The sequence below is a fragment of the Sporomusa sp. 246TCP1 genome (assembly GCF_057319775.1).
The window spans coordinates 57,672-115,342 of record NZ_CM170492.1 but is presented as its reverse complement, the minus strand read 5'-3'; the positions used below and the strand labels follow the sequence as shown (position 1 = coordinate 115,342).

General features: G+C 44.7%; 51 protein-coding genes, 1 pseudogene and 1 riboswitch (2 of these 53 cut by a window edge). Of the genes and pseudogenes, 13 read left to right on the top strand and 39 right to left on the bottom strand.

Annotated elements, in window-relative coordinates; translation table 11 throughout:
• From AC1ECB_RS00575 to AC1ECB_RS00555, 5 genes are all read right to left on the bottom strand, one after another.
• Positions 1 to 147: the start of a hypothetical protein gene (locus tag AC1ECB_RS00575; RefSeq protein ID WP_485666992.1), read on the bottom strand. The gene continues 510 nt to the left of window position 1, outside the view; 147 of the gene's 657 nt are visible here — the first part of the coding sequence; the start codon lies at positions 145 to 147; its stop codon lies beyond the left edge, outside the window.
• 96 nt (positions 148 to 243) lie between these two features.
• A complete protein-coding gene (trhA, locus tag AC1ECB_RS00570) occupies positions 244 to 906 on the bottom strand; it encodes a PAQR family membrane homeostasis protein TrhA (RefSeq protein WP_485666991.1) in 663 nt (220 codons plus the stop codon).
• Positions 907 to 1,500: 594 nt separating this feature from the next.
• Positions 1,501 to 2,352, bottom strand: coding sequence for a hypothetical protein (locus AC1ECB_RS00565; protein ID WP_485666990.1), 852 nt, complete (start codon positions 2,350 to 2,352; stop codon positions 1,501 to 1,503).
• 27 nt (positions 2,353 to 2,379) lie between these two features.
• Complete coding sequence (locus AC1ECB_RS00560) at positions 2,380 to 2,763, bottom strand: response regulator (protein WP_485666989.1); 384 nt, start codon at positions 2,761 to 2,763, stop codon at positions 2,380 to 2,382.
• Between the two features lie 39 nt (positions 2,764 to 2,802).
• A complete protein-coding gene (locus AC1ECB_RS00555) occupies positions 2,803 to 6,012 on the bottom strand; it encodes an ATP-binding protein (protein ID WP_485666988.1) in 3,210 nt (1,069 codons plus the stop codon).
• Positions 6,013 to 6,265: 253 nt separating this feature from the next.
• Between AC1ECB_RS00555 and AC1ECB_RS00550 the strand changes: the two genes are divergently transcribed.
• Positions 6,266 to 7,312, top strand: a complete 1,047-nt coding sequence (locus tag AC1ECB_RS00550; protein ID WP_485666987.1) for an HD-GYP domain-containing protein — start codon at positions 6,266 to 6,268, stop codon at positions 7,310 to 7,312.
• Positions 7,313 to 7,338: 26 nt separating this feature from the next.
• Here AC1ECB_RS00550 and AC1ECB_RS00545 read toward each other — a convergent pair whose 3' ends face one another.
• Both AC1ECB_RS00545 and pdxR read right to left on the bottom strand, forming a co-directional pair.
• Complete coding sequence (locus AC1ECB_RS00545; RefSeq protein ID WP_485666986.1) at positions 7,339 to 8,178, bottom strand: Cof-type HAD-IIB family hydrolase; 840 nt, start codon at positions 8,176 to 8,178, stop codon at positions 7,339 to 7,341.
• A 31-nt stretch (positions 8,179 to 8,209) separates the two neighbouring features.
• Positions 8,210 to 9,613 (bottom strand): MocR-like pyridoxine biosynthesis transcription factor PdxR, encoded by a 1,404-nt coding sequence (pdxR, locus tag AC1ECB_RS00540; protein ID WP_485666985.1) that lies wholly within the window; start codon positions 9,611 to 9,613, stop codon positions 8,210 to 8,212.
• Positions 9,614 to 9,739: 126 nt separating this feature from the next.
• Here pdxR and pdxK point away from each other — a divergent pair, with 126 nt between their 5' ends.
• Positions 9,740 to 10,549: a pyridoxine/pyridoxal/pyridoxamine kinase gene (gene pdxK, locus AC1ECB_RS00535; protein WP_485666984.1), complete on the top strand. Its 810-nt coding sequence runs from the start codon at positions 9,740 to 9,742 to the stop codon at positions 10,547 to 10,549.
• A gap of 72 nt (positions 10,550 to 10,621) precedes the next feature.
• Here pdxK and AC1ECB_RS00530 read toward each other — a convergent pair whose 3' ends face one another.
• From AC1ECB_RS00530 to AC1ECB_RS00520, 3 genes are read right to left on the bottom strand one after another with little or no spacing between them, the layout of a single operon-like run.
• The gene (locus AC1ECB_RS00530) at positions 10,622 to 12,223 is read right to left on the bottom strand and encodes a sensor domain-containing diguanylate cyclase (protein WP_485666983.1); all 1,602 of its coding nucleotides are present in this window, start codon (positions 12,221 to 12,223) and stop codon (positions 10,622 to 10,624) included.
• Positions 12,224 to 12,266: 43 nt separating this feature from the next.
• On the bottom strand, positions 12,267 to 13,361 hold the full coding sequence (locus AC1ECB_RS00525; RefSeq protein ID WP_485666982.1) for an HD-GYP domain-containing protein: 1,095 nt from the start codon (positions 13,359 to 13,361) through the stop codon (positions 12,267 to 12,269).
• 52 nt (positions 13,362 to 13,413) lie between these two features.
• Positions 13,414 to 13,953, bottom strand: coding sequence for a DUF4337 domain-containing protein (locus AC1ECB_RS00520; protein ID WP_485666981.1), 540 nt, complete (start codon positions 13,951 to 13,953; stop codon positions 13,414 to 13,416).
• A 260-nt stretch (positions 13,954 to 14,213) separates the two neighbouring features.
• Here AC1ECB_RS00520 and AC1ECB_RS00515 point away from each other — a divergent pair, with 260 nt between their 5' ends.
• The gene (locus tag AC1ECB_RS00515) at positions 14,214 to 15,215 is read left to right on the top strand and encodes a methyl-accepting chemotaxis protein (protein WP_485666980.1); all 1,002 of its coding nucleotides are present in this window, start codon (positions 14,214 to 14,216) and stop codon (positions 15,213 to 15,215) included.
• Positions 15,216 to 15,221: 6 nt separating this feature from the next.
• On the opposite strand, the gene AC1ECB_RS00510 is transcribed toward AC1ECB_RS00515, so the two are convergent.
• From AC1ECB_RS00510 to AC1ECB_RS00490, 5 genes are all read right to left on the bottom strand, one after another.
• A complete protein-coding gene (locus AC1ECB_RS00510) occupies positions 15,222 to 15,983 on the bottom strand; it encodes an ABC transporter permease (RefSeq protein ID WP_021166655.1) in 762 nt (253 codons plus the stop codon).
• 8 nt (positions 15,984 to 15,991) lie between these two features.
• A complete protein-coding gene (locus AC1ECB_RS00505; RefSeq protein ID WP_485666979.1) occupies positions 15,992 to 16,894 on the bottom strand; it encodes a LysR family transcriptional regulator in 903 nt (300 codons plus the stop codon).
• 118 nt (positions 16,895 to 17,012) lie between these two features.
• Positions 17,013 to 17,180, bottom strand: a complete 168-nt coding sequence (locus AC1ECB_RS00500) for a hypothetical protein (protein ID WP_485666978.1) — start codon at positions 17,178 to 17,180, stop codon at positions 17,013 to 17,015.
• Positions 17,181 to 17,501: 321 nt separating this feature from the next.
• On the bottom strand, positions 17,502 to 18,611 hold the full coding sequence (locus AC1ECB_RS00495) for a double-cubane-cluster-containing anaerobic reductase (RefSeq protein ID WP_485666977.1): 1,110 nt from the start codon (positions 18,609 to 18,611) through the stop codon (positions 17,502 to 17,504).
• A 27-nt stretch (positions 18,612 to 18,638) separates the two neighbouring features.
• On the bottom strand, positions 18,639 to 19,421 hold the full coding sequence (locus tag AC1ECB_RS00490) for an acyl-CoA dehydratase activase (RefSeq protein ID WP_485666976.1): 783 nt from the start codon (positions 19,419 to 19,421) through the stop codon (positions 18,639 to 18,641).
• 239 nt (positions 19,422 to 19,660) lie between these two features.
• Between AC1ECB_RS00490 and AC1ECB_RS00485 the strand changes: the two genes are divergently transcribed.
• Positions 19,661 to 21,718: a methyl-accepting chemotaxis protein gene (locus tag AC1ECB_RS00485; RefSeq protein ID WP_485666975.1), complete on the top strand. Its 2,058-nt coding sequence runs from the start codon at positions 19,661 to 19,663 to the stop codon at positions 21,716 to 21,718.
• 68 nt (positions 21,719 to 21,786) lie between these two features.
• Here the strand turns inward: AC1ECB_RS00485 and cysK are convergent, their stop codons facing one another.
• From cysK to hydE, 4 genes are all read right to left on the bottom strand, one after another.
• Positions 21,787 to 22,722 (bottom strand): cysteine synthase A, encoded by a 936-nt coding sequence (cysK, locus tag AC1ECB_RS00480; protein WP_485666974.1) that lies wholly within the window; start codon positions 22,720 to 22,722, stop codon positions 21,787 to 21,789.
• A 236-nt stretch (positions 22,723 to 22,958) separates the two neighbouring features.
• A complete protein-coding gene (locus AC1ECB_RS00475) occupies positions 22,959 to 24,125 on the bottom strand; it encodes an ABC transporter substrate-binding protein (RefSeq protein WP_485666973.1) in 1,167 nt (388 codons plus the stop codon).
• A 428-nt stretch (positions 24,126 to 24,553) separates the two neighbouring features.
• The gene (locus AC1ECB_RS00470) at positions 24,554 to 24,886 is read right to left on the bottom strand and encodes a DUF2292 domain-containing protein (RefSeq protein WP_485666972.1); all 333 of its coding nucleotides are present in this window, start codon (positions 24,884 to 24,886) and stop codon (positions 24,554 to 24,556) included.
• 23 nt (positions 24,887 to 24,909) lie between these two features.
• A complete protein-coding gene (gene hydE, locus AC1ECB_RS00465; protein WP_485666971.1) occupies positions 24,910 to 25,956 on the bottom strand; it encodes a [FeFe] hydrogenase H-cluster radical SAM maturase HydE in 1,047 nt (348 codons plus the stop codon).
• 160 nt (positions 25,957 to 26,116) lie between these two features.
• A riboswitch (SAM riboswitch) is annotated at positions 26,117 to 26,215 on the top strand.
• 71 nt (positions 26,216 to 26,286) lie between these two features.
• On the opposite strand from hydE, the gene AC1ECB_RS00460 reads away from it, so the two are divergent.
• The 3 genes from AC1ECB_RS00460 to AC1ECB_RS00450 all read left to right on the top strand — a co-directional run bounded on the left by AC1ECB_RS00460 (position 26,287) and on the right by AC1ECB_RS00450 (position 30,028).
• Entirely contained in the window at positions 26,287 to 27,432 is a 1,146-nt protein-coding gene (locus AC1ECB_RS00460) for a trans-sulfuration enzyme family protein (protein ID WP_485666970.1), read from the top strand.
• Positions 27,433 to 27,476: 44 nt separating this feature from the next.
• Positions 27,477 to 28,661 (top strand): MalY/PatB family protein, encoded by a 1,185-nt coding sequence (locus AC1ECB_RS00455; protein WP_485666969.1) that lies wholly within the window; start codon positions 27,477 to 27,479, stop codon positions 28,659 to 28,661.
• A gap of 74 nt (positions 28,662 to 28,735) precedes the next feature.
• On the top strand, positions 28,736 to 30,028 hold the full coding sequence (locus tag AC1ECB_RS00450; protein ID WP_485666968.1) for an aspartate aminotransferase type Ic: 1,293 nt from the start codon (positions 28,736 to 28,738) through the stop codon (positions 30,026 to 30,028).
• Between the two features lie 282 nt (positions 30,029 to 30,310).
• Here AC1ECB_RS00450 and rfaE2 read toward each other — a convergent pair whose 3' ends face one another.
• The 6 genes from rfaE2 to AC1ECB_RS00420 are packed head-to-tail and all read right to left on the bottom strand — an operon-like array spanning position 30,311 to position 35,944.
• Positions 30,311 to 30,787, bottom strand: coding sequence for a D-glycero-beta-D-manno-heptose 1-phosphate adenylyltransferase (gene rfaE2, locus AC1ECB_RS00445; protein WP_485666967.1), 477 nt, complete (start codon positions 30,785 to 30,787; stop codon positions 30,311 to 30,313).
• Positions 30,788 to 30,816: 29 nt separating this feature from the next.
• Positions 30,817 to 31,821 (bottom strand): bifunctional heptose 7-phosphate kinase/heptose 1-phosphate adenyltransferase, encoded by a 1,005-nt coding sequence (locus AC1ECB_RS00440; protein ID WP_485666966.1) that lies wholly within the window; start codon positions 31,819 to 31,821, stop codon positions 30,817 to 30,819.
• A complete protein-coding gene (locus AC1ECB_RS00435) occupies positions 31,818 to 32,789 on the bottom strand; it encodes a UDP-glucuronic acid decarboxylase family protein (protein ID WP_485666965.1) in 972 nt (323 codons plus the stop codon). Before AC1ECB_RS00435 ends, AC1ECB_RS00440 begins: the two co-directional genes overlap by 4 nt.
• Positions 32,779 to 34,119 (bottom strand): UDP-glucose dehydrogenase family protein, encoded by a 1,341-nt coding sequence (locus tag AC1ECB_RS00430; protein ID WP_485666964.1) that lies wholly within the window; start codon positions 34,117 to 34,119, stop codon positions 32,779 to 32,781. Before AC1ECB_RS00430 ends, AC1ECB_RS00435 begins: the two co-directional genes overlap by 11 nt.
• Before the next feature lie 34 nt (positions 34,120 to 34,153).
• Complete coding sequence (locus AC1ECB_RS00425) at positions 34,154 to 35,029, bottom strand: glycosyltransferase (RefSeq protein WP_485666963.1); 876 nt, start codon at positions 35,027 to 35,029, stop codon at positions 34,154 to 34,156.
• Between the two features lie 3 nt (positions 35,030 to 35,032).
• On the bottom strand, positions 35,033 to 35,944 hold the full coding sequence (locus AC1ECB_RS00420; RefSeq protein WP_485666962.1) for a glycosyltransferase: 912 nt from the start codon (positions 35,942 to 35,944) through the stop codon (positions 35,033 to 35,035).
• 407 nt (positions 35,945 to 36,351) lie between these two features.
• Between AC1ECB_RS00420 and AC1ECB_RS00415 the strand changes: the two genes are divergently transcribed.
• The 3 genes from AC1ECB_RS00415 to map all read left to right on the top strand — a co-directional run bounded on the left by AC1ECB_RS00415 (position 36,352) and on the right by map (position 38,033).
• Positions 36,352 to 36,612 (top strand): type II toxin-antitoxin system RelB/DinJ family antitoxin, encoded by a 261-nt coding sequence (locus AC1ECB_RS00415; protein WP_485666961.1) that lies wholly within the window; start codon positions 36,352 to 36,354, stop codon positions 36,610 to 36,612.
• The gene (locus tag AC1ECB_RS00410) at positions 36,612 to 36,881 is read left to right on the top strand and encodes a type II toxin-antitoxin system YafQ family toxin (RefSeq protein WP_485666960.1); all 270 of its coding nucleotides are present in this window, start codon (positions 36,612 to 36,614) and stop codon (positions 36,879 to 36,881) included. The genes AC1ECB_RS00415 and AC1ECB_RS00410 overlap by 1 nt, the downstream gene beginning before the upstream one ends.
• A 402-nt stretch (positions 36,882 to 37,283) precedes the next feature.
• Positions 37,284 to 38,033, top strand: a complete 750-nt coding sequence (gene map, locus AC1ECB_RS00405) for a type I methionyl aminopeptidase (RefSeq protein WP_485666959.1) — start codon at positions 37,284 to 37,286, stop codon at positions 38,031 to 38,033.
• Positions 38,034 to 38,461: 428 nt separating this feature from the next.
• Here map and AC1ECB_RS00400 read toward each other — a convergent pair whose 3' ends face one another.
• The 14 genes and pseudogenes from AC1ECB_RS00400 to AC1ECB_RS00335 form a co-directional block, all read right to left on the bottom strand.
• Positions 38,462 to 38,890 (bottom strand): ExbD/TolR family protein, encoded by a 429-nt coding sequence (locus tag AC1ECB_RS00400; protein WP_485666958.1) that lies wholly within the window; start codon positions 38,888 to 38,890, stop codon positions 38,462 to 38,464.
• Positions 38,891 to 38,895: 5 nt separating this feature from the next.
• Positions 38,896 to 39,486 (bottom strand): MotA/TolQ/ExbB proton channel family protein, encoded by a 591-nt coding sequence (locus tag AC1ECB_RS00395; RefSeq protein ID WP_485666957.1) that lies wholly within the window; start codon positions 39,484 to 39,486, stop codon positions 38,896 to 38,898.
• A 40-nt stretch (positions 39,487 to 39,526) separates the two neighbouring features.
• Positions 39,527 to 40,264 carry an energy transducer TonB gene (locus AC1ECB_RS00390; RefSeq protein ID WP_485666956.1) on the bottom strand — a complete coding sequence of 246 codons (738 nt, stop codon included), beginning with the start codon at positions 40,262 to 40,264 and terminating at the stop codon, positions 39,527 to 39,529.
• Positions 40,265 to 40,723: 459 nt separating this feature from the next.
• Entirely contained in the window at positions 40,724 to 41,851 is a 1,128-nt protein-coding gene (locus AC1ECB_RS00385; protein ID WP_485666955.1) for an RNA-guided endonuclease InsQ/TnpB family protein, read from the bottom strand.
• 59 nt (positions 41,852 to 41,910) lie between these two features.
• Positions 41,911 to 42,219, bottom strand: a pseudogene (locus AC1ECB_RS00380) (MerR family DNA-binding transcriptional regulator); the annotation flags it as partial.
• 549 nt (positions 42,220 to 42,768) lie between these two features.
• Positions 42,769 to 44,346: a tetratricopeptide repeat protein gene (locus AC1ECB_RS00375; RefSeq protein ID WP_485666954.1), complete on the bottom strand. Its 1,578-nt coding sequence runs from the start codon at positions 44,344 to 44,346 to the stop codon at positions 42,769 to 42,771.
• Entirely contained in the window at positions 44,343 to 45,944 is a 1,602-nt protein-coding gene (locus AC1ECB_RS00370) for a tetratricopeptide repeat protein (RefSeq protein WP_485666953.1), read from the bottom strand. The genes AC1ECB_RS00375 and AC1ECB_RS00370 overlap by 4 nt, the downstream gene beginning before the upstream one ends.
• Positions 45,941 to 47,740 (bottom strand): tetratricopeptide repeat protein, encoded by a 1,800-nt coding sequence (locus AC1ECB_RS00365; protein ID WP_485666952.1) that lies wholly within the window; start codon positions 47,738 to 47,740, stop codon positions 45,941 to 45,943. Before AC1ECB_RS00365 ends, AC1ECB_RS00370 begins: the two co-directional genes overlap by 4 nt.
• A 45-nt stretch (positions 47,741 to 47,785) precedes the next feature.
• A complete protein-coding gene (locus AC1ECB_RS00360) occupies positions 47,786 to 48,322 on the bottom strand; it encodes a glycosyltransferase family 9 protein (protein WP_485666951.1) in 537 nt (178 codons plus the stop codon).
• 4 nt (positions 48,323 to 48,326) lie between these two features.
• Entirely contained in the window at positions 48,327 to 49,871 is a 1,545-nt protein-coding gene (locus AC1ECB_RS00355; protein ID WP_485666950.1) for a tetratricopeptide repeat protein, read from the bottom strand.
• Positions 49,868 to 51,922 (bottom strand): tetratricopeptide repeat protein, encoded by a 2,055-nt coding sequence (locus tag AC1ECB_RS00350; RefSeq protein ID WP_485666949.1) that lies wholly within the window; start codon positions 51,920 to 51,922, stop codon positions 49,868 to 49,870. The genes AC1ECB_RS00355 and AC1ECB_RS00350 overlap by 4 nt, the downstream gene beginning before the upstream one ends.
• A gap of 186 nt (positions 51,923 to 52,108) precedes the next feature.
• Entirely contained in the window at positions 52,109 to 52,324 is a 216-nt protein-coding gene (locus AC1ECB_RS00345; RefSeq protein WP_485666948.1) for a hypothetical protein, read from the bottom strand.
• 404 nt (positions 52,325 to 52,728) lie between these two features.
• Complete coding sequence (locus AC1ECB_RS00340; RefSeq protein ID WP_485666947.1) at positions 52,729 to 52,932, bottom strand: TOBE domain-containing protein; 204 nt, start codon at positions 52,930 to 52,932, stop codon at positions 52,729 to 52,731.
• Positions 52,933 to 53,178: 246 nt separating this feature from the next.
• A complete protein-coding gene (locus AC1ECB_RS00335) occupies positions 53,179 to 53,817 on the bottom strand; it encodes a class I SAM-dependent methyltransferase (RefSeq protein ID WP_485666946.1) in 639 nt (212 codons plus the stop codon).
• 250 nt (positions 53,818 to 54,067) lie between these two features.
• On the opposite strand from AC1ECB_RS00335, the gene AC1ECB_RS00330 reads away from it, so the two are divergent.
• The 3 genes from AC1ECB_RS00330 to AC1ECB_RS00320 all read left to right on the top strand — a co-directional run.
• A complete protein-coding gene (locus AC1ECB_RS00330) occupies positions 54,068 to 55,027 on the top strand; it encodes a hypothetical protein (RefSeq protein WP_485666945.1) in 960 nt (319 codons plus the stop codon).
• A gap of 23 nt (positions 55,028 to 55,050) precedes the next feature.
• Entirely contained in the window at positions 55,051 to 55,923 is an 873-nt protein-coding gene (locus tag AC1ECB_RS00325; RefSeq protein WP_485666944.1) for a hypothetical protein, read from the top strand.
• A gap of 774 nt (positions 55,924 to 56,697) precedes the next feature.
• Positions 56,698 to 57,671 carry the 5' portion of a TonB-dependent receptor gene (locus AC1ECB_RS00320; RefSeq protein WP_485666943.1) on the top strand. Its footprint extends 1,246 nt past the window's final position, so the window shows 974 of its 2,220 coding nt (coding positions 1-974); its start codon is at positions 56,698 to 56,700; its stop codon lies beyond the right edge, outside the window.

Genomic DNA, 57,671 nt, shown 5'->3' with positions numbered 1-57,671 from the left:
TGACTTTTCGTACACTGCGGCTTCACCTGCTACTACTGTTTGTTCTGTATTAGCGGCAACACCATGCACATCTTTGGCCACACCGGCAACATTTGCTTCTTTAGTTTTCCCACCTTGTGCTGCTGTTATAACAGGAGTAATAGCCATAAAACTCCCTCCCTTTATCCGAATATCCTTATACTATATATCGTCATTTTTGCCGAAAATGTAATACAAGACTATTCAAAAATAAAGTAACAACTGTTAACCCATCACCGGAATAGGCAAAATGTATTTTAGTACAGCAACAAAGTGGGCAATGCTGCCTGCAAGAACAAATAAATGCCAAATCGCATGATTGTAGGGAATCTTATGGGCTAAATAAAATATCGCACCCACAGTATAAAAAAGGCCCCCGCCTATTAACCAGTATATACCTTCCATCGGCACTGTAGCCAATAATGGTTTTATCATTACAACCGCAAGCCAGCCCATAAAAAGATAGCATAAAGTTGCAAAGATCTTGAACCGTTTGACAAAAAAAACTTGAAAAATGATTCCCGCTATGGCTAATCCCCAGATTACACTGAACATGGTCCACCCCAGTGTGCCGTGCAGGGGAATCAATGTGAACGGTGTATAGTTGCCGGCAATAAGCACATAAATAGCCGCGTGATCCAGGAATTTAAAAATGCACTTAAGCTTTTCATTAGTAAAACTATGATACAGTGTTGATGCAACATATAACAGTACCAAAGAAGTACCATAAATACTAAAACTTACCACATGCCAAACGCCGCCATCGATATACGCTGCCGCCATAAGAGCACCAAGTCCTATAAGTGCCAGCAAACTTCCCACACCATGGGTAACGGCATTCAATATTTCTTCTAAATTAACACCCGGAGTAGCTGCAGTTTTTATCACACAATCATCCCCTTTATATTGGCGTAATGGCAAAAGTTGCACAATAGTAGTTATATCTATGATACCGCTAATTCTAGTAAAAAGCCAGTCATACAGTTTCACTAAAGATCACTCATTTCTTAAAAATGTACTACAAATCCATTTGACCGCTTTCTACCATTTTATGGATAATGCAAGGCGTTGCTACCCTTAAGCAAGCATTTTTATTCTTATATTATTCAGTATAGTATTATGTACCAAAAGGACTGATTATATGGCAATTCATATTGTGTCATTTTTTCCCACTTCTTCCTCCGCTTTTTTCAATGCAAATAGCGTGCCAATCAGGCACGCTATTAAAATATACTTATTAGTTAAAAACCATCTTCTAAAACAAACCTATTTATAGCATTAGCAGCCTGAGGGTGAGATTCCACGGGCTACTTACTCCCTCCCCTGTCTCCTTGTTTATACACTTCCCTCTATTTATGAAACCATCTTTTGCCCTTTATATGCTAAGGCTAGCTCTCGTTTCTTTAGTCATTTAGAATGTCTTTCGGTCTTACTTTTAAATGTACATACTTTTTCCTCATAAATAATTGTTTAATTTAACTTTCATATTGACAATACAAGCTCAATCTGTCCGAAAGAAGTACCTATGTTTACACGAAAGCTCTGTCCGTCAAAACTATCGCCCAATCGTACCGATTGAGCCTTCAAATCAACCACCAGACCCCTATCAGATAAGGAACTGCAGAAAACGCCATTATGCACATTCAAAAATTCCCCTGCACTGTCTAATGCCAGTTCATTTACTGTGGTGAATGATTCCCCATAAAAACGGCCAGCCAACTCCAACAGTACTGTTTGCTCCACTCGTAACCCTGTCTCAAATGCTATATCACCCAAAATCTGTTGCGAAACAAAGTATGTAGCAGATTTTTCAGCAGCCTGGGTTAAAATATACGGCGTATCATTTAGAAATCTGACAATATTCCGCAATGTCAAGCCTAAATAGAGGTATAAAGCATCGGCTCTGTCACCAACTGCAGAAAAATCTACCAGATCTCTAATAACTCTACTTTCCTCGTCGATATCTTCTGTAAGGCTGTATTCCTCGCGAAAATCCCCTAAGGCTTTTTCAACACCAGCAAATGTCATGTAGCCCTTATCTGCTATGGATTGCATTAGCGAAAGATGCTCTTCTTCTTGCGAAGCCAAAAGCGCTTCCACTTGTTCATTGGTAAGATAGCCTTGGCTGACAGCCAAAGCCCCAAATTTTTGATCCTTCATCCGCTGTAAATTATGAATCTCTCCGACTTGCGCTGCATTCATCAACCCCGCATTCATAGCGAGAATACCTAGTTTTACTTTAATAGGCTGTTCTTGCTTAAGTACCTCACACAACTGTACATGGGTAAGCAGTCCTTTGTGCAACAAATACTGCCAAAAATATTGATTAGACATTCGTTCCCATCCCTTCTCTAGTAACGATTAGTTTGCTGTCGCCAGACCTTTTTGCGTTAAAACTAACTTAATCACAGACAGCACTTTCTCTTCCTGGAGGGGCTTTATGATGTAGTTTTTGGCCCCATTTTGCAAAGCCTCAAAAACTACATGCTTTTGCCCTAACGCACTTATAACAATAACATTGGCGCTGGGATGATTAGTCATAATACGCTTAATGGTTTCCATCCCACCGATTCCCGGCATAGTAAGATCCATTGTTACAATGTCAGGCTTACATTGGGAGTAATTACCAATAGCCTGTTCGCCATTCATGGCTTCGCCTACTACCTCATGTCCTGCTTTTTCAAGTATCCTCCTTAATGTTGTCCTCATCATTAAGGCATCATCGACAATCATAATTCGTGCCATTTTACTCTTCCCTTCCTCTTTTTACTATTTATTTGCCCTCTAATATATCAAACTCAAAGTAATTTTTCCTAGTTCCGTATCCAGTACCCAGGTCAGCGTTTCGGCCTGGGAATACTTGGCTGAAGCATTTTCAGCCAAAATGCTGAGCAGCGTTTCGACTGTGACCATACCAAGCCACTTGGACTGAGCTTTTACAGCCTGTTGAAAAATTTCCTGTGCATACTGTGATAAAACACTTTCCATCCTTCTATCAAGAGGCTCATCCATATCAACTAGGGCTAACTCTTTATCCAGCAAATGTTGGACCACCTGTTGATCAGCACTAAATACTATTTTCCCGGACGGAAAGCCCTTCACACCGAGGAAGGTAGAAACCTTACGCAAGTTTAATTTACCGCCGCCACCTTCTACATAGGTAATCTGTTTTACTGGTAAACCAGCCTTATTCTGCAGACAACTTTCGGCCGCATTAAGCAGTGGTTTTGCTAACTGCCGAATGGTGCAAGGTTCGCTTTCCTCTATTTCGGTAAAAGGTAAGAAAAAGTGAAATTGTGTACCCTTCCCCCAGGTGCTAGACACATACACTGAACCGTGAAGTTTTGTTAATTCGGCTCGTACAGCCGAAAGTCCAACCCCGCGTCCTGCCAACTCATCAACCTCTTTGGCCCCAGAGAAACCATCAGCAAAAATAAATTGTATCCAGTCTGTCTCTTGCATAGCTTCCGCCACCGCCAAAGTACAAATCCCCTTTTGTACCGCAATATCGCGGATACGCATCGGATTCATCCCCTGTCCATCATCAGAAATGACCAGCGTTAAACCAGTCTCGGCTTCTTTGACAGAACAAGTAATAGTGCCGATTTCGTCCTTGCCAGCTTCCAGTCTCTCCTCGAAAGTTTCCAACCCATGGACGATAGAATTTCGGAAAACATGACCTAGGGATTTTATAAAATCATAATACTGCAATGGATCAACCAGCGTCTCGCCCCCCTCAATTTCAAAGAGATGAACGGCTTTTTCATTCCTCTCGGCCAAGCCGCATACATATTGTGGATAGGACGCCAGTAAGTCCTTGATTGGTTTATAACGCAACCGCCGCAGGTCAGAAAGCAATAAGCTACTTTCTCCGGTTGACAGCATACTCTGGATTTTTTCTTCAATTTCCAACAAGCGCGCATTATCAATGACCAACACGTTTTCCCGTTGAAAGAAGTTCTCACCCAGCTTTTCCTTCAATACTTCCAAATCATCATTGAGCCAAGCAAGCATATTGTCGGGCGTAAAGCCACTCAGCCTTTCGGCCAACTGCGGCCCATCCAAATCGGCTATTTCATGGGCGCGAATGGTATCCAGCCTGCCTTCCATATGGTGCAATTTATCCATTACATTTCTCATATGCAGTTGTCCAAATGTACCCTTGAAGGTATGCACCGTGCGAAATAGCGCGGCTAATATTTCGCCTGTTGATTTTTTCTCCTGCAATAAACCGGGCATGCCCTCCTGACAAAAACTAGTATACTGATTTACTGTGGCAAAAAAATCAGAGGAATGGGTGACTACATGCACAATCATGGCTAAAATATCTCGTTCCGTATGCACACGCTCTTCCATGGCCTTCTGCAGCGTCCAGTCGGTAAGAATGAGCATAATCTTGTCTTGGCTTAGTTCACCGGCATTTTGAATCATTTTATACGCTATCCTTATATAGCTGTCACCTACTATGATTTCTTCAGGCAGCAGGGTAGAATATGTTTGTTGCAACAGTTCATTTTTTTCTTTCAATATTTTCCCAAATAGAGCTTCTAAAAAAACCTGCTGATCACGGTCTTCCGGATATAGTAAAGTCGAAATCAATTCACCAGCAATATTCCGCCCAAATATCGCTCTACATTCTGCACTATATTCCTTACTCACTTTGAGATCTTCGCCAAAAGAAAGAAAGCCTTGGCCTGCATAATCCAATAAGTTACGCAGCGCTGCCGTCCGTTCTGCTACTTTTTGCTCCAGTTCTTGATTCCATACTTCCAATTGGGCATGGGAGCGCTGCACTTCTTCATACATTTTCTGCAGTGAATCTAGCGTGCTATTAATGGCGGCAGTCAAAGATCCCATCTCGTCACGAGAATATATCTTCCCCCGCACATCTAATTCCCCTTTGCCAGCACACACCATTACATGATCTAATTGATAGACCCCTTTACGCACAGACATATCAAAACCTAAAAACAGATAGCAAACAATGAGTAGAATACCACCCGTAAATAGCATCACAGTATGTCTATACTGCAAATATTTATCAATGCGCAAAACAAGCAGCTCATCAATGACCTGCAAGGCTGCTTTATGAAAAGCCCCTGCATTCTGGATGGACTGATTGCCTGTAGCCAGCAACAGTTGTTGGGGAATAGGCAGCCCCTGCTGCCCTATCGTTTTCTGCTCTAAATTCCAGGCAAAAATTGGCACACTATCGGTAAGCGCGATAGATAATGAACCTAGTTTCCCATTGATAGCCTCATTGTGGCGAAAGACTAGCTTGGCATTATGATCGACTTGCTGCAAAGTGGAACGCATCAGCCCCACAACTTGCAGTAAATGATTTCTTCTTTCAGGTGAAAGATCCGGATCGGCTAACTCAATAGCTAATCCCTGAGCCGCCCCTACTGTATCCTCCAAGCTGGGCAATCTACGCAGCACGGAATCCACAAGATATGAAGAATCGAAATCAGAATCCATCGCTAAATTCGACGCATATCCTGTATGCTGCATCAAATCAGTTACTTCGTTGAGCCACCGACTATTCAAGTCAAAGGCTACCCGCGCATGTCCACTTTCAATCAGTAGTGCATCCTGCTTACGAGTAAGCCAGTTTTGTTGCAGCATTTGCAATTTCCATGTATTATCCATTTGATCGGCGGTGTCGCTATCGATTATAGCTACCGCTGCTAAGGCTGCGTCAACTTTAGCCTGTTGCACCAGCACTTCTCCCTCAAGCGAGCCATCACTATTCAGATAGGCATAATGGATATTACGATACGCCAGCCCCTCATCAAATACATGCATCAGCGCTTGGACATATTTCACACCCACTCGTTCTCTCAGGGCAAAATCTATATTCTTGTTGAGTTCTGATACCAACATGTAGATTAAGGCAGTTGCCTGCAGTACGATTAGTACTCCAATCACACCAAATTTGTAGGCGTATTTCAAGCGATTCATCAATTGAACTGCGGGTTCAAATAGATATTTCATCAACACAACACCTGCACACAATCCCCACTATCGCCGTAGGTTTAATTTATAGTACTTACTTTATTTTAGAGAATAATAACAGGTTAGTTGTAAAGTTAATGTAATTTTTTTGTTAATTATAGGAAAATACACCATAACTCGAAATGGTCTGGTGTATGATTATAGTATGATAAATTGGCTTTTCCTCGTTTGTACCCTATAGTTGTCTCAAATCTGAAAGCTATAAATAGAATCAGAAAGGATATGTTGCATTTTGATTTTTAAAAAAGTGAAAGCACTTGAATCAGGAATGGTTCTCGCAGAAACAGTTAGATGTCCAGAATCCAATACCATGTTGTTAAAAGAAGGGACAATCCTTTCTGATGCGATGATTGCTACGCTTGAAGCAAGAAGTATTTTTGATGTATGGATCGCGGAACCTTATACCCTTATGATTAATCCCCAAGAAACAATTGCTGAAGAACTCAAGAAGATATTGCTGAAAAGAATTTCTACTTATGCACCAGGAACGCCTGATGCTAACACCTCAGATAAAATGGTTGAGGTGGCCAAAAAGGCAAAAGAAATTGCTCTGCACATTGTGGAACAACCGGAAATAGTAAAAATTAGTACGGAAATGAGAATAATAAATAGTAAGCTGCTTTATCATCATGCAATTAGTACGTGTGCTCTTTCTTTGTTAGTTGCTGGTATTATGGGTTTTGGCAATGCGAATATGGAAGTCATTGGGACAGCTGCGTTACTCCACGATTGCGGATGTTTTGAAATGCCTCACCTACTAGGAATAAACCAACGAAATCAACAACAAGAAGCTCTCTGGAAAGAACATCCCGCTTATGGCTACTATTTTGCCAAAGAAAGAAATTTTCGTGAAGAAATTTGCGAAATAATTCATCATCATCATGAGAACTGGAACGGCACAGGATATCCCAATCAATTAAAAGGGGAGAATATTCCGGTCGGAGCTAGTATTGTTAGTGTCTGTGGAAGTTATGATGGACTCATTCGCCAAGAAAACTACCAAAACTATCAGGCAATAGAGTTTATCTATGGAACTGGCAACGTTTTCTTTGATTCCAATATCGTAAATGCCCTGTGTGATAATCTTGCCGTCTATCCCTTGGGATCATTGGTTCGCCTTTCTACGGATGAAGTAGGTGTAGTATCTAATGTTCGCAAAAACAAAGGTCCGCGCCCTGTTGTGCGAGTATTCTTTAATAAGTTTAATAGACCGTATCTCCAAACTAAGGAAGTTGACCTCGGAAAAGAGTTAACCATTTTTATAAAAGAGATTCTCTGATCCCTTCTCCCAAATATACTTATTAGTTAAAATCCAGCTTCTAAAACAAACCGATTTATAGCGTTAGCTACGCCATCATTATCATTAGAATCTGTGATATAATCGGCTTTTTGTTTTACACTCTCTAACGCATTTTCCATCGCAATGCCCAAGCCGGCATATTCGATCATAGATACATCATTTTCACTATCACCGATGGTGATTATCTCTTCCCGCTTCAGATTATAATGCGCCGCCAGCATGGCTACTGCCTTGCCCTTTGATACCCCTTTGCGGGTAATTTCAATATTGTGTTTGGACGAATTAACGATTTCCAACTGCTCAATATTCTGTAACTCCTGTCGTAATTCATCAACCGAAGCAATATCCCGATAGATAATCTCACATTTTACCATATTACTTTGTTCTTTATGCATTACCTCTTGCCACTTCTGCCAGGAAAAAATATATCCCATATCAATGGAATTGCTTCTTTTCCCCAGAAGTTTCGTAACAATATAGAAAAGCTTAAATAGCACATTTCCATAATAAAACTTATCAGGAGTACAAAAATAAGGCTTCACGTGATGTTTTTGAAATAATGACAGTAGTTGCAGCGACAATTCCAGGCCAAGAACATCCTTAAAAATAACCTGGTCGTTATCTTTCTCTTTTATGAAAGCTCCGTTGGATGCAATCACCGGGGACTTTACACCAATAAGATTAGAGAAATATTGGGCATCTGTATACATCCGCCCGGTACTTATCACAATATGAATACCCTGCTGATGTGCCTGCCGTAGTATCGCCTTAGTTCTGCTGGTAATTTTGTGCTTACTATTCAATAGCGTCCCATCAACATCAATACAGACTAGTTTATACGCCATGCTAACATCCTTTCTGTAAATATATAACCGGTCATCCAAACCACGCATCTCGAAGCCGCTTAACTGCCGCTTCGATTTCATTGGCAGGAATTTTCGAGAAATATAGGAGAATACGAGAGGTGTTTTCCGGTGTATTCTGCAAATAATAGTCCTGGACAGAGGCTACACGGCAGCCTTTGCCTAGCGCCCGTGCCACTAGCTGCTTTGCTTCTAGTTTGGACTTTATAGTAAGAATTATATTAAGTCCTGATTCAGTTCCCTCAATTTCTACATGGTTGCCTAAAATACCTCTGACTGCATCAACAAGCATACCTTTTTTCCCATGATACAATTTACGCAGACGGCGTATCTGGCGTTCCAAACAGCCATCTGCCATAAATTGGGCCAGAGCAAGCTGCTCAAGCGTCGACGTAGCCTGATTATATAAAGCAGCATTTTGCTGAAATCCCGCAAGCAGTTTTTCCGGCAATACCATATAGCTAATTCGAATGGACGGTGGTATTACCTTGGATAAAGACCCTAAATAGACTACCGTTTCCCCATTATCAAGCCCTTTCAGTGCTGGAATTGGGCGGCCAAAATAGCGGAACTCACTGTCATAGTCATCTTCAATAATAATGCCATTAACGCGCTCTGCCCAATTTAATAGTTGCACTCTTTTGCCCACAGGCATGATATATCCGGTTGGAAATTGATGCGATGGACTTACATAGACAAGTTTTGCCTCGCTGCGGAGTAGCTGGTTAATATCAATACCGTCCTTTTTCATTGGGATGGGCATGATTGTAAAGGCATAATTGGCAAAAATACATCTGCCATTTTTGAATCCCGGGTCTTCAAAGGCAATACTATTGGCTTCAAATTTTAATAAGCTGCACAGCGTATTTAGCAGACTCTGTATACCAGGACCAATAATGATTTGCTCTTGCCGGGCGTTGACGCCTCTTGAATCACAGATATATTTTGCAATTTCCGCACGTAATTCTGCCTCGCCCTGCACATGCCCATAACCGACAAGACGTTCCTTGTCCAACAATACTTTGTTGATGTAGCGTTTCCAAAGCGGAAAATCAAAACCGCCAATATCCATTTCACCGCTAGCAAAATCATAGAGAATTCCTGGGTTCTTCCTAGACTGCTGCTTTGAATCACAACTTTGCCTGGGCACAACACAGCGTTTAATAGTCATGACTTCAAACTTATTCACAAGATATCTAGACCTGTTGCTGTTTAGGATATATCCCTCACTCATTAATTGCTGATAGGCTTTTTCAACAGTTATTTTACTGATAGCAAGACTTGCCGCAAGTCCCCGGATTGATGGCAACTTATCGCCTTCACTTAACCGGCTCTGCTCAATAGCCTGCTTAATGTATGTATAAAGCTGCAAATACAATGGATTTCTGCTAGTAGCATCCAGTTGGATTAACTCCATCACAACCTCCTAACTGTACCTATTCATATTGTCGATTCTGTATATTTTAAAAGGTCCATTTTTATTTTATAATACAATTATATTTTTGGTAAAGAGATACCTATGGGAAATTAAGGGGGATTTATTATGACAATATTCAAAGCACTGGCAGTAGCCGGTTCGGATACTAGTGGCGGTGCCGGGCTTCAGGCAGATTTAAAAACCTTTCAGGAACTAGGCGTATATGGCATGACAGCCATTACTGTCATTGTAACGCAAAACCCGCATAACAACTGGTCTCATGACATATACCCACTGCCACTTGAGGTACTTGAAGCACAAATGGAGACCGTCCTTGGCGGAATTGGTGTGCATGCATTGAAAACTGGTATGCTGGCAACTACCGAAGTAATCTCGCTGGTCGCCCAAAAGCTTGATCAATATGCAGTCAAAAATGTTGTAATTGATCCCGTTATGGCCTGCAAAGGAACCAATGAAGTACTACATCCCGAAACAACAGTTGGTATTCGTGAAATACTGGCTCCCCGTGCTACAATCATTACTCCCAATGTTTTTGAAGCCACTCAGTTAAGTGGTATTGGTTCTATTCGGTCACTGGAAGATATGAAAGCAGCCGCAGTTGAAATCTACAAACTGGGCCCCAAAAATGTATTAATAAAAGGCGGGGCTAAACTGAACACTGCCGACGCTGTGGATGTACTGTATGATGGCAAGGAATTTACCGTCTTACAGGCGCCGAAAATCAATACGACGTACACCCATGGCGCAGGCTGCACCTACGGAGCTGCCATCACAGGCGGGCTCGCTAAGGGCCTGTCTGTGCCTGCTGCCGTTAAACAGGCGAAAGAATTCATTACCGCCGCCATCAAGGCTTCCTTTCCGTTGAATTCTTTTGTCGGCCCTACTTACCATGCTGCTCACCGCCTGAACAAGTAATGACATAAAAAAAGCCTTGACCGCTTTGCCTTTTAGTCCGGCCTGCGTTCAGGGCATTTTCATCTGTAATAATTAATCTGCCAGTTCCTCATTTCTCCACTTGCTAACCTCTACCCGGTTACGGCCAAAATTTTTGGCACGATATAATGCCTGGTCGGCAGCAAAAATTAAATCAGCTTCTGTTATTTTATCTAAGTGCTCACCAAACTCTATGGTAGCTACCCCAACACTAATGGTTACAGAGATCTTAGCAATACCCGGTGCAAATACCTGTTTCTCTGTTTGCGCGCGTATCATTTCTGCCAATGCATACGCAGTTGCGGCATCTGTTTCCGGCAAAATTACGGCAAATTCCTCACCCCCATAGCGGGCAGGCAAATCGGTAGCACGAAATTGTTTTTTTAGCAAACCACCCATTTCCTTTAAGATTATATCCCCGGTTTGATGCCCCCAGCGATCATTAATCACTTTGAAGAAGTCGATATCTGCCATAACTAAGCTAAGCGGCTGGCCATACCGCCGCACCCGGCTCAGCTCTTTTTTTAAAACAAAATCGAAATACCGTCGATTAGCAATTTCCGTCAGCGTATCAGTTAAGCCAAATTTTTTGATGGTACCATATAAATGTTCCCGCTCCAGCCCCATCGCTGTCTGATTGGCAATCGTCGCTAACGTAGCTTCTATTGGGAAATCACTACTAATCTCTCGCACATAGTCCCAACAGAATACGATGGCGCCCTGAAGAATCTGCCGGAAGAACAAAGGCATTACCTGCACTGTCTTATCGACGGTCAAAGGCAGGGTAACTAACACCCGGTTAGTGTCTTGCCACAGCTCAGACTCCTTTCCATTAGTAAGCAAAGATTCCAGTCTCTTTACATCCGCTGGTAACAGATTCTGTACATGCGCCGCCCGCACCACCGGCAATACGGAATGACGTTGAACAACAAAAGCAGCGCAGGCATCTGCCTTAATAAAAGCACTCAGGGTTTTGCCTACCTGTTCGAGCAAGATACTTGGTGAAGGCTGCTTTGCCACAATCTGCCCTACTTCATGCAACAGCGCAATCTCCTCAGATTTTCTTATTAACGTATCATTTAATCTGGCCATTTTTACAGCAATTCCAGCTTGAGCCGCATATATTTCTGCCAGCTTAAGCTGCTCTTTAGTTAGAACTTTACCACATTCAAAAAATACCTCAAAAACCCCGGCCAGCTTTCCGTCAATCATAATCGGTATACCTAACAGAGTCTGCGGCAAATGCTCACTCGTGTTATCCCTGCTAGTAATGTAAACCATTTGACCCGCTGCATAAGTTGCCCCCATCAGTTTCTGGTCCAGCGTAGTTTCACGCGGTTCACAACTGCCTCTGTAGGCCACAACCCAAAAAACTTGTGGCTGACCCTCAAGCAAACTCAAAAATACATGTTCCGAGCCAAAGGTCATTCCAGCTTCATTTACAAGCTGATCTAGAAGGTCTGTCAGTTTCCCCTTGTCCTTTATCATGTTAGTGATTTGCGCGATAGTACTCTCGAAGTTTGCATACGCCTGTTCTAACATATGCAACTGCTTTCTTTGTCTCCCAGCCTGCCGCTTCCACAAGCGCCGAATACCTGCTAGCCGTACTTCTGAACGATCCTTAAAAAGCAAACCGCCAATATCCTGTATCTTCATCGTCTTGTTTATCCCTCTCAGATCTTACGCAGCCACCTGGTCATTACACATTGACTACCTCAGTTATATACAGATTTCGCACCTGCTCTAAATCAATAAATTCTCCGTCCTGTGTATGAACGACAGGGCGCTCTGAAACAAGTTTACTCAGATAAACAACTACCGCTTCCCGCCCGTCACTAAGACGAACAATATTCCCAATAAACTGTTCTCTAATATTAGCAAGAAATATACCGCTAATTGCCGGGTCCAATTTTTCAAATGCCTGTCTAACCATAGCTTCCACCGCCAAAAAGGGCGTCATTCGATTCTCCTGATCGTTGCTTGTCATGGTCGCATACATGTCAGCAGTACGAATTACCTGCGCAAAAAGATGGATCTTATTGCTGACAAGCTGTAAGGGATACCCGGTTCCGTCTTCCCATTCATGATGTTGCAGCACTCCGGCGAGAACACTAAAAGGCAGACGATACGCACTCCGTTTTAACAGTTGATACCCCTCTACCGGATGTTTCCTTATCATTTCCACTTCAGCCAACGTTAAATCCTCTTCTTTTTTGTTGAGAAGCTCTGGTGACAGCTTGGTTTTTCCCACATCATGCAAAAGAGCAGACAATATTACATCCTGCAGGTTTTTGGCAGAAAATCCAAGCCAGCGGCCCAAAATCCCGGCAATAACCGCGACATTCAACGAGTGCTGGGCTATGCGGTCTCCCATCCCTGCCAACATATATAGTAAATTAATACCACCAGGGACAAGTGAAAATTCCCGCAGGGATCTGTCGGCAAGCTCTCTCATTTTAATCAGGGGAACTACTTTCATATAGCGAATTTGTTCAAAAGCCGCTTCCACTTCTTTAACACTATCTTCATACTCAGCAGAAAACTTTTTTTTAAGCTTTGATGGCGCAGGTTTCTTAAATGACGACAGCATAGCTGGTATTGTCTTTGGCGCTAACGTTCCTTGTTCTTCTGAAATATCTACAGCATAGATACGCCAGTTCTGTAAACGGGCAATCAGTTTCTCTGTTAAAACAGTTCCTTCTGTCAAAACAACCCTACCTTCAACAGTAACAGCAGGCTTTGCAAGCATCATCCCTGGCTCGACATCCTGAATACGAAATCTTCTGCTTAACATGAAAGATACATCCCCCCGCCTCCAAGGCGTATATACGTATTGCATTATTCCCCTATATGACAGTACTTGTAAAGGTATATAAAAACATTATGATACCGACACCGCCTGCAAAAAGCCCCATATACCAATAGAGATATACCTTATTTATCGATGCTAATGAAGATAATAAAATACCGATCTGCAAAAAAATCAAGGCTTGTCCAAATTTTCCATTAAATTGTTGTGCCATATCACGGTCTTTCTCAAAACGCTTAGCCTCATCTGTAATTTCCTTTTTTTCTTGTTTATAGCGGGCAATTTCTTTGTCGTACTCATCCAGCTTACTTTTGTACAGCTCAATTTTACCAGCTTCCTGGGCGGCCAAGGCCATTGCATCGCGTTGAACCTGATAGGTTGTCTCCTTAATACTTTTCGCCTGATAATACGCCCATTGGTCTGATGCCTGACTTTGCATCAGCACCATTTTATTACCATATCCAGCTGCTTTAAATGCAGCTAAAGTTGCGCACACTGCCAAAATTACAGTTGTAACAGCAATAAACGTACCGATATTGTCTTTCCACGACTTACTTCCTTGCTGGCTGTTTTCCATGTATTATTCCCTCCTGTTTGATAAAATGTGAGTTCAAGCAATATATTCCCACTAATAATGCCAAAACCCTGCAAAGAATTGAACCTATGCAGAGTTTGATATAAAGACTTGCTTTATAAATGTCACTCCAATTAAGACAACCTTGCTATAAGTAGCTTGACTCGCGCACTATTTTACCACTATAATAAACTATACATATGGCAACGAGGCCTTCTGTTTTTTTCAGAATGCGTCGTTTTATTTTTTATAGGAGGGTTACCATGTCTGACACTACTATTATCGATGCATCCATCCTGCTAGCTGAGCTTAAACATGCCAATAATGACATGAGCAAAGTAATACATACCATCCAGCAGATTGCTCAACAAACCAACCTGCTCTCTCTAAACTCAGCCATTGAAGCAGCAAGAGCCGGCGAGGCTGGCCGGGGCTTCAGCGTAGTGGCAGAGGAAATCAAAAAATTGGCCACCCGCAGTTTCTCGACAACTAAAGAAAGCACTGCAATTATCGAAAATATTCAATCAAAGGCCAATGAAGTTATGGCTGCACGCACAGCTGACGTGGCCTATGATACTATCGACAAAATTGACCGCAACCTATTTGAGCGTAATTGCGATGCCCAGGCTTGGGCCGGTTTTACCCAAGTAAAAAATGCCTTATGCTCCACCGCAACTAATCGTATTGAAGAGGCTAACAACCTGTTAAAAACACTTGTTGATATCTATGAAGTCTATTTTGATCTCTATGTGTTTGATACCGCCGGTATCATCGTAGCTGCCGGCGTACACCGTGAGCTTATTGGAAAAAGCATGGCTGACAAAAGTTGGTTTCAGGAAGTGAAAACAACCAATACCATAACTGTAACCGATCTGTATTTTTCCGCTATAGAAAATCGTCATACTGTTGCCTACTCTTGTCCTATCCGGAATGATGCTAATGAAATTGTGGGCTATTTTTCTTCCCGCTTTAACTGGGAATATATTTATGATATTCTTGATTCGGCACGCATTGGCAAGAAAGGAACTATCGCTATCATAAATAAGGATGGCTATGTCATTGCCTGCCCCAGCCGCAAAGGCATTTTAACCGACAACCTCAGCAGCCTCAAAGCGGCTCAATGTGCTATAAACGGCGAAACCTACGGGTACACACTGGAAGAAGACGCTCGCGGCAATACCAAGATTTATGGTTATGCCCGCACCCGTGGTTACAATGCCTATAAAGGAAAAAGCTGGTCGGCCATCGTTAGCGAAACAATCTAATTGCCGCTAATCCCGCACACGTATCATCGTCCATACGCCAATAGCAAGCAATAACAGCGTGTATATAGCCAAAACACCGACCGATAGCCAGGGCATCTCCAGGCCCCCGCCAATAGCTCTCAGGGCATAGGTAGCATGAGTTAACGGCAATAGGTCTATAAACCACCTGAACGCAAGCGGCAACCGCTCTGGCGAAAAAAAAGTTGCACATAGAAATGACATCGGCAACAGCACATAGGTATTGAAGCTGGCCATATCTTCATGCGAATTAATGAGCATCGCGGCCACCAGCCCCATGGCTGCAAACAATAGACAAGTCAATGCCAGCGTCAGGATAAAACCGGCAGTAACTGCAAGCTTAGCACCAAATATATAGGCTAATACAAAAATTACTGCACAGGAAATAAGTCCCCGAAGCGCCCCGGCTAACACTTTACCAGTCACGAATGAGCCTGGGCTGATTGGTGCAATCAGATACTCCTCCAGTGTCTTGTGGTATAAACGACTCATATTAAGTGGCGACCCTACTGAAGTAAAGCTTATATTCATCGCATTTAGCGCCATGATACCTGGTAAAATAAAATCCAGATAACTACCGCCATTCATTGGCAGATTACGTCCCAACCCCCAACCAAACGCCACCAAATATAACACCGGACTAATCATCCGGGATAAAACAAATTTGGCCAACCGCCGGTTTAATACCACCCAATCCCGCCAAAATACTGTACATATATCTTCAACTCGCAACTTCTCCAACCCTTTCATTGTTATCTTTAATCCAATTCAATCGTAACACCAAATAAACAGGCAACATATTGTAACCACTCACGAGCAGCAAAAGATAGGTATGTATCCTGCTTCCACATGACCGCCAAATGCCAGGGGCTAATTTCCTCCGCAATAGGCAAAGCCTTAATAACATCAATAGCTAGTTTGTCGCATACTAGTTTGGGCAGCAAGGCAATTCCCAATTTTGCTGTCACAATTTCCACCATGAAGTCCCACTGTGAGCTTTCACAGAGCACCTTTGGCTCAAAACCATACTCGCGGCATTTCTCCACAATATGATCATGCAGCGCAAAGTCCTTGCGGAACATGACAATTGGCTCGTCTTTCAAATCTGTAATATTTACAAAATCCCGCCCTGCCAACCTATGTTCCGGGTAAACAATAAGCCAAATTGGATTTTTTATAAAAGCAAACATGGAAAACTTGGCTTTGCTTTTTATCGGCAATACAACAACACCTATGTCAATGCTTCCATCCTCTAACATGCCTTCAACGGCCTTAGAACCAACTTCAATCAATTCAATAATAATGTTCGGGTACTGCTTCTTAAACTCCCCAATAGCGATGGCAAAAAAGCTAGTCTGAACCATTGGCGGAATGCCAATACGGATGTTTCCTTTACTGCCACTTGTTAAATCCTCCAAGTCTTTAGCTACATTCTTGAGTGAATCAACAATCTTGATACTACGTTCATAGAGAGCCTGCCCGGCATCTGTCAGCTTAATCCGACGTGCTGACCGGTCAATAAGGATAACCCCCAACTCATCCTCTAATTTGCGGACCATTTTGCTAATTGAGGGCTGAGAAACGTGAAGCAATTGAGCTGCTTTGGTAAAACTCAGTTGCCTGGCTACTTCAATAAAATAAGTTAAGTGGAGAATATCCATAACAAATGAGCTCCCTAAATCAGTATAAGGTATATAGTCCCTTAGGACTATATACCTTATACTATGGCTGGCTCACTATGATTCTGTCAAGAATAATTTACAATATTGCACTCACCACTCAAGACGGCACAGCTTTATCCCAGAACTCCTGTGTCCGTGTTATATCCAAGGCAACTGGAATCAGTACCTTTTTATCCTGGCTATCAGCAGTTATGTCTGCTTTGACAGTATCTGTTTTACTGTCAACTTGTTTGCAATTAAATAATTCCGCAAATAAATTCCGCATGACCTCTCCCCCTTCCACGTGCTACCACTCTTCCTTCATTATATGCAAAGTACGCCTGGCAGTATAATACACATAAGGCATACACATGATTACTTATGGTTATATAAAAAGCGCTATCGCGCCCTTGAGGGTACGGCTCTAACCGCAGAGTACACAGAAAGCGCAAAGGGGAGATGTATATCGAGAACATTCCCTCTGCGTACTCTGCGTCTCTGCGGTTCAAAAAACTTATACTTGTCTAGGCCCCAATACAAATGCCCCCTCAATAATGAGGAGGCATTTGTTATATTTGTCGATTCTATCTTACTTTCCTGTTACAATTCAAGCCATCATTTCCAGAAAAGCCTGCACTCTGGTTTTAATCTGCTCCACATCACCCTGCGAGTAATCGGTCTCGATCTGCAGGAATGGAGTGTCGCCGTTTTTCTTTAAGAACTCCTTAACTACGCGGCTTTCTACATTATAGGTATGACAACCCTGCCAGGTGATGTCAACCACACCATCAATTCGATAGTCCTTAATCAGTCTGGCCAGATTCTCAAGGCGAATGGGGTTCGGACTCATACAAGAACAAGGGGTTGACAGATATTTATCAGCAATAGCCTCCAGTGGCGGCTTGGTTTCATCGACAAGGGTGACAAACTGCTTCATGCCTGAGCAGTTCTCAATATAGACAACAGGTGCACCACAATCCTCGATAATTTTAATAACTTTTTCCGAGCCGATACCTGTTGGCACACCGGTAACCAAAATCCGTTTAGCCCCCTGAGGCATGGCAGCTTCGCCTTTGGCAATACTTTCTTGCATATCCTTGATAATTTCTTTTATTTGTTGGACAAATTCTGTCCGGTCGGTAACGAAATTCCGGCCCCACATAAGTTTTAGAAAGTCCTGCCCAGTCATTGGCACTGGGTCATTTTTCATACATTCGGACAATTCCTGCATCAAACGCCGCTCTTCATTGAGCACCTTTATGGCTTCCCTGAGCTTTTCCCCGGTAATCGCAGTGCCCAATTCCTTTTCCAACATATCCTTCAATATTTTCACTTCATTTAACCAATAGGCCTTATCACTGTCGTCAAGGTAGGTCTGTGGCAGCTTCATGACATGCACTGGTTTGAATTCTTTCATAAGCTCAAACATCTTCTTTTTGCCATCACAGGTCGTTTCGCCAATAATAATGTCCGAATAGAGAAAGTATGGACACTTATCGGTTACGGCAAAGCCATATGAAGATTTAATGAGCGGACAAAAGTTCCGCGGCAGCGTTTTTTCCCCGGCAGGAATCGCTTCCTCTTTAGTGGCACACAAAGCAAAGCCCAGCGCATCAGCAGCCAATACAAGCTCTTGCGGTGCATAGACACAATAAAAACCTACCACCTTTTTCCCTGTTTCTTTAATGTTTTTGAGCATAGCAAATGCATCTGCCATATAATTTACCCCCATTTATCAATTGTTCTAACTTACTTGAAGTGCATCCCAGGCATACAGGGCCGCACCAATAGACCCGGCAAATATCGCCTGGTCATGAGTAATAACCGGCAGCCCCAGCCTGGCTGCAAGTTCACGCCTAAGTGCCTGATTCTGCGCAACGCCACCAGTAAAAGCTACCGGCGGCGTTGGCTGAATTCCTGCCGCCATGGCCGCTACCCGATTAGCAATTGAAGTGTACAAAGCGCCAATAATGGCCTCACGGGTGACTCCCCGGTTGACCAGCCCAATAACCTCAGACTCAGCAAATACGGTACACATTGAATTGATTGTACATTGCTGACCATCAGCCCCCACTTCAATATTGCCAATTTCGGCCACATCAAGCCCCAATGCGTTAGCCATAACCTGAAGAAACCGCCCTGTCCCGGCAGCACATTTGTCATTCATAACAAAATCCTGAACTTTACCCTGCCCATCTATCCGAATCGCCTTGGCATCCTGTCCGCCAATATCAAGCACCGTTTGTGCCTCAGGCAGCAGATAAGACGCCCCACGGGCATGACAGGTTATTTCCGTCATGGCTTTGGTTACAAATGGCAAGTTAAAACGCCCGTACCCTGTTCCCACCAAGTAGGCCGGCGTGATAGCTTCCTGCTTAGCAAGCGCCGCAGCAAGCAGGCTGGCTGCTTGTTCCTTGGGATTCCAGCCTGAAGGACAACTTACATTTTCCAGCTGCACACCATCATATAAGCTCAACTTGATTGCTGAAGAGCCTGCATCAATACCCGCAACTATTATTTGTTTCATAAACCACCTATCACCCAAAGTTGTAATAGATTAACTTAAATATATTAATATAAATATTCTATATATTCATTCGCTATCAGGATCGTTATTCCTGCTATAGTCACATATAAAGTAAGATACCTGTATTATAAGCAATACATTCCCTGTTAAATTTGTATTATTCAGGCAGGAATTTTGGAATTATACGAGAAATACTTGAAAAAACGCAATGGTACTATTTTAACGAAAAGAGGGATGTTATGCTAAAATGGTATAAAAAAAATCAACCTTCTCAAGACTCGCCATCAGCCACTAACACTATTCATACTGTACCTATTACTAAATTAGAAGATATCCAAGTAGCGTATTTATCAGCAAGAGAGCTAAGCGCCGCCGACATTAACAAACTTTGTGAAGTCGCTGATGGCGTAGCTTTTGTTGTAGGTTTTGCTTCGCCTGATAACAATTTTAGCCAGTTGGCGACAACCATAAAGGGCTTATTGCCAGCCAATGTCCCCTTTATGATGATATCCACCGCAGGTGAACTATGCAACAGCACTGCCGATTCCACTATATATAAACCGGCAACTGAAAATCGCAAGAAAATTCTTCTCCAAGCCTATTCTAAAAGAATGGTCAAAAACTGCCAAATCATATCTATTCCTCTGGCTAACGACGACCTAAAAAAAGGCATTGTCGAAAAGAGTGTCGATGAGCGAGTTGCTCAAATAAAATATGAACTTGAGAAAATTCCGCTCAAATTTAGCATCAATAGCCATAATACCGTAGCTTTAGCCTATGTTGACGGTTTGTCAAGTTCTGAAACATTCTTTATGCAAGCTGTTTATGCGAGTAAAAAATTTCCCTGTATGTTTGTGGGCGGATCAGCAGCCGGTAATTTGGATTTTTTAAATACCTACATTTATGATGGTAATGTTGTTAGACAAAACCATGCCGTAGTTTGCCTGCTGAAGTTACATGCCAATTATCGCTATGGTATCTTTAAAACACAGGGTTTTACAAAAGATACGGGTGAATTTATCATATCAGATTCAAATTCGGCTTTACGGTATGTAAGTAAAGTTTTTGATGAAAACTATAATAATATTAGCTTTATTTCACTACTTAAAAAACGCTTTAACGTGCAAACGGTTGAGCAGTTAAATAAAGTGCTTGAGTCCTCTGGGTTTGCTGTTGAAGTTGGTGGTGAAACTTTTGTCAGAGCCATAGCAAAAATTGATGAAGCAAACGATAGAGTCTATTTCTTCTGCGATTTAGCTATGGGCGAAAAACTTTTTGTTGTACGGCGGACTTCATTAGTAGATACGATTTCAAGAGATTGGCAAGAGTTTATTCGCTACAAACCCAAACCTATTGGTGGGATTTTAAATGATTGCATATTACGCCGGTTATTCAATGCTGACGCAATTGGAAAAGTAAATGCTTTTCCGGAAATTGCTGTGGCCGGCTATTCTAGTTTTGGCGAATTGTTAGGATCGAATATTAATGAAACACTGACGGCTGTATTCTTTTTTCATACCAATGATGAAGATGATTTCTGTGATCAATATGTTGATAACCTGCCAATCCACTATAGCAACTTCGAAAAATACTGTTTAGAACGACAACTAAACCAAATTAAAATTGTAAACAGATTTCGTGGCAAGGTTATTGAGTTATTAACTGCCAATAGCAACAACATTCCAACTGTTTTAGATAATGTCAACAAAATAGGTCACCATGTCAGTAACATTGGTAATGATACAAAAAATTTATTGCAAGTACTTACTAAAAATATGAACGGTGTTAATGAATTGATTTCTGTAAATAACCAAATTGCACCAACCATAGAAGCATTGACCGGCAGCACAAAAGAAATTAAGAATGTGTTATCATTAATAATGAATATTGCTGCACAAACTAATCTATTGGCCTTAAATGCTGCTATTGAAGCAGCACGAGCCGGTGAGCAAGGCCGTGGTTTTGCCGTAGTTGCCGATGAAGTACGAAAATTGGCCCAGAATACCCAGAACAGCTTAAATCAAACGAATGCTTCTATTAATAGCTTATTTGAAAGTGTTCAGGAAATATCTGCAAAACTGAGCTCCAGTAGTGATTTCACCTATAAATTTCAAGATGATATGAACAAATTCAATACCGATTTAACTGCTGTCGCTTCGGATATCATCAGTGCTGTGGATGTAATATCTTCATCAATGGAATGTATTGCTGATTTAGATTCATTAAATGCAACTACACAAGGTGAACTAACTAAAGTATCGAATTTAGTTCGCTTTATGGAACGTGATGAAAAGTAATTAAAAAAGCATTCCAGGCCGCGCCAGTCGCGTTGGAATGCTTTTTATTATGCTATTCTTTTTGAAGTTTACTCTTCACCAAACAGAGGGGTAGACAGATAACGTTCCCCGGTATCTGGCAAAATAACGACAATATTTTTACCTTTGTTCTCCGGACGTTTTGCCAGTTCAGCTGCCGCATGCAGTGCTGCGCCGCTGGAGATGCCAACAAGCAAGCCCTCTACGGTAGCAACATCCCGGGTTGCTTGGTAAGCTTCTTCAGTCTGAACTGTAAAGACTTCATCAATCACCTTCGTATTGAATACCTCAGGTACAAAGCCGGCGCCAATACCTTGAAGCTTATGCGGGCCAGGATTGCCGCCTGACAATACGGGCGAATCAGCCGGCTCAATAGCAACAGCTTTAACACCAGGATTTCGTTGTTTAAGAGCTTCCGCAATACCAGTAATAGTACCGCCAGTGCCTACACCGCCTACAATGATATCAACTTTGCCATCAGTATCCCGCCAGATTTCCTCCGCAGTTGTTTTCCGGTGTATTTCGGGGTTTGCCGGATTTTTGAACTGTTGTGGAATCCAGGCATTGGGAGTAGTTTTCACAAGTTCTTCCGCTCGCTCAATTGCGCCTTTCATGCCTTTGGCACCTGGCGTAAGGTCAAGCTCTGCACCTAGCGCTTTGAGCAGTTTGCGACGCTCAATACTCATGGTTTCCGGCATAGTAAGAATCAGCTTATATCCACGGGCAGCAGCAACAAATGCCAGGCCAACCCCGGTGTTACCACTGGTAGGTTCAACAATAACTGTATCTTTATTAATGATTCCCTTATCTTCAGCATCCTTAATCATGGCATAACCAATGCGATCCTTAACACTACCAAGCGGATTAAAGTATTCTAACTTGGCAATTACTTTAGCAGTTATTTGTTTTTTCGCACCATAATTTTTTAGTTCTAATAACGGTGTATTACCTATAAGTTCTGTCAAACTTCCATAAATTTTAGCCATAATATTCATCCTCTCTGATTTGATTACTATTATTTTAACCTTGTTTCCTGCAATAAGTATCGCGTAAGCCGTAAAACTAAAAGGAGGCAATCGAAGCTAACTCAGCCGTCGATTGCCTCCGGTTTTCCGGTCAGCAAAATATATTTATTTCACACTTATACTGTAACACGAATACAATTACCTGTCAACCCAATTTTAAACATTTATCCAGAGACCAAATTGATCTACGACTCACGTTATAGATTTGGGGTAACTTTTTCCTTAAACGTTTGTTTGCCATCTTTCATTTCAAGCACAACAGCGCTCTTGATTGGGTTATGATTGGCATCAATCGTCATCAGGCCTGTGCTTAGTTGCAGATTCTTAGTTTGCTCTAAAGCTTCACGGATTTTTTCAGGATCAGTGCTGTTCGCCCGTTTGATTGCATCAATTAAGAATAAACCGGCATCATAGCCAAGGGCAGAGAAAACGCCAGGTTCCTGGTTGTATTCCTGCTTGTAGGCTTCAATGAATTTCACAACATTAGGATCTTTATCCTGGGAAGAAAAGTGGCTGCAGAAAAACGTATTATTAAGCGGAGCCGCCCCGGCAATTTCTACTACCTTGGCATCATCCCAGCCATCGGCTCCAAGAAACGGCATATTCATCCCCATTTCACGTGCCTGTTTGACGATTTTGCCTACTTCTTCATAATATGCCGGCAAAAAGACAACATCAGGATTCATGGCTTTAATCTTGGTAAGAGTGGCTTTGAAGTCTTGGTCTTTTTGTAAAAAAGCTTCTTTACCTATCACTGAACCACCATTTTGTGTAAACACAGTCTCAAAGGATTGAGAGAGCCCTTTAGAATAGTCTGAACTGCTGTCAATATAAATGACTGCCGTTTTCACTTTCAGCGTGTTGCTGGCGAAATTAGCCATAATCGTACCTTGCAGCGGATCAATAAAGCAAGACCGGAAAGCATATGGACGAGTTTTACCATTATCGACAGTAATCTTTTCGCTAGTCCCAGTTGGGGTAATTAATGGAATTTTATGGTCTTGCGATACCTGCACAGTAGCTATAGTATTCGAACTAGTTGCCGGTCCAAACATAGCTATAACCTTATCCTGGGTAATAAGCTTCGTAATAGCGTTAGTTGCCTCGGCTGATTCTGATTTATTATCAGCCAGCACTAACTTTATTTGTTTGCCTAAAACACCGCCAGACGCATTGGCTTGTTTGATGGCCAGCTGGATGCCATTAACAGCTTGCTTACCGTAGTTGGCCACACCACCGGTTAATTCAAAGTTTCCGCCAATCTTGATTTCGTTTGTTGCTTCTTGTTTAGTACCGCCGCAGCCAGCTAATGCTCCAGCTATAAGCAACGTACTCATCACCACTGCTATTAATTTTTTTCGCATATTTTCTCCCGTCCCCCTCTTTTTCCTCATACCCATTATCCTGCCTCTAAAATACTGAGATGTTCATCCGGAGTGTACTGTGTTGAGGAATGTACTTTTTGCATTCTTTAGTAGAATATACACCTTTACATGTTTGTTGTCAACACACTATTATGCGTCTTTTTTACAAGTACGCGAGTCCGTATTTTACGTACAAAATGGCCTTCGGCAGCATAAGAAAGCTGCTAGCGCGGCCTTTTAATCTTCAGCCAAAATTATAGTAATGCTATCGTCCACGATACCTTTAACCCTTTGAGTATTTTGAGTACTTTGCGGTAATAATAGCCTCTGCATTTTTATACTATCTGTTATATTAAGAAAAGACTTGGCTTGTACCAAGTCTTTTCGGACGCCGACAGAAGCCTTAGTCGTTCCATCGTTGTTATCTATTAAATTCCGTCACCGTAGAGGCCAGTCAATTTGCCGACCCGGTATTTCTCTGTTCTCTCGATCTGCATAATCTGCCCAGCCTGAATTTGGATAGCCACCTTCCCATACTCCATGCCGCTAACTGACTGCAAAATCCGGGTCCTAAGATTACTTGCAGTAGTTGTCCTGTTCACCGCCCCCTTAACCGGGTGCTCACCAAGCCGGATTTTCTCCAGCTTTTCCATTTGAATGATTCGCGAATCCTGAAGTACCAACGTAACCGAACCAAAGCTTATATCCTTCACAGCTTGTTCAAGCAAAACAAGAACTTCCTCTGTAATACTTTTACTCATTCCCATAATCCCCTCTATACCTGTTAGGCACGTTTAGCCCGGTAACCATGAGTCTCCGAAACTTTCCGGCCAATACCCGTAATTTTACCGGTAATACACGAACGGCAATGGGCCGGAGTATCGTTAACACAGATTTTTCCCGGATAAAGAAGATATAATTGGCGATATTCACCTTCTGTGACGTTAGGCATGACTACATTAGCCCCCCGCTGCAGCGCCAGCACCCGCCCCTGCGGGTTTAGGGATTCCATCGCCGTTGTCGCCGGGATGTTAATATCTGGCAACAAAAGACGAATCAGCGCCATAACCTTGGTACTTAATTCAAACGTGCCACCAGCTTCGTCAGCTAAGGGTGTATCAGGATTGGGAATAAATGGCCCTACCCCAATCATATCCGCGTCAATTTCCTTGAAAAAGAGAATATCATCGGCCAATGATTCTATAGTCTGCCCGGGTATACCTACAAGACAGCCTGTACCTAGCTCAAAACCCAGCTCTTTTAAATCGTACAGGCATCTCATCCGGTTATCCCAGCTCATACCAGGATCTAGTTTTTCATACAATTCTTTATCTGTCGTCTCGATTCTAAGAAGATACCGGTCAGCGCCCGCATCGCGATAGGCCTGATAAACTTCTCGCGATTTTTCACCAACACTAATCGTAATGGCCAAATCAAGTTCTTTGATTTTTTTTATTATCTCCACCATTTTAGCGACATCAAACCATTCATCTTCACCTGACTGTAACACCACTGTACGGTAACCGTAGGACTTGGCTTTAACAGCAAAATCAATAATAGTGTCCACATCCAGGCGATAACGGCTGACCTTACTGTTATCACGCCGTAAACCACAATACAAGCAATTTTGCTTGCATCTGTTGGAGAATTCAATAAGCCCACGCAAATGAACTTCATCACCCACATACTTTTGTCGAACCCGGTCGGCGGCGGCAAACACCTCTGCTTCATATTGACGATCTTGCAGCAGAGTGACCAATTCCTCTTTTGTAAGGGTATGAGTTGTTTCCGCTTTATTGATTAACGCCTGAATGTTGGTACGCTCAGTCACAGACACTGCCTCCTCCCTAATAGTTAACACAGATTATTCTTTAAATCATCATATATGGTTTTTTTACTAGCGTCAATATAAAACTGCTTTTAAAAATACTATTGACAAATCCTCTTTAACTATGTAAAAATAAAAGTCATAAAATCACAATAGAATACTAAACTTATCAAGAGTGGTCGAGGGACTGGCCCTATGACACCCGGCAACCGGCATTTTATGCAAGGTGCTAAATCCAGCGGAGCAATCCGGAAGATGAGTTATTTGCGTAGATAGGCGACTCTTCTTCCGGAAGAGTCGTTTTTTCATTATCAATGCGGGAGATGAACGTTTATGAAAATTTCCACTAAAATTGTCCAGTCAGGACTGGTCACCGATAAAACTACCGGTGCAATCAGCACCCCGATTTATCAGACAGCCACTTTCCGTCACCCTGAACTTGGCTGCAGCACCGGCTATGACTACTCCCGCAGTCGAAATCCCACTCGCAAAGCTCTGGAAGAAGCCATAGCTGCGCTTGAAGAAGGCCATGCGGGTTTTGCCTTTGCCTCAGGCCTGGCAGCCATTACGGCCATACTCATGCTTTACCGCCCTGGCGATCATCTGATCATTACTGAAGATTGTTATGGCGGAACCTACCGCCTTCTGGAGCAATTATTCGCCCAATTTGGCTTGTCTGCCACTTTTGTAGACACTAGTGATACTCATCAAGTACGCCAAGCGCTTCAGCCATCAACCAAAGCCATCTTGCTTGAGACACCAAGCAACCCGCTGATGAAAATTGCTGATATCAGGGCGATAACGTCTATCGCCTGTGCCAATAATTTCCACCCCATTCATGTTATTGTTGATAATACCTTTTTATCACCCTACCTGCAGCGCCCCCTGACTCTCGGCGCTGATATTGTCATCCATAGTGGCAGCAAATACTTATCGGGCCACAACGATGTGATTTGTGGCCTGGCAGTTGCCCGTGATCCTGCCCTCTGTGAAAAAATTGGCTTTATCCAAAACGCGACCGGGGCTATCCTTGGGCCACAAGATAGCTGGCTGCTCCTGCGCGGCCTAAAAACGCTTGCGCTTCGCTTACGCCAACAAGAAGAAAACGCCTTGGCTATTGCCAAATGCCTTACCGCTCACCCCAACGTCACCAAAGTCTATTATCCCGGCCTGGCAGACCACCCTGGCCGGGAAATCCAAGAGTCCCAAGCGACTGGTTATGGCGGCATGTTATCCTTTGTTGTAGACCATCCCCGCCTGCCTGCACAAGTATTGCGCAAAATTAAGATTCTCCAATTTGCTGAAAGTTTAGGCGGTGTTGAATCGTTAATTACCTTCCCGGCAGTGCAGACCCATGCTGACATCCCGGCTGACATTCGAGAACGTCTGGGCATTAGCGACTGTTTGCTGCGCTTGTCTGTCGGTATTGAAGATGTGGAAGACATCATTGCCGATTTGGCGCAGGCGCTGGAAGAATAATATCTTTCCGGTGAACTAAATTTTATGAAAAAAGGTGTGATACTATGACTAACTCCAACCTTGACAAATTTGACACTGTGATTGCGCGTCACAACAGCGGCAGTACCAAATGGGATGACGCCGCTGCCCTCTTTGGTTCCAAGGATGTGCTGCCCTTCTGGGTAGCTGACATGGATTTCCCTTCGCCTCCGGCCGTAAACGAAGCTCTCGCCGCCCGAGTTCAGCATGGCGTTTTCGGTTACCCGTCTCCCCACTCCTATGCCTATGATGCCGTAACTGACTGGCTGGATAAACGGCATAACTGGAAAACCAATCCGGAATGGATGGTTAGCACTCCTGGAGTGGTAACTGCTATAACCTTGGCAGTGCAGACCTTTACTAAGCCGGGAGATAAAGTTATTATCCAACCCCCGGTTTATCCCCCCTTCTTTTCCAGTGTACACAACCAGAACCGCATTGTGCTGGAAAACCCGTTAGTTTATGAAGCCGACAGCTATTGCCTGGATTTTGATGACCTGGCGGAAAAAGCCCGCGAAGCCAAAATGCTAATTTTATGCAACCCGCATAATCCGGTTGGCCGGGTTTGGTCGCGCTCAGAGCTAACCAAGCTGGTAAAAATCTGCCTGGAAAACAATGTATTGCTGCTGACAGACGAAATTCACGGCGATTTAGTATATACCGGCCATCAGTATATACCGCTGGCTTCCTTAAATACTGACAGTGAAGACAAAATAATCACGCTTACCGCCCCCAGCAAGACTTTTAACACTGCTGGCCTATATACCTCAATTGCTATTATTCCGAATAACAAATTACGCAGTCAATTTTCTCAAACCGTCCAGCAATTGGGCATCAGCAAAAACAATGTATTTGGTATCACCGCTCTGGAAGCTGCTTACCGCCATGGTGCGCCGTGGCTTGATGAGTTATTAGTCTACCTTGAAGGCAACGCCCAATATCTGACAGAATATATTGCTGCCAACATTCCGGCAATTAACGTTGACAAACCGCAAGGTACCTATTTAGCCTGGCTGGATTGCCGCAATTTACAGCTTTCCCAACCTGACCTTGTCCAGTTCTTTGCGAAAAAGGCAAAGGTAGGGCTTAATGACGGCGTAACCTTTGGTCATCAGGGTACTGGTTTTATGCGCCTTAATTTTGGCTGCCCGCGCCCGCTGTTAACGGAAGGACTTAAGCGAATTGCCCTAGCTGTCAATCAGTCTATATAGTGGAAGGAAGATATAATTTATTATTCCCATGCTCTAGAAAATTCTGTATAATGAATACAAAGGAGCGATGCACAATGAGCAAGTTGAACGAGATGAATGACCTGCTGCTGCAAGAGCACTATTCTACATTGGTCTGCAGTTATGAAAAATTTCAGGCACAAAAGCTTACCCTGAATATGTCCCGCGGCGTACCCTGTCCTGAACAATTAGACCTTTCTGCCGGACTTTTTGATTGTCTCCAGGAAAACGATTATAAAGCGGTCAATGGTACTGACTGCCGAACTTATGGCGGAGTAGACGGTATCCCAGAAGCCAAAGAACTTTTCGCCCAGGTCCTGGAAGTAAGCCCTGGCGAAATCATAATCGGTGGCAATTCCAGTTTGACACTGATGCATGATCTGATTGCCCGGGCTATGTTGCGCGGGTTGCCGGACAATACCACTCCCTGGGGGAAACTGCCGCAAGTAAAATTTCTCTGCCCCAGCCCCGGCTATGACCGGCATTTCGCTGTCTGCGAATATTTAGGCATTGAAATGATTCCTATAAACTATCTGCATGACGGTCCGGATATGGATCAGGTAGAACAATTGGTAGCCGCCGATTCGTCAATTAAAGGCATCTGGTGTGTGCCCAAATACAGCAATCCCACCGGCATCACCTATTCCGCTGCTGTGGTGGAACGACTGGCAGCCATGCCTGCCAAAGCACCTGACTTCCGGATTTTTTGGGATAACGCCTATACGATCCATCACCTGACCGCTACCCCGCCCTGCTTAGTAAATATTCTTGCTGCCTGTAAAAAAGCCGGACACCCTGACAGGGTTTTTGTATTCGGTTCCACTTCCAAAGTCAGCTTTCCTGGTGCCGGTATTGCCATGGTAGCCGGCAGCGAAAGTAATATTAACTGGCTAAAAAAACAAATTGCAATTCAAACCATCGGACCTGATAAAATAAACCAGCTCCGCCACATCCGCTTCTTTAAAGACCTGACTGGAATTGAAGCTCATATGCGCCGCCATGCAGCCATTCTCAAGCCTAAGTTTGACTTAGTGCTGGAGACTTTGGAGGCCGGGTTGGGAGGTAAAGGATTGGCTACCTGGAGCAAGCCGCAGGGTGGTTACTTCATAAGTCTTGATACATTGCCCGGTTGTGCCCGAAAGGTAGTAGCTAAAACCGCTGCCGCCGGGGTCATACTTACTCCTGCCGGCGCCACCTTTCCTTACGGAAAAGACCCGGAAGATAAAAACATCCGGCTTGCTCCCACCTTCCCGCCCTTAGCCGATTTAAAACAAGCTATGGAATTGTTGGCTCTTTGCATTCAGTTGGTTAGTACCGAACAAGAATTAAAAAAACGGGGCCTCAGTTAATCGTTTAATTTTTCCGCTCTGTTGAATGTATATGAATGAGATACTTACTGCCATGGTCTCATCACCAACCCACGGAAAGCCCTCGGGAAACCCGGGGGTTTTGGGTTTTTTATGAGGGATTTTTTAACGGAATACCGCCCGGCTTTTCTCCTGCGGAACGCTTTTTCCGGCAAAGGCCGAGGGGTTACGGGGGTTGCAGGGGTACCACCTTATGGGGGCACAATTTCTTTAAGGCAAGGGGGTGGCAGTACAAAATAGTAAACATAATTCCCACCTAACCTGTTAGGTGGGAATTATGTTTACTATTTTGTTAATTATATTACTGGACGACCGCCCAGGAACAGGGGGAATTAACACCGTTTTACCGCCGTAACTTGAGACTGCCTGGGCTTCAGGAATGTCCTCAATACAATAATCCCCCCCTTTGACATAAATATCCGGCTTTATTGCCGCCACCAAGCCTGCGGCCGTATGGTCATCAAATATAACCACATAATCAACTACAGCCAAAGCGGATAAAACTTCAGCCCGGTCCTCTTGCCCGTTTATCGGCCGGGTCATTCCTTTTAGCCTTCTTATCGATTTGTCACTGTTTAGACCAACAATCAGGCAGTCACCCAGCCTTCTTGCCGCTGCTAAATACCGGACATGGCCGCTATGCAGCAGATCAAAACAGCCGTTGGTGAATACGACAACCTTACCGGCCACTTTAAGCGTAGCAGCAATCGTTTTAATTTGATCACACTGCACAATTTTCATAATCATATACATCCTATAATCACAGGGTGTTACACTTCATATTGATACCTGCTAATCGCTGCCGCAAGTTCGTCTGGTGTAGCAGTGGCTGTGCCGAGCTTTCTGACGACGATACCTGCCGCGAAATTGGCCAATCGCGCCGCCTCCAAATACGATGCACCGGCAGCCAAGGCCAGGATCATAGCTGCCACTACCGTATCCCCGGCGCCGGTAACGTCATAGACTGCGCTTTTATTGGTCACAGGAATCTGCGAAACTTTCCCGGAAGCCTCGAATAACGTCATGCCATCCGGCCCACAGGTTATCAGCACAGCTTGGGCATTAAGACGCTCAAGAATAGTCCAGCCGGCTGTAACCAGGGTATTTTCATCAACGATCTCGTACCCCACCGCAGCGGCGGCCTCGGATTCGTTTTGTTTAACTACTGTAACGCCGGTATAGGCCTTAATATTATACCGCGAGTCAACGATACAGGGAATACCGGCCCGCTGACAGCCGTCAATAACGCTGCGGATAATGCCGGGTGGTATAGTCTGACTGCCATAGTCGCTTAGGATTACGCCGGCCATACTTTCAATATGGGATAAGATATAATTTTTCATAGCCTGCTGGCCGCTTCCTGACAGCGGTTCTTTTTTTTCCCGGTCAATCCGCACAACCTGTTGCCGTACAGTGGCTTGTCCACCGGCCATAATCCGGGTTTTCGTAATTGTTGGACGTGAGGGGTCAATAATTATCCCCTTTGTATTAACCTGCTTCATTTGTAAGTTCTGCGTTAATTGTTGTCCGGCATAATCTTCGCCAACTACGCCTACGGCGTACACACAGCCGCCTAAGGCAGCCGTATTATGCACAGCATTGGCGGCTCCTCCCGGAACAACAGTTTCTGCCATGTGCTCCAAAATAAGCACCGGCGCTTCCCGCGAAATGCGGGATATTTTCCCCTCAACATAGACATCAGCTACCATATCGCCGATGACCATAATCTTGCGATTTTGCAGCTTGGAAATGAGCCTAAGAAGAGTGGTATTCAAAACAACCGCTCCTCTCTGAAACTGCGGAATTCTAATACCTTGCGAAAATAGGCAATTGTCTTTTGCAAGCCCTCTTCCAAAGCCACTTTAGGCTCCCAGGCAAGCTTTGATTTAGCTAATTCAATATTCGGATGACGTTGCCGGGGATCATCCTGAGGCAAGGATTTAAACACCAGCTTTGATTTAGAACCAGTTAACCTAAGTACATTTTCGGCTAATTTAAGCATCGTCAACTCACAGGGATTCCCTAAATTAATCGGACCAATGCAGCCACCTTCTGTCGCCATCATACGAATCATTCCTTCAACAAGATCATCCACATAACAAAAAGACCTTGTCTGTGTCCCGTTACCATAAATAGTGATATCCTGACCTTGCAAAGCTTGCACAATAAAATTGCTCACCACCCGGCCGTCGGCTAAATTCATCAGTGGTCCATAGGTGTTAAAAATGCGGATAACCTTACTATTTACACCATACTGACGATGATAATCAAAAAACAACGTTTCCGCACAGCGTTTGCCCTCATCATAGCAACTACGGGGACCAATCGGATTTACGTTACCCCAATAACTTTCGTCTTGGGGGTGAATGGCAGGATCACCATATACTTCTGAAGTAGATGCCTGTAAGACCCTGGCTTTCAGATAACGCGCCAGTTCAAGAACATGGATTGCCCCTAAGACACTGGTTTGGGTAGTTTTGGCCGGGTTATACTGGTAGTGTACCGGACTCGCCGGACAGGCCAGATTATATATCTCATCGACTTCGAAATGCAACGGCAACGTTACATCCTGTCTTACCAGCTCAAAGCGGGAATTGTTCAACAGGCTGCTCACATTTGCTTTCGAACCGGTAAAATAATTATCCAGGCAAATGACTTCATGGCCTTGCTGCAATAATTTTGCACATAAATGAGCACCAATAAAGCCGGCGCCACCGGTAACCAGAATTCGCTTATTGCACATAGCAGCTTCTCCCGATGCAGTAATACTCAAACCCTAACCTCGCCATCTGTTCAGCTCGATACTGATTCCGGCCGTCAAAGATAACCGGCTGGTTCATTTTGCTTTTTATCGCCGCAAAGTCAGGCTGCCGGAACTGCCGCCACTCGGTAACCACCAGCAATGCATCTGCATTATGTACCGCTTCCAGCATATCTTTACTATAGGTAATACTTGCCGCATAATCACCAAGAACTGTTTTCGCCTGTTCAATGGCTTCCGGATCATAGGCCTGAATGGTTGCCCCTATGTCAATTAAGGATTTGATTATCGTGATCGACGGAGCTTCGCGCATATCATCTGTCTGTGGTTTGAAGGCCAGACCCCAAATGGCAATCCTTCTGCCGTTTAAAGCCTCACCAAACCGTTTTTTCACCATATCCACCAGGTAATATTTCTGACGCTCGTTCACGGCTTCAACAGCACTTACAACATCCATTGCTATTCCGTTCTTACAACCTGTACTTACAAGCTCTTTTACGTCTTTGGGAAAGCATGACCCGCCATACCCTGAACCGGCATATAGAAACTGCATACCAATACGGCTGTCTGATCCAATTCCCAAACGTACATTGGCAATATCGCCGCCGACTTTATCGCATAACCGGGCAATCTCATTCATAAAGCTGATGCGGGTTGCCAACATGGCGTTTGCCGCATATTTAGTGATCTCAGCTGATTTAATGTCCATAATTAAAATGGGCTGCTGATTGCGGCTAAAGGGCTCATATAGCTGCTTCATCAGTTCTGCTGCCCGCACATTGTCTGTACCAATAACAACCCGGTCAGGACGCATAAAGTCTGCCACTGCCGCCCCCTCTTTAAGAAATTCCGGATTTGATACAACATCAAATTCTAAGTCAGCCTGAGCTCGGACTGTCAATTGCTGTTTGATAATATTTTTCACCTTATCGGCAGTGCCAACAGGCACCGTAGACTTATTTACGACTATCAGATATTTATTCATCGTCGCACCAATGTTGCTGGCAGCATCTAAAACATAGGAAACATCAGCTGCACCATCTTCCCCTGGCGGTGTACCAACGGCAATAAAACAAACTACAGCATCTTTTAATCCTTCTTCCAATTTAGTGGAAAAAGCAAGCCTCTTTTCAGCAACATTTTTCATAACCAGTTCTTTTAATCCTGGCTCATAAATCGGCAATATACCGGACTTAAGTCTGGCGATTTTTTCTGTATCAACATCCACACACCAAACCTTATTGCCCATTTCAGCAAAGCATGTTCCGGTTACCAAGCCAACATAGCCTGTCCCAATAACACAAATATTCATTATTTCTCCCCACCCTTCTTTGCCGTATCCGGATTTATAGCTTAGTTGAGGTTGTTTGCTGGCCTAATTCATTGACCAGTTTCGCTGCTTCCTGCTTAAGATACCCGTTCCAGTCAATAGTAGGTGATAAGAACTGGTTTTCCATATGAATCGCACTGGTAGGTATGGGTACCCATAATTTATAGGTGCGCCCAAATAGTAACTGCCACCAGCACCAATGCCAGGCTAACCGGTAATGGTAAGCAATCCAGTCCTTTGAAAAATATTTTAAGCAGGTTGCGAGATCAAACATTTTGCATTTTGTCAGACTCAGCCACAGAGCGGCATCAGAATTGCCCTGGACATAGGTATTAAAAATAGCACAGGAGTCATGTAATGTAGCTTTCGTAGTAAGAAAAGTTAAACAAGTAGAAGCAGCTGTCATCCAATGTCTGTTGCCAAAAGCTTTAACCGTCCTTTGATGGTCATGCAAGCTTAGCGTATAATAATCCAAATGATCATAGGGTGTAACAAAATCCACGTTTCTGTCAGCTCTTATAAATTCAACCATGTTTTCCAGCTGATTAGGAAAATATAGATAGTCATCTTCCGCAAAATAAACATATTCACTATATTTTTGTCCAAGCAGTATGTGCAGCTGCAGATTAAAAGTAGCGGCATTGCCTTCTCCCGGTAATTCAATCAATTCCAGGCAATCATCATCGAAATATTTTCTAAATAACTCTGTATATTTGGCTGGACAATTATCTAACAGCACCCACATCTTTACCTTAAGTGACCCTAAGGATTCTTTAAATGACTTTAAACATAGCTCAGATAACATATACTTATCATCACTAAATACCGGGGGAACTTTTGATACTCCCGGATATATCCGGTAAGCAACAGCTAAATCATACTTTTTTGCCACCTTTTATTCACCTCCATTTTGGGAATTCATGAGACACAGATTTTTTCCCAGTGCTAAGGAAACATAGTCGGACATATTTTCATAAATTAACTTTTCATTAATAAACCCGTTTTCGTTCGCTATCGTCCAAATTAAGACATTAATCGTTTTTAACTTGTCTTCCACACTATGGTCTGATTCGGCAATGCATCTGATTACCGACTGCAAAAAAGCGGTATATGGTTTATCAGGCAACTTTTTTGTATGGTCAATACTTTGCAAATTTTGTGCCACTGTTCCCGGATTCAGTGGCAAGCGATAGAAAAATAAAGGTTCTTCTACTTTGGCCATATTTCCCTGCAACAACATGTCGACAATTAAAACAACATCGCCCGCAAACTCACTCCGGTACATTTTGGTTTGACGCAGCATTTCAGGCCGGATAATGCCGTAAATAGCCCACCAGCCTACTCTGCGGAAAACTTCCCGGATGCGCATTTCCACAGGCATCCCTGCGGTGCCAATATTGCTGTAATCAACAGCGCCGCGACTATTGCCATATTCATCAATAAAATCGATTTCACTGAGTGCCAGGATACAATCAGGCGATTCTTGGAGTTTTTTTAAGCACTTGGCAATATAGTCCGGGTGAAAAATGTCATCCTGACTTGCCCACATAAAAAACTCTCCCTCAGATAAGTCAAACGTTTTATTGAAATTCCTGGCCCCGCCCAGCCGAGTCTCATTGTTGATAATTTTAATGCGCTTATCCCTGGCTGCAAAAGCCTGGCAGATATCTAACGTTCCATCTGTCGAACCATCATCGCAGATAAGAATTTTAAAATCGGAAAAAGTCTGATTAAGCAACGATTGCAAGGTTGAATGTATATACTTCGCCCCATTATAAACAGGCATGCCGATAGTAACCGTTTCCATAATACGCTCCCTCTCTTCTCATCGAATTTCCCATCATACCGTTTGTTTCGGTGATTAAACGGTAAATAGGACGTCTAATAGAAACATTCATAACTCAGGTGTTTTTTCAACCCCTTTTCTTTTAGGGATAATCACAACTGCACCCCAAAGGTGCAGTTGTGATTATAATAAAAAAAACCCCTATTCCCGCGGGGTAACGGGTTGCGGTTATCCGAATGAAGAAACCACAGTGAGGAAAAGGTTAGGTTTGGCGTTTGAGCAGAAAAATTTGATTTCATATTATGAGCAGAATTAACCGTGTAGTCATGCATGTTGAAAATATAAGAATGAATCCTAAATCGCTTTTATTTGTGTACCAAATGGTGTACAATATAATTAACAAGAAATTTTATTGTGAGGTGGCATAAATGGCAAAAGACGCAGTTGTAAAAGCGCGAGTTGAATCAGACCTCAAACAAGTAGTTGAAAACATTTTTGATAAGCTTGGCCTGACTCCTACTGAAGCGATAACCTTATTCTACCGGCAAGTAGAGTTACGGCGCGGTTTGCCTTTTTTAGTCGAAATACCAAATGAAGAAACTTTGCGAACATTTAAAGATACTGATGAAGGTAAAAACTTAGTGTATTGCAAAGATGCTGACGATATGTTCAGTCAACTAAATATCTGATGCTGCAACCTGTTTTTACTAAGCAATTTGAAAGAGATACAAAGAAAGCCCAACGTCGAGGCCGCGATATGGAAAAGTTAAAAGACATTATTCGCAAGATTGCTAACGAAGAATCAATTCCCATCCGCAACCGTGACCATAGCCTTATCGGTAATTATGCCAACCGGCGCGAATGCCATATCGAACCAGATTGGCTATTAATTTATAAACCGGAATCAGAAAAAATCATATTTGAGCGTACCGGTACACATTCGGAATTATTTAAGTAATATCCGCTAGTAAATAATTATACCAATAATAGAAACCAGTAACTCGCGCTTTTGCGGTTACTGGTTTCTATTATTGGCAATTATCCAGTTTATATATTGGGGTCTCACCAACAAAATAACGCTATTCTTAAGATGGAAGCCAAAATGATGAAGTTAAGTCCGATAATCTTCTGTAAACTAAAAAAACCTAGAATTTTTTCGGAAAATAAGCGACTGGGGCGTAGTATCTTGGTCGCTTTTATTTTGGTAAATCCGAACCATTGCTTACCTGCAATTTAGCCGCAATGTAACCCTACATTCTTAACCTGTTAGCCATTAATTTTTTTTACTTCTTGTAATATATATATATATATGACTTATTCATTATCTCTAAAAAGTAAACTGATTGAGGAGGAACCTGGCATGATTGAATTAAAAAGCGAGCGGGAAATAAAAATGATGCATGAAGCAGGTAAAATGCTGGCTTGTTGTCACCAGGAAATCAGAAAAATTATCAAGCCGGGTATTACGACATTAGAAATTGATAAATTTGTTGAAGATTATTTAGCAAACCGGAACGCCTCGCCGGAGCAAAAAGGTTATCTGGGTTATAAATATGCTACCTGTGCCTCTATTAACGATGAAATTTGTCATGGATTTCCTAATAGCAAACCACTGCAAGACGGCGATATTGTAACAGTTGACTTTGTTGTTAACTTAAACGGCGCCCTTGCCGACTCAGCTTGGACTTATTCAGTTGGCAATATTTCTGCTGAGGCCAAACACCTGTTGCAAATCACTAAAGAGTCTATGTATAAAGGCATTGAACAAGCACAGGCCGGAAGCCGGCTAGGGGATATTGGTCATGCTATACAAACCTGTGTGGAAACGGCAGGCCTGTCAATTGTCAGAGATTTTGGCGGCCATGGCATCGGACGAACCATTCATGAAGACCCGGTTATTCTCCACTATGGTAAACCGGGCAAAGGAAGCCGCTTGCAGGAAGGCATGGTCATAACGGTAGAGCCAATGGTTAACATCGGCACCTGGCAGTGCCAAATAGATCGAAACGGCTGGACAGCAAGAACTGTTGATGGTACACTATCCGCTCAATATGAACACACGATTGCTATCACAGCTAACGGGCCGTTAATTTTAACTGAGCAAAAATAGTATAAGAAAAACGCTATCGAGGTCCATCGTCTTAAGTTTAGTCAATGGAACACAATGTGAGGGGGTTTTACTTTTGGCATTGCCCCAAAAGTAACAAAAGCTCTAGGCCCAACGCCTCCAAAAGCTGAAAAGCCGGGCGATATTCCTAAAATCCGTAAACTCGCTACGCTCAAACAGTACGGATTTTTTAACGGAATACCGCCCGGCTTTTCTCCTGCGGAACGCTTTTTCCGGCAAAGGCCGGGGGGTTACGGGAGTTACGGGAGTTACGAGGGTTGCCGGGGTACCACCTTATGGGGGCACAATTTCTTTAAGACCTCCACGACTCCCAAAATTTATACTTTACTATAAAATAAGCGAGCTATGGATAACTTATCTCTAAGTTATCCATAGCTCGCTTTATGCTCTTCGTTATCCTGACCTGTAAATCACATATGGGTTACCGTACTATTACCTGATGGTTTTACCGCTATGGCAACCTTTATTATGCCGCTTTGACGGACAGCGTCCAGTAGTTCAACCACGCGACCGTGTTCAACACCGCGGTCGGCATTAATTATTACCGCCGGCAGCAGATCGCGTTTGTTTTGTTGAGTAAGCCGCGACACAGCTTCGGCCGGCGAGTTGATTTGTTGCTTATCATAAAAGATATTTCCATCCTGGGTTAGTGTCAGCGTCACTATCTGCTTTGTTTCATCTTGCACGCCGTTGGCCTGGGGGAGATTTACCGGCAGGCCGGACTGGGTTGTCATTGTGAGGGTAGCCAGCATAAAGAACACTAACAGGAAAAACATCGTGTCAATCATCGGAATAATCTCGATACGGGCCTTCTTCATTGGTTTTCGTGCTATTTTCATTATCATCACTCCTGCGATTGCGTGGTCAGCGCCATTTCAAGCCGGGTTGCATAATGTTCAATTACCTCGGTTTCCCGCTCAATCCGGGCCACAAAGTAGTTATAAGGTATGAGAGCGATTACTGCCACAGTTATACCGGTTGCGGTGGCGATGAGCGCTTCAGCAACTCCGCCGGTAACAGCATGGGGTTGTCCTGTACCGACCAGGGCCATAATCTGGAACGAGTTGATCATGCCGATTATGGTACCCAGAAGGCCAAGCAAGGGAGAGAGTGTAACAATGGTATCAAGTACGGATAAACCCCGTTTCATAACAGAGCACTCGGTAATTCCAGCCGATTCCATAGCTTTGGCGGCATCAAGCTGGTGGGTTATACCGGCTGCCATCACCTTTGCCAGTGGCAATGATGATTTTTTTGTTAGGGCCAAGGCATCGTTAATGCGCCCGTAATTAACCAGCTCAAGCACCTCTTCGGCTATAGCTGCCTTGCCCATGCGTTTAAAGAAGAAAAAACGTTCGATGATGATGGCGACTGCAATAATGGAGCACAGCGCCAAGGGCAGCATCATCCAGCCTCCTTTAAGAAGTTCGGACATTACTATCATCCTTTCGTAAAATTGGATTGTTATGGTTTGCTTATTCCTCATCATGAAGATTAAATTTGATGCGTATGCTTTTGGAAGCAGCTACCGGTTCACCGTTCTCGTCACGGTCAGGTGAATACCGCCATTGACTTACTGTTTCCACAGCAGTTTCCTCAATATCAGAGCGACCGCCCTCAAGTACCGACAGCACGGTAACTGATCCATCTGTTTCAACCCGGATGCGCAGCAACACGCTGCCTTCCCAGCCATCGCGCCTGGCGGCCTGCGGGTAACGGGGTTTCGGAGCATAAGTAGCAGAGCCGCGCGTCCGTTCTCCACTACCATTCCCCCTTGACCCCACTTGGGTCCCGCTGCCGCTGCCGGTTGCTGTCGCCACAGTGCCGCTTCCTCCTGGTATTCCAGTAGCCGCAAAGGCAAAGGCACTTGGTTCACTTGCAGCAGCCGTTGCTCCGGCAAAAACAGGTTGTGCAGTTGGGGTTGTACTCAATTCATCCGGCACCATAGGGGGCAGGGGTTGGGCAGGGGCCGGAGTCTGGGGAGTGGGCTGCGCCATTGCCGGTGGTGCCGGCGGGGGAGACGCTTCGCTGACAGCAGCCCCTGGCTCTGGCGCAGCTGGTTCGGTGACTGATACAATCTCGACTGCGGTTATGACCGGCGGCTGCGTGGCAGCAAATGGTCTTAACACAAGCAGTGCGACAAGCAAGGCACCATGCAGAAACAGGGAAATTCCAGTTGTTTTAAAATAGGGGTACTCGGTAACGTAATACATGTCTAACCTCCTTTCTTTGATTTCAGCTGACAAAGTTTACTCAGCTCATTGAAAATTCGATGTTCAGCTTTGCTGAACGAGTTCACTAGCTTAGGTTGTTTGTCACACACACGCTGCTCTCGCCTTCATACTTTATCACCCCACCGTCAGTTAAATAGGTAATGCTGCACTCACTATCCAAAATGAAAGCTGCAGAATAGTAGATACAGCCTAATTCATATATGATCCATTAGACCAACAAAAGTAGCTTGAAATTTATATCAGCATTAGCCGTCGCTACGAACAAGAAGCCGTTACGCAAAACTTATAAAACCATATAAATACATTATAAAAGTTTATGTTTGCTTCCTCATTCATCGCATCCGACCTCGGCGTACCTACTATCGTTTGATATGATGCTCCAGAGGCTTAAATTCCCGTGTAACTCACGGTACACAGCACCATAATACGTTAAGTGTTTTATGATACTTCATATCTTGATAAATTAATACTTGCGTTCTTATCTCGGTCTATTACAGCACCACAGCACTCACATCGAAATTCCCTTTCAGAAAGTGACAGTTTGGCTTTTACATGCCCACATACTGAACAGGTCTTTGATGATGGATACCATTTGTCGGCTTCTATAAATTCAATACCTTGTCTCTCCGCTTTATACTGAATAAACCTTCTAAATTCGTAGAGTCCTTGTTGCTGTATAGCTTTGGATAAATGCTTATTTTTCATCATTCCACTGATATTCAGACTTTCCATAACTATCCTCGCTGGCTTGGTTTTCGCTATTTCGGTAGTTACTTCATGCCTGTAGTTTGTTCTGATATTATCAAGACGTTTATGCAACTTTCTAATGTTATGTTCAAGCTTTATAATGTTGCCTGTTTTAACGTAACGCTCTCCTTTCTTGTTTTTATCATATTTATTTGATACTTTGCGCTGCAACCTGCGCAATTTCTTTTCCAGTCTTTTAATTTTCTTACTTTTATTGATGTTTTTATATGGCTTCTCAATTTGGGAGCAAACCGCTAAATACTTGATACCAACGTCAATCCCAATACTTTCACCCGTCAAGTCAACAGACTCAGACTGTATTTCGATACCTACCGATACGTACCAGTGTACACCATCAAATGTTACTCTTGGATTAGTATAGTTAGCATTCTCAGGTATCCTGTTTTTCTCAGAGAGCTCAATCCAACCTATCTTTTCAAGTCGCACCTTACCATTTTTAAATTTTATCTTGTCTGTATCCTGATAGAATTTTGGCTGGCTTTTCTTTCTGCTTTTAAACTTGGGTTTTTCAGCTAATTCTTTAAAAAACTTATAATACGCATCACAGGCATCTTTTATTGCTTGTTTTGTTATATTGTTGCTATAGTTAGTAAGCCAATTTAATTCTTTTGTCTGTTTTAAAATGGTTAATTCTTTTCTTAAATCCCTGTCGATTATAAACTTACCGCCGTTTTTATAATTTTCTTCTTGCTTTGCAAGTGTCCAATTATATGCCCAGCGGGCTGTGCCAGCACTCTGAAATAATTTAGACATTTGCTTATTATTAGGTTCAAGCCTAACTTTCAGCGCCGTTATCATCCTCCAGCAACTCCTTTATCATCTTCCTGGCTTTATTAGCTCTCCGGCCTTGTAACTCTGCCTATATCTGTAACAACCTCAAACGAATAGCCTTTAGCTAACATATATGATTTAACATTTTCTACTTGACGCTCAAGGTCATCCTTTTGTTTATTACTCGATACTCTGCAATATCCTACAACTTTTCTTATGGTTGGATTTTCGCCTTTAAGCCCTAAATAATATTGGAGTTGTTGTTGGGAGTAATACCTGTATCCACTTTTTCCTATATGACTGGGTTTTAGTTTACCAACCTTATCCCAATTTCTAAGAGTTTGTTGTATTACGCTAATTAATTCCGCAAATTCACCGATTGAGTAATATTTCATAATGCTATAATTGTATAATAATTCCATAATGTTTTATATGCTTTCATAAACATTCGTTAACTGTTGTTAGCCCTCACCGCTTAGGTGGGGGGAGTGCGTCACGTGATACTTAGTGAACTCGTTTCAGCAAAGCTGAAGCATCAAAGGTTCAGGTGGAGAGTCAACTCCACCTGAATAAGCGTCGCCTATAGAGGACTTGGCTTATGCCAAGTCCCTTAGGGCGCCGGCAGATGCCTTAGTCATTCTATCAAGGGAAAATTTCACTTTCTATCTGGACAAGAAAAATAAACTAAACCAAATTAAAATATACTAAGTAAAAATAAATCAATGGTTACTATTGTTTGTATTTGTTTTGTTATGTATTTTTTACAGCATTCTACATCAATAATCAAATTCCTGCCACGTTTTGGTAAGTTTTAAAAAAATTCCTATTATAGCAGCAAAGCCGCCTTTAGCCCACTGATTTCAATCATGGGCTGAAGGCGGCTGCGTGGTTGCTTGCATTCATCTGTTTTATACCACTAACCTTACTGATAATAGTTTACGCTGCTATACTAACAGCCTTAATTCCTGAGCTACCGCTGTCATTACGCCGTTCCAGTCGCCAGGAGTGCTCTGACGGAACAGGCGCATGGACGGATACCAGGGAGTGTCGCTTCTGGCCAATAACCACCGCCATTCGCCGTCCGCCGGCAGCAGCGTCCAGACCGGCTTACCCAGTGCGCCTGCCAAATGAACTACAGCTGTATCAACAGACACCATCAGGTCGAGGTTCATAATCAAAGCGGCAGTATCGGCAAAATCGGCAATATCCTCTGTCAGGTCAATGAGCCGCATACCAGGTGGCGCTGTATTGGCCTCCTTGACCGCCGCGCCTTTTTGCAGGCTGTAGAAAGTCGTGCCTGGTATTCCGGCCAGGGGAGACATCGCCTTAAGGCCGCAAGTGCGGATTTGTCCGGGGATGTTTGCCGGATCACCGGCCCAGGCTAATCCTACCCGGAGGTTTGTACCGGAACAATTCATTTTGCTGCGCCAGGCAGCAATAGAGTGCTGATCGGCAGTCAGATAAGGAACGCTCGCCGGAATAGTCTGTAAGGTTGTGCCAAAAATATGGGGCAGACTCAGCAGGGGCACAGTTAGGTCAAATTGTGTCTGAGTAATTGCTGCAGTTTGTTCAATTAGTTCATCAATTCCGGGAAAGTTAGCAAACAGGCGGAGCAGCGGCTGTTTTGTTGAGAATTGCACAATACCGCCCCGGGCTTTGACCAGCGGCAAATAACGGCAAAATTGCAGGGTGTCGCCGAAGCCTTGCTCATCATAAACCAGCAGACGCTGGCCGGCAAAATTTTTACCACACCAGCGCGGCCGGCTATCAAAGCATTCATAAAAATGCCGGTACCGGTTGACTTTAGTACGCCATTCATATTCAGCAAAGCCGCGGGTCAGGTCGCCGCTGAGCAAGATAGCCTGAGCACGGTTATTATATCCCCTCGGATCTGCAGGATTCAACCTTACAGCGCGGTTATAAGCGGCAATGGCATCTTCAGCCTTTCCCTGGGACTGCAGCGCATTGCCAAGATTAATATAGGCACCGAACAAATCCGGTTTGATAGTGATTGCCTGTTGCAACACTTCGACGGCTTCAGACGGTCGTTGTAATTTGAGAAGAGCATCTCCCAGACTAATATAAGCCCCGGCAAAGTCCGGTTTTAACGTGATGGCCTGCTGCAACGCTTCCGCGGCCTCGAATGGCTTGTGCATTTTGAGCAGGGCATTTCCCAGATTAGAATAGGCCTCGGCAAAATTTGGTTGAAGCGCAATTGCCTGTTGCAACACTTTGGCAGCCTCAGGCAGTCTTGACAACTCGATTAGGGCCCCGCCCAGATTGTTATAGACGCCGGCTAAATCAGGTCTGAGCGCGATTACCTGTTGAAAGGCTTCTACGGCTTCAGGTAGTCTTCGCAAAGCGAGATACGTGCTCGCTAAGTTAAACCATAATTCGGCATTACCAGGGCAAAGAATTACCCCTTCCTGGTAGCATTGGATGGCAGCCTCCAGCATCCCCTGCTCTTTACGGCCATTTCCCAGCAACAGCTGTTGCTGCGCTTGGGATTGGTTTTCATTCATGATATTTCACCTGCTTTCACTGCCAGCATTCTTAACTCCTGAGCTACCACTGTCATTACGCCGCTCCAGTCGCCTGGGGCGCTCTGACGGAACAGGCGCATAGTCGGATACCAAGGAGTATCGCTCCTGGCCAATAACCACCGCCATTCGCCGGCTGACGGCAACAGCGTCCAGACAGGCTTACCCAGCGCGCCTGCCAAATGGGCTACGGCTGTGTCAACAGACACAACCAGGTCTAGGTTCATAAGCAATGCGGCAGTATCGGCAAAATCGGCAATATCGTCAGTCAGGTCAACGAGCCGCATACCAGGTGGCGATGTATTGGCCTCCTTGGCCGCCGCGCCTGTTTGCAAGCTGTAGAAAGTCGTGCCTGGTATGCCGGCCAGGGGAGACATCGCGTTGAGGCCGCAGGTGCGGATTTGTCCGGGGATGTTTTCCGGATTACCGGCCCAGGCTAATCCTACCCGGAGGTCTGTGCTGGAGCAATTCATTTTGCTGCGCCAGGCAGCAATAGAGTGCTGATCGGCAGTCAGATAAGGAATGCTCGCCGGAATAGTCTGTAAGGTTGTGCCGAAAATATGAGGCAAACTCAGCAGGGGCACCGATAGGTCAAATTGTGTCCGGGCAATTGCTGCCGCAGTATGTTCGATTAGTTCATCAATTCCGGGGAAGTTAGCAAACAGGCGGAGCAGCGGCTGTTTTGTCGAGAATTGCACAATACCGCCCCGGGCTTTGACCAGTGGCAGATAGCGGCAAAATTGCAGGACATCCCCGAAGCCCTGCTCATCATAAACCAGCAGACGTTTGCCGGCTAAATTTTCACCGCCCCAGCGTGGTAAGCTGTCAAACCCTTCGTAAAACCGTCGGTATCGGTTGACTTTCGTGCGCCATTCATATTCAGCAAAGCCGCGGATCAGGTTGCCGCTGAGCAGAATAGCCTGCGCGCGGTTATTATATACCTCCGGATCTGTGGGATTCAGCGTAATAGCCCGGTCAAAAGCAGCGATGGCATCTGCAGCCTTTCCCTGGGATTGAAGTGCAAAGCCCAAATTATTATGGGTCGCGGCACAATCCGGTTGGAGCGCGATGGCCTGTTGCAGTACTTTGACGACATCAGTCGTTCTTCGCATTTTAAACAGGGCATTTACCAGATTAGTATAACCCTCAGCCAAATCCGGTTTGAGGGTGATGGCCTGTTGCAGCGCTGCCACAGCCTCAGACAGTCTCGGCACTGCGAGCAGAGTAGTCCCCAGGTTATACCACAATTGAGCACTTTCAGAGCAAAGTGCCAACCCTTTTTTGTAACATTGAATGGCTTCCTCGTATAGGCCCTGTTTTTTGAGAGCGCCGCCCAAATTATTATAGGCCTTGGCAAAATCGGGTTTAAGCGCAATTGCCCGTCGCAATGCTTGAGCAGCCTCAGATAGTTTTTGCGATGCAAGCAGGGTAGTTCCCAATTGGTACCATAAATCGGCATTGTCAGGACAAAGCACCAATGCTTCCTGGCAGTGTTGAACAGACTCCTCCGACTGCCCCTGTTCTGTAAGGGCTTTTCCCGGTGACACTTGTCGCAGCGCTTCAGATTGGTTTTCGCTCATACTGTTCCACCTGCCTGCCATACACTCAACTCCCGGACGACTGCTGTCAATACACTGTTCCAGTCGCCCGGAATGCTCTGGCGGAACAGACGCATGGTCGGATACCAGGGGGTATCATTTCTGTCCAATAACCACCGCCACTCACTGGCTGCCGGCAGCAGCGTCCAGACCGGCTTGCCTAGGGCACTTGCCAAATGGGCTACGGCGGTATCAACTGATACTACAAGATCAAGATTCATAATCAGGGCGGCAGTATCAGCAAAATCCTCAATATCGTCTATCAAATCAATGAGTCGCATCCCGGTCGGCGGCGTATTAGCCTCTTGGGCCGCTTCGCCTTTTTGCAGGCTGTAGAAAGTCACGCCTGGTATGCAGGCCAGTGGCAACATCGCTTTGAGGCCGCAGGTACGGATTTGTCCGGAGATGTTTGCCGGATTACCAGCCCAGACTAATCCCACCCGCAAGTTTGTTCCGGGACAATTCATTTTACGGCGCCATGCAGCAATTGAGTGCGAATTGGCAGTTAGATAAGGAGCGACCGCCGGGATAGTTTGTAATGTCGTGCCAAAAATATGGGGCAGACTCAGCAGAGGAACCGCTAGGTCAAATTGTGCCTGAGCAATTGTTGCCATGGTATGTTCAAGCAATTCATCAATACCAGGGAAATTGGCAAACAGGCGCAGCAGCGGCGGCTTAGTTGAGAATTGTACGCTGCCGCCCCGGGCTTTGACCAGTGGCAGGTAACGGCAAAATTGCAGGGCATCTCCGAAGCCTTGTTCATCATAAACCAGCAAGCGTTTGCCGGCAAAATTTTCACCACTCCAGCGCGGTTTATCGTCAAACCATTCATAAAAATGATGGAACCGGGGGATTTTCATGCGCCGCTCATATTCAGCAAAGCCGTGGGACAGGTTGCCGCTGAGCAGGATAGCCGTTGCGCGATTATAGTATACTTCCAGATTTGAAGGATCTAGTGCTATAGCACGGTTATAAGCAGCAATGGCGTCTTCAACCTTGCCTTGAGCCTGCAGCGCATTTCCCAGATTAATACAGGCATCAGTATAATCCGGTTTGAGCGCGATGGCCTGTTGCAGCACTTCAACGGCCTCAGACAGTCTTTGCAATTTGAGCAGGACATTTCCCAAGTTATTATAAGCTGCGGCCAAATCCGGTTTCAGTACAATGGCCTGTTGCAATGCTGCGGCGGCCTCAGACAGACTTCGCAGTTCGAGTAGAGTTGTCCCCAGGTTAAACCATAATTGGGCATCGCTAGGACAAATAGCCAACCCCTTTTGGTAGCATTGAACGGCAGCCTCAGATAGCCCCTGCTCCTTAAGGACACTTCCCAGACAAAGATAGGCATTAAGAAAATCAAGCTGAAGCGCGATGGCCTGCTGGAATGCTGCCGCAGCCTCAGACAGCCTTGACAATGAGATAAAGGCAATTCCCAGGTTAAACCATAAAACGCCACTATCAGGACAGATAGCTAGCCCTTTTTGGAAGCATTGCATGGCGTCCTCACAGCGTCCCTGTTCATTAAAGGCATTGCCCAGATTCATATATGCGCCGACAGAATCCGGTTGGAGGGCAATTACTTGTTGCAAGGCTGCAACAGCCTCAGGCAATCTGGCAACTTCGAGCAGGGTGGTTCCCAGGGCAAACCATAGTTCAGCACTACCGGGGCAAAGCGTTACTCCTGCCTGGTAACATTGAATAGCATCCTCTAACAGCCCCTGCTCTTTATGGGCATTTCCCAGCAACAGCAGCCGCTGCGCTTCTGCTGGGCTTTTATTCATACGATTCACCTGCCTTCCAGACATAGGATAAGGTCTTTCCTTTACTTACTTAGCTGTCGCTGACAACACTGCTCTTAGCTCCTGCTCCACCGCCGCCACTACGCCGCTCCAATCTCCGGGGGTGGTCTGACGAAACAGGCGCATAGTCGGATACCATGGGGTGTCGTTTCTGGCTAATAACCACCGCCATTCACCGGCTGACGGCAGCAGCGTCCAGACAGGCTTGCCCAGCGCACCTGCCAAATGGGCTACAGCGGTATCGACTGCAATAACAAGGTCGAGATTCATAATCAGCGCGGCGGTATCAGCAAAATCAGCAATATCTGCTGTCAGGTCAACGAGCCGCATCCCCGGCGGCGGTGTGTTGGCCGCATTGGCTGTTGCGTCTTTTTGCAAACTATAAAAAGTCACACCCGGTATGCGTGCCAATGGAACCAGCGCATCGAGGCCGCAGATGCGGCTTTGTCTGGGAATGTTTTCCTGATTACCGTCCCAGGCTAATCCTACCCGGAGGTGTGAGCCGGGACAATTAATCTTGTTATGCCAGGTGTCAATACTGCGCTGTTCAACAGTTAGATACATAATCTCACATCTCTTTCCACTTTCTTAACTCCTGAACTACCGCCGTCATTACACCACTCCAATCACCCGGAGCGATTTGGCGGAACAGGCGCATGGTCGGATACCAGGGAGTGTCGCTTCTGTCCAATAACCACCGCCATTCGTTGGCCGCCGGCAGCAGCGTCCAGACCGGCTTGCCCAGTGCGCCTGCCAGATGGGCTATGGCAGTATCGACCGATATAACAAGATCAAGATTCATAATCAAGGCTGCAGTATCGGCAAAATCCACAATATCGTCTGTCAGGTCAATGAGGCGCATGCCGGACGGTGGCGTATGTACCGCCTGAGCCGCCTCGCCTTTTTGTAGGCTGTAGAAAGTCACGCCAGGTATGCAGGCCAGCGGCGACATTGCTTGCAGGCCGCAGGTGCGGATTTGCCCGGAGACATTTGCCGGATTACCGGCCCAGACTAAACCTACCCGCAGGTCTGTGCCGGCACAATTCATTTTGCTGCTCCATAGATTAATGCTGCGCCGGTCGGCAGTCAGATAAGGAATATCCGCCGGAATAGTAGGCAGTGTTGTGCCCAAAATATGGGGCAGGCTCATTAAAGGCACAGCCAGGTCGGATTCTGTCCGGGCAATGGCTGCTTCCGTATGTTCTACCAGTTCATCAATGCCGGGGAAATTTGCAAATAAGCGCAATAATGGCTGTTTGGTGGAAAATTGCACAATACCGCCCCGGGCTTTGACCAGCGGCAGGTAGCGGCTAAACTGAATGGCGTCCCCACAGCCTTGCTCATCATAAACCAGCAGGCGTTTGCCAACAAAATTTTCGCCTTGCCAGCGCGGCATGTCATCAAACCATTCATAAAAATCACGCAGCCAGTTAAGTTTTGTCCGCCATTCATATTCCGCAAAGCCGTAGGCCAGATTGCCACTGAGCAAGATAGCCTGTGCGCGATTATTATATACATCCGGGTCGGCAGGATTCAGCGCAATGGCGCGATTATATGCAGCAATGGCGTTTGCAACCTTTCCCTGGGCCTGCAGCGCATTTCCCAGATTACTATAGGCGCCGGCCAAATCCGGTTGGAGCGCGATGGCCTGTTGCTGGGCCGCCACGGCCTCAGACGGTCTTTGCAGCATAAGCAGGCCATTTCCCAAATGCGTATAGGCCTCGGCCAAATCCGGCTGAAGCGCGATGGCCTGCCGCAGCGCTGCGACAGCCTCAGAAAGTCTTGGCACTTCAAGCAGGACGCTCCCCAGGTTATACCATAAAATGGCTTTGGCAGAGTTCGCAGAATCAGGCTCCAACGCCAGTGCCTTCTGAAAACATTGTATCGCTTCACCAGACCGCCCCAGCTTGTGCAGAACAACACCTAAATTGCACAACGCTTGAATATAATTAGGGTTAAGCGTTAATGCGCGGCAGAAGCTAATGAGAGCATCTGTTAACCGGCCTTGTTCCTGCAAAGTACAGCCTAATTTGCAATGCGTTAGAGCATCGGCCAGGTCCTGGACGGCTTGGACGGGCAGTTGTTGCTGCATTCCGGCTTGGTTTTCGCTCATGCTATTACACCAGCTTTCGCTGCCGCCAGCATTTTTAGCGCCTGAGCAACCGCCGTCATAACACCGCTCCAGTCGCCCGGAGCACTCTGGCGAAACAGGCGCATGGTCGGATACCAGGGAGTGTCGTTCCTGGCCAATAACCACCGCCAGTCGCCGACCGCGGGCAGCAGCGTCCAGACAGGCTTGCCCAGTGCGCCCGCCAAATGGGCGACGGCGGTATCGACTGATAGTACAAGGTCGAGATTCATAATCAGCGCGGCGGTATCGGCAAAATCGCCAATATCGTATGTCAGGTCAATAAGCCGCATCCCAGGCGGTGGCGTATTGGCCTCGCTGGCCGCCTCGCCTGTTTGCAAACTGTAGAAAGTCACGCCAAGTATGTCTGCCAGGGGCAACATTGCTTTGAGGCCGCAGGTGCGGATACGCCCGGGGATGTTCTCCGGACTGCCGGCCCATACTAAGCCTACCCGCAGGTCTGCTTCCCGGCAATTCACTTTGTTTTGCCAGGTTGCCACCAAGTGCTGGTCGACTGTCAGATAAGGAACGCTTGCCGGAATAGTGCGTAATGTTGTGCCGAAAATATGGGGCAGACTCAGCAGGGGCACAACCAGGTCAAATTGGGTCCGGGCAATGGCTGCGGCAGTATGTTCTATTAGTTCATCAATTCCGGGAAAATTGGCAAACAGGCGCAGCAGCGGCCGCTTGGTCGAGAATTGCACGCTGCCGCCCCGGGCTTTGACCAGCGGCAGGTAACGGCAAAATTGCAGGGCATCGCCGAAGCCTTGTTCATCATAAACCAGCAGGCGTTTGCCGGTAAAATTTTCGCCACGCCATTGCGGTTGGTCATCCCACCATTGATAAGCATGGCGGTATCGGTCAACCTTTGTGCGCCACTTGAATTCAGCAAAGCCGCGGGCCAGGTCGCCGCTGAGCAGAATAGCCAGCGAGCGGTCGCAATATAGTTCCGCCTTAGCAGGCTGCAGCGCGATAGCGCGGTCATAAGCGGCGATGGCATCTTCAGCCTCTCCCTGAGACTGTAGTGCGTTTCCCAGATTAGCATAGGCATCAACAAAATCCGGTTGGAGCGTGACAGCCTGTTGCAGCGCTTTGACGGCCTCAGGTAGTCTTTGCAGTTCGACAAAAAGGGTCCCCAGATTATACCATAATTGGGCATCACAAGAACAAACGGCTAAACCTTGCTGGTAGCATTGAACGGCTTCCCCGGACAGGCCCTGTTCTTCAAGGGCATTCCCCAGATTGATATAGGCAGCGGCATAATCCGGTTGGAGTGCAATGGCCTGCTGCAGCGCCTGGACGGCCTCAGACAGTTTTTGCACTGCGAGCAGGTCGGTTCCCAGGTTATACCACAATTCAGCATTGCCAGGATAAAGCGCCAGCCCCTGTTGGTAGCACTGAATGGCTTCCTCAGCCAGGCCCTGTTCTTTCAGGGCATTTCCCAGACAAATATAGGCATAGAGAAAATCCGGTTGGAGCACGATGGCCTGCCGCAACGCTTCGACGGCCTCAGACAGTCTTGGCACTGCGAGCAAGGCGGCTCCCAGGTTGTACCATAAATCGGCACTGTCAGGGCATATTGCTAATCCCTGTTGGTAACATTGCAGAGCCTCTCCGGACAGGCCCTGCTCTTCCAAAGCATAGCCTAGATTAATATAGGAACCGGAAAAACCCGGCTGGAGCGCAATGGTCTGCCGCAACGCCCGGACGGCTTCAGACAGCCTTGGCACTGCGAGCAGGGCCGTCCCCAGGTTATACCAGGTTGCGGCACTGTCAGGGCAAATGACCAAGCCCTGTTGGTAGCATTGAATAGCGTCTGCTGACCGGCCCTGTCGGTTAAGAACATTTCCCAGCAGGCAATACGCGTTCCCATCCTCCGGCCAAATGGCTATTGCTTCCCGGAGACAGCGGACCGCTTCAGCATCCTGGCCGCAATTAATATAGGTTATCGCTGCTTGGTACAGTTCTCGCCCCTGCGCAGAATTTTGCGCTTGCCGGGACGGCTGCCGCCACATTGCGGCTTGGTTTTCCCGCATGCTGTTCCACCTGCTTTCTGTAGTTTATATAAATAGCAAGTTTACAAAATACATTCATGAATCATGCTTTTTTCAACCCGTTTTTAGTGTATGTTTACATATAATAAAAGCCGGCAGCCGCATAACTGCGGAACTGCCGGTTTTCATCACTAACCTTATTTCGTAAACTGTAAACAGGGATGTTGATTAAAGAGTCTTGATCGACATTGCAGTTGCTTTAACCATGCAGCTGACAGTGTCATCCACGGCAAAAGCGGTTGTGTACGGAATAATCGCTTGCACTGTAGTACCTACTGGAAAAAAAGTGGATGGAGAGTAGCGGACTTCACCGGTACAGGTGTCTTTGATAATACTAGTGATTACTCCTCTGAGTAGATTTCCTTGTGGTATACTATACGTCATTATGTGGCCCTCCCTTCTGATTTAATTTTTATCAATGTAAGGAGCTGCTTACACTAATTGATATTCAATAGATTCCTTTTTTTAAACCGGATTACTGTATAATTTTATTACCTTTCAGAAAAATACCGGCAATTGATCATTCCTAGACTTCCACCACAACCTGCCTGCACCCTCTTTGGGTGTTCCGTTTAAGGTACGAAGTGGGAGTTCCGTTTTGCTGTTTCGATAGAGGTAATTCTGATATAGTATGATAAGCTTTGGCTTGTGCCAAGTCCTTTAGGACGCCGTCAAAAGCTGGCTTGCCTTTTAGTGTATAGTCGTTCAGGGAAGTTAAACTTTCCATCTGGATTATAAAAACCGGCAGCCGCAGGAATGCGGATGCCGGTTTTATAGGAAACCTTTACTTATTTAGCTACCCATACATCAACAGGGTTGGCCATGCCTTCAACAGTTTGGCCGACAGTAAATTTATCAGCAGACGTACGTGTAATCAGCGATGTCCAGGATGACGGAGTGGTAGTTGTCTCGAGCGTGAGTTTAGTCACAGTAGTATCTTGTTCAACAGCTGCAACCGTTGCCAGGAAATTATTTCTTGCGGAAGTTGTCATTAGGGTATTCCTCCTTTCCTATGGAATCTTACACTGTAAGAGCTCCTTACACTGACTAACATTCCCGGCATGCTATTTTTTCAACGGGGTTTTGCAAGGATTGTTTTCATGTATTTGATACCCCCTTCAGGATTCTTGATAACCAAACAAGGGCGGAGAGTCTTTGTCTTTGAGAAGCTGAATTGAAAAAGGGCACCGATCCGGTGCCCTTTTTCGTCATTTTGATATATGCGCTTTTCTCATAGTTTATTTGATATTATTGAGCAAGCGATCATAATTTTCAATTACGACATCTACATTTGGTCCAAGATAATTATCCATAAACATTTTGTAGGGAATATCTTCTGACCATTCGTAACATATCTCTTCCTGGGATGCGGGGAACCGCCCTTTGTCGCACAACATCTCTAACGCATTAAGCTTGGGCACAATTAGCATCTGATCGCCGAGTTTGTCAAATAGCCAACGATGGTGGATATAGCCTACCCAATATTGGCTTTCGACATTGCTTAGCTCTGATCTAATGCTGGGCATCGTTATAATACCCTGTTTAGCAATTTGGGGAAGTTTTCGCAAGGCTATCAATGGATCGTACAAGTCCTCAAGAGTATGTGTACAAATAGCATAGTCATAACGACCGTTAGCTTGTACGATTTCTTCCAGGCTGCGCCAAGATTCGTAGTTACAGATATCTAGGCTTAACGAGTGCTTGGTGTTAGCAGCTAAGATATCAATGACCATATCCGCGATAGGCGCAGTCCAGCCTTCCCCTGCTACTCCGCCAATATCAATTACACGATACTCTTGTGTTCGTTTCTTATCAGCAACGGTATCTAGCACATAAGCTCGTGTGTCTTGTGTAGTTCCATAATTAATTTTTAGCATATTAACTGAACTCCTCCCTTATTGTTCGTACGCTCTCAGAAACCCGAAAGTTATCTTGTACATACTAACATTCACTGCATTTGATTTTTTCAACGTTTTTTGGCAATGATCACTTTCAACTGGTTCTGATGGAATAGTTACTGTTATGACTATAAAAGATAAATTGTTATGAAAAAACATTTTTGCTGGTTTAAACCATCTTTAATCAAGGAAGGTTTATTACTATCAAATGTATCTGAAGGAGGAACTTATGAAAATCTTATTCCATACAAATCAATTGTCATTGCGCGGTACGGAAGTTGCGCTGTTTGATTACGCCCACTATAACGAGGAAATCTTGCATAATGAATCACTGATTGCCGTCAAACGCGCCGGGCCGCACCCGCATCATCCGCTGGTGGTGGAGAAATTTCACCAGCGATTCCGGGTGTTTTATTATGATACACTGCCGCAATTGCAACAGTTGGCCGAGGACGAAAAAGCAGACATCTTTTATGCCCTTAAGTCAGGGGAAAATGACGGCCTATTGTTGTCAGGAATCAAAAACTGCGTCCACGCCGTATTTATGCACTATGATCCTCATGGTGAGGTATATGCCTATATATCAGAATGGTTAAGCCAGACAATAACCGGCGGTATAATGCCCTATGTACCGCATATTGTCCATTTGCCGGCTGTTGCCGGGGATTTGCGCCAGGAATTGAATATCCCTGAAAACGCAACTGTGTTTGGCCGTTACGGCGGCTGGGAGACGTTTGATATCCCTTTTGTCAAAGATTTGGTAACCACAATTGCCGCGAAAAATCCAAACATCTACTTTCTGTTTATGAATACGGAAAACTTTGGCAGCCAACTGAACAACATCATCTTTCTGGAAGGCGCGGCTGATCTGGATTACAAGGTAAAATTCATTAAAACCTGTGATGCGATGCTGCATGCCCGCTGCCAGGGCGAAAGTTTTGGCTTAACCTGCGGTGAATTTTCCATTTTCAATAAGCCTGTCATAACCTGTAATGCCGATTTCATCCGGGAACGTTGTCATATTGATATTCTGGGAAGCAAAGGAATCTATTACGCGGACTATGAACAATTGGAGAAAATACTATGTAATTTTACTAAAGAGCCGCAAAAAAATTGGGACGCCTATTCGCAGCAGTATAGCCCCGCGGCGGTTATGGCTAAGTTTAAAGCAGTATTTATTGATGGTTGAAGGATTTTTCGGAGGTGGTATGAATGAAAATTTATGACTGTTTTACTTATTTTAACGAAATTGAGTTACTGGAACTGCGCCTGAATTTATTACACGATGTTGTTGATTATTTTGTGGTGGTCGAAGCCAATAAAACCCATAAGAATAACAACAAAAATTTTAATTTCGAAAAAAATACCGCACTGTTGCCAGACTATCTTGCTAAAATCATTTATGTCAAAGTAGAGGACATGCCTGATTGCCCCAGTAATGAGTGGGAACTGGAAAACTACCAGCGCAATTGCATTACGCGGGGGTTAACAACCAGCAGTCCGGAAGATCTGATATTGATATCTGATATCGATGAAATCCCCGCTCCTGCCGCCATAAAATTACTCACTGAAAATAACCGCAGCACAGAACTATGTACTGATGATTGCCGGCAAAATATCGAACAGCTCATAACAGTTCCTGAAAGCTTGCTTACCCAGTACGGCACGGGGTTATTGGATATAACACCGCTCGCTTTAGAGCAAACCTTATACTACTATTTTGTCAATTGCCAATGCAAGGAAAAATGGCATGGCACGACAATAACCAAAGCAAAATACCTTGCCATACCGCAGCTGTTTAGAAACTACCGCAATGTTTTTCCCCGGATTAGCAACGGCGGCTGGCATTTCTCCTATTTAGGCGGCATCGAAAGAATTCTGGAAAAATTAAATTCGATTGTCGAATCAACCGCCAATGCCTATTCGGCCGATCATATCAAACATTGCATCAGCAATGGACTAGATCTCTACGGTCGTACAGGAAGAGCCTTTGAATTCGATTTTATTACGATTGATCAGACACTTCCCCACAATATCCAGGCGATAATAGAAAAATATCCTTATCTGTGTTTTAGGGAAAGTTAAAGAATCTATCGCTATCCCTAAGTGTCTGTCATGAAGTGAATAGGAAGGCGATTGTAAAGACAACAGGGTCATACTGCCGCTAAAGCGGCGAGTATGACCCTGTTGTCTTTCTTTATATATAACAGAAAGTATACAAATGCAGAGGCTATTATTACCGCAAAGTACGCAAAGTACGCAAAGTACACAAAGGTTCTTTATTAAACAATCTCCCCTTTGTAACCCTTTGCGCTCTTTGTGTCCTTTGTGGTTTTACAAACTTAACCCCATAGCCCAAAACCAAACCTATTTTAATATAACAGAAAGAATAGCGGTTTTCTTAATTGACAACAGAAGTTTTAAGGAAAATTCGGTGTGTTTCTTATAAAATAAACAGAATTAACAGAATTAAACTGAACTAAACGTAAAAAAACGTTGACTCCTGTTAAGTTATGTATTATATTGTATTTTAATGTGGTATATCCCAAATTTACCCTAATAATTAATCTATTTCCAATAAAATTATCATTTACCAATGATAATAATATTTACCATGATCTAACCGAAAAGTATTCTAACTTTTCACAATTCGAGAACTGGAAAGTGATAAACCCAGCGAAAGGAGGTTTGTTATTGAGCCTGTCGGCCCTGTCCGGTTGATGGAAGGACAGTCTTCTGATTGGACAAGCCAGAGCAGGACAGTCACCAAAAACAATGCGGAAAATAAGCGAGTGAGTCAGGCCGGCGGAAGGATCACCTCCTGCCGCCAGTCTTGCCACGCAAAAGGGAGAGGAGCCAATGAATAAAAGCAAGCTTGCGGTTATCGCAAGCTGTCTGCTGGTATATTCCGGATTTACACCGGCAGCCAGCGCCGAAGAGGCCACCGGCGATGTGGAAGAGGTAGTCGTAACCGCTGACAAGATCAAGGAGTTGCCGCCGGCAAAGGTCACCGTGATTAACGCGGAGCAGATCAAGGCTCAGGGAGCACGTAACGCGGCTGAGGCTTTGAAGGATGTGCCAGGGGTAACGGTAAGCAGCAATAGTGCGCAAGGCAAAGCTCTTGCCATGTTCCGCGGCAGCGATGCCGAAAATACACGAGTCTTTGTCGATGGCATACCGCTTAATTCGGTGGTCGACGGTAAAGTAGATTTGAGTACCATTATGACGGAAAATATTGAGAAAATCGAGGTCATCAAAGGGGCAGCACCGGTTATGTACGGCATAAACGCGCCCGGCGGGATCATCCTTATCACCACCAAGAAAGGCAGCAGCACAGGCAGTTCGTCGCTGACCGTCACTACCGGCAGTCACCGAGACCAGAGCCTGGCTGCCTCTACTTCCGGCAAAATTGGCAGTCTCAGTTATTTATTAAATGTCAAACGAGAGCGCACCGATGGCTACACTGAGCACTCCAAGGGTGACGAAAACCATTATAACGCCAAGTTCAACTTTGATTTAAACCGCTTTTCTTCCCTGACGATATTGACTTCGTATACGGCCAAACATAACCAAGTCCCCAACCGTATTGACCCGGAAACCGGCGAAATTATTACCATAAAAAGTGCAACTAGCTCAACGCAGTCAGGTCTTTTTAAAAATGCGCATGACTTTGAGTATAGCCCGTGGCGAAGCAAGTACCTCGCCGCGATCTATGACCGGAAGCTTAGTGATAACAACAACATGAGTCTGAAATTGTACCGCACTAATGAATATTCTATTCTCAAAGCGTATGGCACGTTTGGGGTGACGAATGATGGCGATCACGATACTTG

Excerpts from the sequence above, each read along its gene's own strand:
- AC1ECB_RS00375 (WP_485666954.1), bottom strand. The coding sequence starts at position 44,346 with ATGAATGAAAACCAATCCCAAGCGCAGCAACAGCTGTTGCTGGGAAAT.
- AC1ECB_RS00410 (WP_485666960.1), top strand. The coding sequence starts at position 36,612 with ATGCTGCAACCTGTTTTTACTAAGCAATTTGAAAGAGATACAAAGAAA.
- AC1ECB_RS00365 (WP_485666952.1), bottom strand. The coding sequence starts at position 47,740 with ATGAATAAAAGCCCAGCAGAAGCGCAGCGGCTGCTGTTGCTGGGAAAT.
- AC1ECB_RS00390 (WP_485666956.1), bottom strand. The coding sequence starts at position 40,264 with ATGTATTACGTTACCGAGTACCCCTATTTTAAAACAACTGGAATTTCC.
- AC1ECB_RS00395 (WP_485666957.1), bottom strand. The coding sequence starts at position 39,486 with ATGTCCGAACTTCTTAAAGGAGGCTGGATGATGCTGCCCTTGGCGCTG.
- AC1ECB_RS00400 (WP_485666958.1), bottom strand. The coding sequence starts at position 38,890 with ATGAAAATAGCACGAAAACCAATGAAGAAGGCCCGTATCGAGATTATT.
- AC1ECB_RS00355 (WP_485666950.1), bottom strand. The coding sequence starts at position 49,871 with ATGAGCGAAAACCAAGCCGGAATGCAGCAACAACTGCCCGTCCAAGCC.
- AC1ECB_RS00460 (WP_485666970.1), top strand. The coding sequence starts at position 26,287 with ATGAAAATTTCCACTAAAATTGTCCAGTCAGGACTGGTCACCGATAAA.
- rfaE2 (WP_485666967.1), bottom strand. The coding sequence starts at position 30,787 with ATGAAAATTGTGCAGTGTGATCAAATTAAAACGATTGCTGCTACGCTT.
- AC1ECB_RS00470 (WP_485666972.1), bottom strand. The coding sequence starts at position 24,886 with ATGAGTAAAAGTATTACAGAGGAAGTTCTTGTTTTGCTTGAACAAGCT.
- AC1ECB_RS00415 (WP_485666961.1), top strand. The coding sequence starts at position 36,352 with ATGGCAAAAGACGCAGTTGTAAAAGCGCGAGTTGAATCAGACCTCAAA.
- AC1ECB_RS00505 (WP_485666979.1), bottom strand. The coding sequence starts at position 16,894 with ATGGATATTCTCCACTTAACTTATTTTATTGAAGTAGCCAGGCAACTG.
- AC1ECB_RS00515 (WP_485666980.1), top strand. The coding sequence starts at position 14,214 with ATGTCTGACACTACTATTATCGATGCATCCATCCTGCTAGCTGAGCTT.
- pdxK (WP_485666984.1), top strand. The coding sequence starts at position 9,740 with ATGACAATATTCAAAGCACTGGCAGTAGCCGGTTCGGATACTAGTGGC.
- AC1ECB_RS00490 (WP_485666976.1), bottom strand. The coding sequence starts at position 19,421 with ATGAAACAAATAATAGTTGCGGGTATTGATGCAGGCTCTTCAGCAATC.
- AC1ECB_RS00545 (WP_485666986.1), bottom strand. The coding sequence starts at position 8,178 with ATGGCGTATAAACTAGTCTGTATTGATGTTGATGGGACGCTATTGAAT.
- AC1ECB_RS00560 (WP_485666989.1), bottom strand. The coding sequence starts at position 2,763 with ATGGCACGAATTATGATTGTCGATGATGCCTTAATGATGAGGACAACA.
- AC1ECB_RS00360 (WP_485666951.1), bottom strand. The coding sequence starts at position 48,322 with ATGTATCTAACTGTTGAACAGCGCAGTATTGACACCTGGCATAACAAG.
- AC1ECB_RS00475 (WP_485666973.1), bottom strand. The coding sequence starts at position 24,125 with ATGCGAAAAAAATTAATAGCAGTGGTGATGAGTACGTTGCTTATAGCT.
- AC1ECB_RS00330 (WP_485666945.1), top strand. The coding sequence starts at position 54,068 with ATGAAAATCTTATTCCATACAAATCAATTGTCATTGCGCGGTACGGAA.
- map (WP_485666959.1), top strand. The coding sequence starts at position 37,284 with ATGATTGAATTAAAAAGCGAGCGGGAAATAAAAATGATGCATGAAGCA.
- AC1ECB_RS00565 (WP_485666990.1), bottom strand. The coding sequence starts at position 2,352 with ATGTCTAATCAATATTTTTGGCAGTATTTGTTGCACAAAGGACTGCTT.
- AC1ECB_RS00335 (WP_485666946.1), bottom strand. The coding sequence starts at position 53,817 with ATGCTAAAAATTAATTATGGAACTACACAAGACACACGAGCTTATGTG.
- AC1ECB_RS00345 (WP_485666948.1), bottom strand. The coding sequence starts at position 52,324 with ATGACGTATAGTATACCACAAGGAAATCTACTCAGAGGAGTAATCACT.
- AC1ECB_RS00555 (WP_485666988.1), bottom strand. The coding sequence starts at position 6,012 with ATGAAATATCTATTTGAACCCGCAGTTCAATTGATGAATCGCTTGAAA.
- AC1ECB_RS00530 (WP_485666983.1), bottom strand. The coding sequence starts at position 12,223 with ATGAAGATACAGGATATTGGCGGTTTGCTTTTTAAGGATCGTTCAGAA.
- AC1ECB_RS00510 (WP_021166655.1), bottom strand. The coding sequence starts at position 15,983 with ATGAAAGGGTTGGAGAAGTTGCGAGTTGAAGATATATGTACAGTATTT.
- AC1ECB_RS00525 (WP_485666982.1), bottom strand. The coding sequence starts at position 13,361 with ATGTTAAGCAGAAGATTTCGTATTCAGGATGTCGAGCCAGGGATGATG.
- AC1ECB_RS00420 (WP_485666962.1), bottom strand. The coding sequence starts at position 35,944 with ATGGAAACGGTTACTATCGGCATGCCTGTTTATAATGGGGCGAAGTAT.
- AC1ECB_RS00500 (WP_485666978.1), bottom strand. The coding sequence starts at position 17,180 with ATGCGGAATTTATTTGCGGAATTATTTAATTGCAAACAAGTTGACAGT.
- AC1ECB_RS00450 (WP_485666968.1), top strand. The coding sequence starts at position 28,736 with ATGAGCAAGTTGAACGAGATGAATGACCTGCTGCTGCAAGAGCACTAT.
- AC1ECB_RS00435 (WP_485666965.1), bottom strand. The coding sequence starts at position 32,789 with ATGTGCAATAAGCGAATTCTGGTTACCGGTGGCGCCGGCTTTATTGGT.
- cysK (WP_485666974.1), bottom strand. The coding sequence starts at position 22,722 with ATGGCTAAAATTTATGGAAGTTTGACAGAACTTATAGGTAATACACCG.
- AC1ECB_RS00520 (WP_485666981.1), bottom strand. The coding sequence starts at position 13,953 with ATGGAAAACAGCCAGCAAGGAAGTAAGTCGTGGAAAGACAATATCGGT.
- AC1ECB_RS00495 (WP_485666977.1), bottom strand. The coding sequence starts at position 18,611 with ATGGCAGATGCATTTGCTATGCTCAAAAACATTAAAGAAACAGGGAAA.
- AC1ECB_RS00455 (WP_485666969.1), top strand. The coding sequence starts at position 27,477 with ATGACTAACTCCAACCTTGACAAATTTGACACTGTGATTGCGCGTCAC.
- AC1ECB_RS00430 (WP_485666964.1), bottom strand. The coding sequence starts at position 34,119 with ATGAATATTTGTGTTATTGGGACAGGCTATGTTGGCTTGGTAACCGGA.
- AC1ECB_RS00370 (WP_485666953.1), bottom strand. The coding sequence starts at position 45,944 with ATGAGCGAAAACCAATCTGAAGCGCTGCGACAAGTGTCACCGGGAAAA.
- AC1ECB_RS00350 (WP_485666949.1), bottom strand. The coding sequence starts at position 51,922 with ATGCGGGAAAACCAAGCCGCAATGTGGCGGCAGCCGTCCCGGCAAGCG.
- AC1ECB_RS00325 (WP_485666944.1), top strand. The coding sequence starts at position 55,051 with ATGAAAATTTATGACTGTTTTACTTATTTTAACGAAATTGAGTTACTG.
- pdxR (WP_485666985.1), bottom strand. The coding sequence starts at position 9,613 with ATGGAGTTAATCCAACTGGATGCTACTAGCAGAAATCCATTGTATTTG.
- AC1ECB_RS00385 (WP_485666955.1), bottom strand. The coding sequence starts at position 41,851 with ATGATAACGGCGCTGAAAGTTAGGCTTGAACCTAATAATAAGCAAATG.
- AC1ECB_RS00340 (WP_485666947.1), bottom strand. The coding sequence starts at position 52,932 with ATGACAACTTCCGCAAGAAATAATTTCCTGGCAACGGTTGCAGCTGTT.
- AC1ECB_RS00485 (WP_485666975.1), top strand. The coding sequence starts at position 19,661 with ATGCTAAAATGGTATAAAAAAAATCAACCTTCTCAAGACTCGCCATCA.